General features: G+C 43.0%; 45 protein-coding genes (1 of these 45 running past the window's edge). 26 read left to right on the top strand and 19 right to left on the bottom strand.

Annotated features, from left to right (window positions below):
- From rnhB to AAEZ00_RS07055, 4 genes are all read left to right on the top strand, one after another.
- Positions 1 to 57, top strand: the 3' end of a protein-coding gene (rnhB, locus tag AAEZ00_RS07070) for a ribonuclease HII (RefSeq protein ID WP_164839506.1). It extends 582 nt beyond the left edge of the window; 57 of the gene's 639 nt are visible here — the last part of the coding sequence; the start codon falls outside the window, past its left edge; its stop codon occupies positions 55 to 57.
- Positions 58 to 166: 109 nt separating this feature from the next.
- Positions 167 to 3,643, top strand: a complete 3,477-nt coding sequence (dnaE, locus tag AAEZ00_RS07065; protein ID WP_351088483.1) for a DNA polymerase III subunit alpha — start codon at positions 167 to 169, stop codon at positions 3,641 to 3,643.
- A gap of 9 nt (positions 3,644 to 3,652) precedes the next feature.
- Positions 3,653 to 5,125, top strand: coding sequence for a tRNA lysidine(34) synthetase TilS (gene tilS, locus AAEZ00_RS07060; protein WP_101032266.1), 1,473 nt, complete (start codon positions 3,653 to 3,655; stop codon positions 5,123 to 5,125).
- A 474-nt stretch (positions 5,126 to 5,599) separates the two neighbouring features.
- On the top strand, positions 5,600 to 7,216 hold the full coding sequence (locus tag AAEZ00_RS07055) for a M28 family metallopeptidase (RefSeq protein ID WP_502959320.1): 1,617 nt from the start codon (positions 5,600 to 5,602) through the stop codon (positions 7,214 to 7,216).
- A 361-nt stretch (positions 7,217 to 7,577) separates the two neighbouring features.
- Here the strand turns inward: AAEZ00_RS07055 and AAEZ00_RS07050 are convergent, their stop codons facing one another.
- Positions 7,578 to 7,865, bottom strand: a complete 288-nt coding sequence (locus AAEZ00_RS07050; protein WP_351088481.1) for a hypothetical protein — start codon at positions 7,863 to 7,865, stop codon at positions 7,578 to 7,580.
- Between the two features lie 791 nt (positions 7,866 to 8,656).
- Positions 8,657 to 9,748, bottom strand: coding sequence for a peptidase C39 family protein (locus AAEZ00_RS07045; RefSeq protein ID WP_351088480.1), 1,092 nt, complete (start codon positions 9,746 to 9,748; stop codon positions 8,657 to 8,659).
- Positions 9,749 to 9,822: 74 nt separating this feature from the next.
- On the opposite strand from AAEZ00_RS07045, the gene AAEZ00_RS07040 reads away from it, so the two are divergent.
- The gene (locus tag AAEZ00_RS07040) at positions 9,823 to 11,274 is read left to right on the top strand and encodes a RimK family ATP-grasp domain-containing protein (protein WP_124011876.1); all 1,452 of its coding nucleotides are present in this window, start codon (positions 9,823 to 9,825) and stop codon (positions 11,272 to 11,274) included.
- An 89-nt stretch (positions 11,275 to 11,363) separates the two neighbouring features.
- Here AAEZ00_RS07040 and dgcS read toward each other — a convergent pair whose 3' ends face one another.
- The gene (gene dgcS, locus AAEZ00_RS07035) at positions 11,364 to 12,245 is read right to left on the bottom strand and encodes a diguanylate cyclase DgcS (protein ID WP_124011875.1); all 882 of its coding nucleotides are present in this window, start codon (positions 12,243 to 12,245) and stop codon (positions 11,364 to 11,366) included.
- Positions 12,246 to 12,406: 161 nt separating this feature from the next.
- Here dgcS and AAEZ00_RS07030 point away from each other — a divergent pair, with 161 nt between their 5' ends.
- The 5 genes from AAEZ00_RS07030 (at position 12,407) to AAEZ00_RS07010 (ending at position 20,471) form a co-directional block, all read left to right on the top strand.
- Complete coding sequence (locus AAEZ00_RS07030) at positions 12,407 to 14,359, top strand: monovalent cation:proton antiporter family protein (protein ID WP_124011874.1); 1,953 nt, start codon at positions 12,407 to 12,409, stop codon at positions 14,357 to 14,359.
- A 645-nt stretch (positions 14,360 to 15,004) separates the two neighbouring features.
- Positions 15,005 to 16,129 carry a HupE/UreJ family protein gene (locus tag AAEZ00_RS07025; RefSeq protein ID WP_124011873.1) on the top strand — a complete coding sequence of 375 codons (1,125 nt, stop codon included), beginning with the start codon at positions 15,005 to 15,007 and terminating at the stop codon, positions 16,127 to 16,129.
- A 146-nt stretch (positions 16,130 to 16,275) separates the two neighbouring features.
- A complete protein-coding gene (locus AAEZ00_RS07020) occupies positions 16,276 to 16,566 on the top strand; it encodes a hypothetical protein (protein ID WP_124011872.1) in 291 nt (96 codons plus the stop codon).
- Positions 16,567 to 16,809: 243 nt separating this feature from the next.
- Positions 16,810 to 20,025 carry a DEAD/DEAH box helicase gene (locus AAEZ00_RS07015; RefSeq protein ID WP_124011871.1) on the top strand — a complete coding sequence of 1,072 codons (3,216 nt, stop codon included), beginning with the start codon at positions 16,810 to 16,812 and terminating at the stop codon, positions 20,023 to 20,025.
- A 59-nt stretch (positions 20,026 to 20,084) separates the two neighbouring features.
- Entirely contained in the window at positions 20,085 to 20,471 is a 387-nt protein-coding gene (locus AAEZ00_RS07010; RefSeq protein ID WP_351077107.1) for a hypothetical protein, read from the top strand.
- Positions 20,472 to 20,483: 12 nt separating this feature from the next.
- Here the strand turns inward: AAEZ00_RS07010 and AAEZ00_RS07005 are convergent, their stop codons facing one another.
- Together AAEZ00_RS07005 and AAEZ00_RS07000 are read right to left on the bottom strand one after the other, a co-directional pair.
- The gene (locus tag AAEZ00_RS07005) at positions 20,484 to 21,497 is read right to left on the bottom strand and encodes an oxidoreductase (protein WP_124011869.1); all 1,014 of its coding nucleotides are present in this window, start codon (positions 21,495 to 21,497) and stop codon (positions 20,484 to 20,486) included.
- 9 nt (positions 21,498 to 21,506) lie between these two features.
- Positions 21,507 to 22,121, bottom strand: a complete 615-nt coding sequence (locus AAEZ00_RS07000) for a LysE family translocator (RefSeq protein WP_351077104.1) — start codon at positions 22,119 to 22,121, stop codon at positions 21,507 to 21,509.
- Positions 22,122 to 22,501: 380 nt separating this feature from the next.
- Here AAEZ00_RS07000 and AAEZ00_RS06995 point away from each other — a divergent pair, with 380 nt between their 5' ends.
- Complete coding sequence (locus tag AAEZ00_RS06995; RefSeq protein WP_351088479.1) at positions 22,502 to 23,011, top strand: tRNA-uridine aminocarboxypropyltransferase; 510 nt, start codon at positions 22,502 to 22,504, stop codon at positions 23,009 to 23,011.
- Between the two features lie 519 nt (positions 23,012 to 23,530).
- On the opposite strand, the gene AAEZ00_RS06990 is transcribed toward AAEZ00_RS06995, so the two are convergent.
- The 6 genes from AAEZ00_RS06990 to AAEZ00_RS06965 form a co-directional block, all read right to left on the bottom strand.
- The gene (locus AAEZ00_RS06990; protein WP_124011866.1) at positions 23,531 to 24,256 is read right to left on the bottom strand and encodes a DUF6445 family protein; all 726 of its coding nucleotides are present in this window, start codon (positions 24,254 to 24,256) and stop codon (positions 23,531 to 23,533) included.
- 5 nt (positions 24,257 to 24,261) lie between these two features.
- A complete protein-coding gene (locus AAEZ00_RS06985; RefSeq protein WP_124011865.1) occupies positions 24,262 to 25,755 on the bottom strand; it encodes a tryptophan halogenase family protein in 1,494 nt (497 codons plus the stop codon).
- A gap of 42 nt (positions 25,756 to 25,797) precedes the next feature.
- Positions 25,798 to 26,871 (bottom strand): cupin-like domain-containing protein, encoded by a 1,074-nt coding sequence (locus AAEZ00_RS06980; protein ID WP_233768551.1) that lies wholly within the window; start codon positions 26,869 to 26,871, stop codon positions 25,798 to 25,800.
- 6 nt (positions 26,872 to 26,877) lie between these two features.
- Complete coding sequence (locus tag AAEZ00_RS06975; RefSeq protein WP_351077098.1) at positions 26,878 to 27,600, bottom strand: SapC family protein; 723 nt, start codon at positions 27,598 to 27,600, stop codon at positions 26,878 to 26,880.
- Between the two features lie 129 nt (positions 27,601 to 27,729).
- Complete coding sequence (locus AAEZ00_RS06970) at positions 27,730 to 29,325, bottom strand: tryptophan halogenase family protein (RefSeq protein ID WP_124011863.1); 1,596 nt, start codon at positions 29,323 to 29,325, stop codon at positions 27,730 to 27,732.
- Between the two features lie 405 nt (positions 29,326 to 29,730).
- Positions 29,731 to 32,667, bottom strand: coding sequence for a TonB-dependent receptor (locus AAEZ00_RS06965; protein WP_124011862.1), 2,937 nt, complete (start codon positions 32,665 to 32,667; stop codon positions 29,731 to 29,733).
- A 514-nt stretch (positions 32,668 to 33,181) separates the two neighbouring features.
- Here AAEZ00_RS06965 and AAEZ00_RS06960 point away from each other — a divergent pair.
- Positions 33,182 to 33,334 carry a hypothetical protein gene (locus AAEZ00_RS06960; RefSeq protein WP_164839503.1) on the top strand — a complete coding sequence of 51 codons (153 nt, stop codon included), beginning with the start codon at positions 33,182 to 33,184 and terminating at the stop codon, positions 33,332 to 33,334.
- Positions 33,335 to 33,343: 9 nt separating this feature from the next.
- On the opposite strand, the gene AAEZ00_RS06955 is transcribed toward AAEZ00_RS06960, so the two are convergent.
- The 3 genes from AAEZ00_RS06955 to AAEZ00_RS06945 all read right to left on the bottom strand — a co-directional run bounded on the left by AAEZ00_RS06955 (position 33,344) and on the right by AAEZ00_RS06945 (position 37,435).
- Positions 33,344 to 34,360, bottom strand: coding sequence for a LacI family DNA-binding transcriptional regulator (locus AAEZ00_RS06955; protein WP_124011861.1), 1,017 nt, complete (start codon positions 34,358 to 34,360; stop codon positions 33,344 to 33,346).
- A 317-nt stretch (positions 34,361 to 34,677) separates the two neighbouring features.
- Complete coding sequence (locus tag AAEZ00_RS06950) at positions 34,678 to 36,006, bottom strand: glycoside-pentoside-hexuronide (GPH):cation symporter (RefSeq protein WP_351077092.1); 1,329 nt, start codon at positions 36,004 to 36,006, stop codon at positions 34,678 to 34,680.
- A 97-nt stretch (positions 36,007 to 36,103) separates the two neighbouring features.
- Positions 36,104 to 37,435 carry a GH1 family beta-glucosidase gene (locus AAEZ00_RS06945; RefSeq protein WP_124011859.1) on the bottom strand — a complete coding sequence of 444 codons (1,332 nt, stop codon included), beginning with the start codon at positions 37,433 to 37,435 and terminating at the stop codon, positions 36,104 to 36,106.
- 352 nt (positions 37,436 to 37,787) lie between these two features.
- On the opposite strand from AAEZ00_RS06945, the gene AAEZ00_RS06940 reads away from it, so the two are divergent.
- The 6 genes from AAEZ00_RS06940 to AAEZ00_RS06915 all read left to right on the top strand — a co-directional run bounded on the left by AAEZ00_RS06940 (position 37,788) and on the right by AAEZ00_RS06915 (position 45,601).
- A complete protein-coding gene (locus AAEZ00_RS06940) occupies positions 37,788 to 39,095 on the top strand; it encodes a sugar MFS transporter (protein WP_124011858.1) in 1,308 nt (435 codons plus the stop codon).
- A gap of 10 nt (positions 39,096 to 39,105) precedes the next feature.
- Complete coding sequence (locus AAEZ00_RS06935) at positions 39,106 to 41,745, top strand: glycoside hydrolase family 3 protein (RefSeq protein WP_351077088.1); 2,640 nt, start codon at positions 39,106 to 39,108, stop codon at positions 41,743 to 41,745.
- 372 nt (positions 41,746 to 42,117) lie between these two features.
- Complete coding sequence (gene cysQ / locus AAEZ00_RS06930; protein ID WP_351077085.1) at positions 42,118 to 42,918, top strand: 3'(2'),5'-bisphosphate nucleotidase CysQ; 801 nt, start codon at positions 42,118 to 42,120, stop codon at positions 42,916 to 42,918.
- Positions 42,919 to 42,991: 73 nt separating this feature from the next.
- Positions 42,992 to 43,897 (top strand): fructokinase, encoded by a 906-nt coding sequence (gene mak / locus AAEZ00_RS06925; protein WP_101032241.1) that lies wholly within the window; start codon positions 42,992 to 42,994, stop codon positions 43,895 to 43,897.
- A gap of 172 nt (positions 43,898 to 44,069) precedes the next feature.
- Entirely contained in the window at positions 44,070 to 44,822 is a 753-nt protein-coding gene (locus AAEZ00_RS06920; RefSeq protein WP_351088478.1) for an ElyC/SanA/YdcF family protein, read from the top strand.
- 98 nt (positions 44,823 to 44,920) lie between these two features.
- Positions 44,921 to 45,601, top strand: a complete 681-nt coding sequence (locus AAEZ00_RS06915) for a DUF2982 domain-containing protein (RefSeq protein WP_124011853.1) — start codon at positions 44,921 to 44,923, stop codon at positions 45,599 to 45,601.
- Positions 45,602 to 45,893: 292 nt separating this feature from the next.
- On the opposite strand, the gene AAEZ00_RS06910 is transcribed toward AAEZ00_RS06915, so the two are convergent.
- The 3 genes from AAEZ00_RS06910 to galE all read right to left on the bottom strand — a co-directional run bounded on the left by AAEZ00_RS06910 (position 45,894) and on the right by galE (position 47,929).
- On the bottom strand, positions 45,894 to 46,241 hold the full coding sequence (locus AAEZ00_RS06910) for a bactofilin family protein (RefSeq protein ID WP_101032238.1): 348 nt from the start codon (positions 46,239 to 46,241) through the stop codon (positions 45,894 to 45,896).
- A 111-nt stretch (positions 46,242 to 46,352) separates the two neighbouring features.
- Positions 46,353 to 46,838: a ferredoxin-type protein NapF gene (gene napF / locus AAEZ00_RS06905; protein WP_351088477.1), complete on the bottom strand. Its 486-nt coding sequence runs from the start codon at positions 46,836 to 46,838 to the stop codon at positions 46,353 to 46,355.
- Between the two features lie 68 nt (positions 46,839 to 46,906).
- Positions 46,907 to 47,929, bottom strand: coding sequence for a UDP-glucose 4-epimerase GalE (galE, locus tag AAEZ00_RS06900; RefSeq protein WP_351088476.1), 1,023 nt, complete (start codon positions 47,927 to 47,929; stop codon positions 46,907 to 46,909).
- Between the two features lie 311 nt (positions 47,930 to 48,240).
- Here galE and phhA point away from each other — a divergent pair, with 311 nt between their 5' ends.
- The 7 genes from phhA (at position 48,241) to ompW (ending at position 54,734) form a co-directional block, all read left to right on the top strand.
- Positions 48,241 to 49,038 carry a phenylalanine 4-monooxygenase gene (phhA, locus tag AAEZ00_RS06895; protein WP_124011851.1) on the top strand — a complete coding sequence of 266 codons (798 nt, stop codon included), beginning with the start codon at positions 48,241 to 48,243 and terminating at the stop codon, positions 49,036 to 49,038.
- Between the two features lie 83 nt (positions 49,039 to 49,121).
- On the top strand, positions 49,122 to 49,457 hold the full coding sequence (locus AAEZ00_RS06890; RefSeq protein ID WP_124011850.1) for a 4a-hydroxytetrahydrobiopterin dehydratase: 336 nt from the start codon (positions 49,122 to 49,124) through the stop codon (positions 49,455 to 49,457).
- A gap of 169 nt (positions 49,458 to 49,626) precedes the next feature.
- Entirely contained in the window at positions 49,627 to 51,165 is a 1,539-nt protein-coding gene (gene tyrR / locus AAEZ00_RS06885) for a transcriptional regulator TyrR (protein WP_101032233.1), read from the top strand.
- A gap of 237 nt (positions 51,166 to 51,402) precedes the next feature.
- On the top strand, positions 51,403 to 52,389 hold the full coding sequence (locus AAEZ00_RS06880) for a fumarylacetoacetate hydrolase family protein (RefSeq protein WP_124011849.1): 987 nt from the start codon (positions 51,403 to 51,405) through the stop codon (positions 52,387 to 52,389).
- Positions 52,390 to 52,479: 90 nt separating this feature from the next.
- The gene (gene maiA / locus AAEZ00_RS06875; protein WP_351088475.1) at positions 52,480 to 53,130 is read left to right on the top strand and encodes a maleylacetoacetate isomerase; all 651 of its coding nucleotides are present in this window, start codon (positions 52,480 to 52,482) and stop codon (positions 53,128 to 53,130) included.
- Positions 53,117 to 53,776, top strand: a complete 660-nt coding sequence (locus AAEZ00_RS06870) for a nucleotidyltransferase family protein (RefSeq protein ID WP_124011847.1) — start codon at positions 53,117 to 53,119, stop codon at positions 53,774 to 53,776. Before maiA ends, AAEZ00_RS06870 begins: the two co-directional genes overlap by 14 nt.
- A gap of 310 nt (positions 53,777 to 54,086) precedes the next feature.
- A complete protein-coding gene (gene ompW / locus AAEZ00_RS06865) occupies positions 54,087 to 54,734 on the top strand; it encodes an outer membrane protein OmpW (RefSeq protein WP_101032229.1) in 648 nt (215 codons plus the stop codon).
- A gap of 131 nt (positions 54,735 to 54,865) precedes the next feature.
- Here ompW and AAEZ00_RS06860 read toward each other — a convergent pair whose 3' ends face one another.
- Positions 54,866 to 55,621, bottom strand: coding sequence for an SDR family NAD(P)-dependent oxidoreductase (locus AAEZ00_RS06860; protein WP_101034702.1), 756 nt, complete (start codon positions 55,619 to 55,621; stop codon positions 54,866 to 54,868).
- Between the two features lie 445 nt (positions 55,622 to 56,066).
- On the opposite strand from AAEZ00_RS06860, the gene metA reads away from it, so the two are divergent.
- The gene (gene metA / locus AAEZ00_RS06855; protein ID WP_351088474.1) at positions 56,067 to 57,011 is read left to right on the top strand and encodes a homoserine O-acetyltransferase MetA; all 945 of its coding nucleotides are present in this window, start codon (positions 56,067 to 56,069) and stop codon (positions 57,009 to 57,011) included.
- A gap of 233 nt (positions 57,012 to 57,244) precedes the next feature.
- Here the strand turns inward: metA and AAEZ00_RS06850 are convergent.
- Positions 57,245 to 57,671, bottom strand: a 427-nt coding sequence (locus AAEZ00_RS06850) for an IS630 family transposase (RefSeq protein ID WP_351088473.1), incomplete at its 5' end; no start/stop codon positions are given.

Below are 57,671 nucleotides of genomic sequence, written 5' to 3'. Positions count from 1 at the left end.
CATCGTAAGAGTTTTAAACCTGTCGCCCAGCGCATTTTGCTTCAGGATACATTTTGATAATACCCAGATTAACCGACTAAATCGTTGGAGAAAGTCGCTTAGTTTGGTAGTCTAAATCCCGCTTTTTCGTGTTATTACATTCATCTTTTTCGAAGAAAATTAATCTATGTCCGATCCTCGTTTTGTTCATTTGCGCGTCCACAGTGATTATTCAATGTCAGATGGCGTTGCCAAAGTGAAACCGATTATTGCTGCTGCTGAAAATCAGGGTATGGCAGCGATAGCGTTAACCGATCAAAACAACTTTTGTGGTTTGGTAAAGTTCTACAGTGCTTGTCATGGCGCTGGTGTTAAACCTATTATTGGTGCCGACTTTTGGGTGCAAACCCCAGGTTTTGAAAAAGAATTTTGTGCCTTAACCATTATCGCGATGAACAATGAAGGCTACCAAAATCTGACGCAATTGATCAGTGAGGCCTATCTTCGCGGTCATGTCCAAAATCGAGTGGTGATAGACCAAGACTGGCTGATTAAATTTAACACTGGCTTGATTATTATCTCGGGTGCCAGAGATGGCGACGTGGGTAAGGCATTATTAAAAGGCAATCAAAACCAAGTTGACTCATTAATTGAATTTTATCAGCAGCATTTTGAAGACCGTTATTATATCGAGCTTATCCGCACAGGCCGTGCAGATGAAGAACGCTATTTACACATGGCGGTTGGGTTAGCATCATCAAAAGGCTTACCTGTTGTCGCCACCAACCAAGTGGTTTTTTTAAAGCAAGACGATTTTGAGGCCCATGAAATTCGGGTGGCTATTCATGATGGTTTTACCTTAGTCGATCCACGCCGTCCCAAAACCTATAGCGATCAACAATACCTGCGAACCGAAGATGAGATGATCGCGCTGTTTGCCGATATTCCGTCGGCGATCCAAAATAGCGTTGAAATTGCCAAACGCTGCAATGTCACCATTCTATTAAACGAATATTTTCTGCCCAATTTCCCTACGGGTGACTTATCCATCGAAGATTTTTTGGTTAATGTGTCACAAAAAGGCCTAGAAGAGCGTCTCGAATTTTTATTTGCTGATCCACTCGTTCGCGCCGAAAACCGTGGCGGGTATGATGAACGTCTCGAAATTGAGCTGAAAGTGATTAACCAAATGGGTTTTCCTGGTTACTTCCTTATTGTGATGGAGTTTATTCAATGGGGCAAAGACAATGACATTCCGGTTGGACCTGGTCGTGGTTCTGGAGCCGGATCGTTAGTGGCTTATGCACTAAAGATTACTGACTTAGATCCACTGGAATACGACTTACTGTTCGAGCGTTTCTTGAACCCTGAACGAGTCTCGATGCCCGATTTTGACGTCGACTTTTGTATGGATCGTCGTGACGAAGTCATTGACCACGTTGCCGAGTTATACGGTCGAGAAGCGGTATCGCAGATTATTACGTTTGGTACTATGGCGGCCAAAGCGGTTGTTCGAGATGTTGGCCGCGTGTTAGGTCATCCATACGGTTTTGTTGAACGTCTAACCAAAATGATCCCTGCAGAACCTGGAATGACACTGGCTAAAGCCTTTGAAGTCGAGCCATCGCTTCCTGAAGCCTATGATGGTGATGAAGATGTAAAAGAGCTTATCGACATGTGTCGTCGCTTAGAAGGGGTGACTCGTAACGCCGGTAAGCATGCGGGCGGGGTGGTTATTGCCCCCACTCGAATTACTGATTTCGCACCATTATATTGCGATGCCGAAGGCTTAAACCCGGTGACTCAATTTGATAAAAACGATGTAGAAACGGCCGGTCTGGTTAAGTTCGATTTCTTGGGGCTGCGTACCCTAACGATTATCGACTGGGCACTCAAAATGGTTAACCGAGTGCAAAAGCAAAAAGGCCTCGATAATATCCGTATCGACGCGATCCCATTGGATGATCCTGCCTGTTTTAAACTGTTACAGCGTTACGAAACAACGGCCGTATTCCAGCTGGAATCTCGCGGCATGAAAGACTTGATTAAGCGTCTGAAACCCGACTGTTTTGAGGACATGATCGCACTGGTGGCTTTGTTCCGCCCAGGTCCTCTGCAGTCAGGCATGGTAGATAATTTTATCGAACGTAAGCATGGACGTGAGGAAGTCTCATACCCAGATGCCGATTATCAGCATGAGTCTTTAAAAGAGCTGCTAGCACCGACTTATGGCATTATTTTGTACCAAGAGCAGGTGATGCAGATTGCTCAGGTATTGTCGGGTTATACCTTAGGCGGCGCGGATATGCTGCGTCGTGCAATGGGTAAGAAAAAACCTGAAGAAATGGCCAAGCAACGTGGCACGTTTAAAGAAGGGGCCATTAATAACGGCATAGACGGCGACCTGTCGATGAAAATCTTCGACTTGGTCGAAAAATTTGCGGGCTACGGTTTTAACAAATCTCACTCTGCCGCTTATGCGTTAGTCTCCTACCAAACCTTGTGGCTTAAAACCCATTATCCAGCTCAATTTATGGCAGCGGTAATGTCTGCCGACATGGACAACACCGACAAAATTGTCACCTTAGTGGATGAATGTGAGCGCATGGGCTTGCCGTTAATTCCACCCGATGTGAACAAAGGCTTATTTAAGTTTACCGTCGATGATGATCTGAATATTGTTTACGGTATTGGCGCGATTAAAGGGGTCGGTGAAGGCCCGGTAGACTCTATTTTAGACGCCCGTAAAAATGGACCGTTCAGCGATCTTTTTGATTTCTGTGCTCGAATTGATTTAAAAAAACTCAATAAGCGAGTGATTGAAAAACTGATCTTTGCGGGGGCATTAGACCACCTTGGCCCACATCGCGCATCAATGATGGCGACCTTGCCACAAGCCATCAGCGCCGCGGCGCAACATGCCAAAGCCGAAGCCATTGGCCAGAATGACATGTTCGGTTTATTGAATAGCGAACCTGAAGACAGCAAACAAAACTTTGTTGAGTGCACGCCTTGGCCTGATAAAATTTGGCTTGATGGTGAGCGCGAAACATTAGGCTTGTACCTAACGGGTCACCCGATAAATCAATATTTAAAAGAGCTTAAGCAATACACCAGCGGCCGCTTAAAAGATATTCACCCAACAGAGCGCGGTAAAACCGTTAAAGTGGCAGGGTTAGTGGTCGCTACGCGGGTGTTGCTCACTAAGCGGGGGTCTAAAATGGGTCTGGTCACCTTAGATGATAAAAGTGCCCGCTTAGAAGTGATGTTATTTACCGAGCCGTTTGAAAAATTTGGCCAGCTGATTGAAAAAGATCGTATTTTAATTTGTGAAGGCGATGTCAGTTTCGATGACTTCTCTGGTGGCAATCGCATGAATGCCCGTAACATTATCGAAATCGGCGAAGCACGCAGTCATTTTGCTAAAGCTGTTGAAATCAAGGTTGACGCATCGCAAGTGACATCTGAATGGCTAGAAACCTTTGAGCAAACCTTAACCCCTTGGCGAAATGGCGTGGTGCCTGTGACTATTGATTATGCGCAACCCCAAGCCAGCGGTAAAATTACCTTAGGTGATGAATGGCGAGTCAATCCCAGTGACGAGTTGATATTAGCGCTTGAAAGTATGCTCGGCTCGACTAATGTTAAAATCGTATTTAACTAGGCGCATACCATGACCGTAAAATCCTCGGCCTCAGAACCAATGACGGTAGAACAATTGCTCCATTTACTTGAACAAGCGTTAATGCCGCTTGTTCACGTGACAGCATCGCAACATGAACATACGCCTAAGGTCGTGTTGGCTTACAGTGGTGGGGTTGATTCTGAAGTATTAGCGTATGGACTCAGTGCGTTTGCGCAAAAATACCCGCACATAGCCTGCTTACTTATTCATGTGCATCATGGACTCAGCGCCAATGCAGACACTTGGGTACAACACTGTATAACGCGAGCAGGGCATTACCAATTACCGCTGCAAATTGAGCGAGTCAAGGTTGATAAAGGCCCAAGACAAAGCTTAGAAGCACAAGCACGCGAGGCCCGTTACCACGCTTTTGACCGCTACCTCAATCCGGGTGATATTTTACTGACCGCCCATCACCAAGACGATCAACTCGAAACCCTATTATTGGCGTTAAAACGCGGCCAAGGGCCAAAAGGGTTGGCGGCAATGGGCGCGATACAAGCATACCAACAAGCTTGGTTAGTCAGACCGTTATTAGAGATCAGCCGTGATCAAATAGAGCAATTTGCACTTCAATACCGTTTAATCCATATCGAAGATGAAAGTAATCAAGACGACAGCTATGATCGTAACTTTTTACGACTCGATATTATTCCACGCTTAAAGCAGCGCTGGCCCAGTATTGCAGCTACTGCAGCCAGAAGTGCGGCATTATGTGCTGAGCAGCAAGGTGTTATAGATGATGAAGTGAGTCATCGCTTACCCGACTGGCTAATAGTGCCAAGCGATACAAATGCACTAATGACCGAATCAACTGGGTTTAAGCTCACTGGGTTTGGTCAATTAAGTGGCGCATGGCAAGCATTACTGTTTCGCGGTTATCTCATCCATTGTGGCGTCAGTTTACCTTCGCAAGCGCAATTACAGCAGATACTGTCACAACTGCTAGCGGCAAAAGATGATGCCAATATGTCGATCCAATGGGGCGACTATCAAGTTAAACGGTTTGCAGGCGTGGCATACGCGCTTAACAATAGTGAGCTTGAACCATTAGCGTCCACCCAACTCAGCGCTGATTTTAATAGCCTATTAAATGGCGATGTGGCCGATATGCTGATGGATGTCTGCCAGCATCAATATCATTTAACCCAACAAACAAGGGTTGATAAGCCTTTATTAGTTTTGCCGCCAACGAATAGCAAAGTGACCCTTCGCTACGGCGGCGTCGGCTCTATTAAGTGCCAGCCGCAATTTGCCTCGTCACAACGTCAAAAACCGCGTGAGTTAAAAAAGCTATGGCAAGAATGCAATATTCCACCTTGGCGACGCCAACAAATCCCACTGATTTTTTATGATGAAGTGTTAGTCGCCGCCATCGGCTTATGGATAGATAAACGTTATGTAGCGCAAACCGGTGAACAAGGTATTAGTTTTTTGATAAAAAGCGCTAAAAAACGATAACAAGAGGTAAGGCTATAACAACGGCTAGGCGCTAGAGCGCTTCGCTGCTAGAAACTATAAAAGCGATAGCAATAGATAACGGCGATGACAATAGATAACGGCGATGAAAAGCAATAACAAGAGGTAAAGGCGGTAACGGCTGTTTGTCATGGTCAAGTGAGCCTGTAAATAATTTTCTGTAGGACGCAGTCCACCCTAACTACTAGGTTCTTAGCCGCCGTTTCCATGAGAGCAGCGTTCGCCTACCATCGCTCAGCATCGCTTGCCACCGCCTACCATCCCTCGAGCCATCAGTTTGCCGTTAAGCTTTTATAGCAGCGCAGCGCTCTAGCAGGACGCAGTCCGCCCTAGCTTCTAGGCGCTTAGTCGCTCTTATCGCCAGCCATCGCTTGTTACCGCCTGTCATCTCTTGTTACCAACTGTTTGACGTTGTTTCATTTTTCCATCAGCGCAGCGTGCTTTTTTGCTGCTACAATGATTTTTCTCAATACTCAACAGGGGACGTTGTCCGTGAATACTTTTCGTTTATTGGCCGTGTTTGGTGTTTTTTTGTTGCCAAGCGTGAATGCTGCGCCATTTCAATTTGATCAAAAAACCTATCGTCAAGATGTGCAAACCCTCGCCAGCGATAAATTTGAAGGTCGTGGGCCCTTGTCACATGGTGAGAAGCTGACGGTGGAGTATGTAGAACATGCATACAAGGCCATGGGGCTTAAGCCGGGCTTTGGTGATAGTTACCGTCAAGCTGTGCCGATGGCAAAAATTACTGCTGACCAAACCATGCAGCTTAACATTGGTGAGTTGGTTTTTAATAATGGCACTGATTTCACCGCGCGCACTGAGCAAGTTTTGCCTCAAGTTGCGTTAGATAATAGCGACGTGGTGTTTGTTGGTTACGGCATTAATGCCCCTGAATATCAGTGGAATGATTACGCTAACATTGATGTAAAAGGCAAAACCGTCATTGTGCTAGTGAATGATCCTGGCTTTGCTACGCAAGATCCTGACATTTTTAAAGGTAATGCCATGACCTATTATGGTCGTTGGACTTACAAATACGAAGAAGCGGCAAGGCAGGGGGCTAAAGCGGTATTTATTGTCCACGAAACTGCACCCGCCGCTTACGGTTGGAATGTGGTCGAAAACAGCAATACCAATACCAAGTTCACATTAGTCGATAATAATAAAAATCAATCACATATTGGCGTGATGGGTTGGGTTCAACATAATGTAGCCCAAAAAGTGTTTAACGCCGCAGGGCTTGATTTTGATAAGCTAAAACTGACTGCAGCCAACGCTGGATTTAAGTCTATTCCGCTGAAGCTTAACGCTAATTTAGCGGTAAAGAATACTATCGAATTAGCCACATCCTATAACGTAGCAGGGCTATTACCTGGCACCAGCCAAGCCGATGAATGGTTGGTGATGCATGCGCATTGGGATCACTTGGGTAAAACAGTTCAAGATGGCCAGACTCGCATTTATAACGGTGCGGTCGACAATGCCTCTGGTGTCGCAGGCGTGTTACAACTTGCTCGTCATTTTAAAGAGCAAAGCAAAGCGCCAAAACGATCTATTTTATTTGCTGCGTTTACCGCCGAAGAAACCGGTCTTATTGGCGCGCAATACTTTGCTGCCAATCCGCCGGTGCCAACTAAGCAATTAGTGGCGTTTTTAAACATTGATGGCATGAATGTCGGTAAAGGCGTGGATTATATTTTGCGTTATGGCCAAGGCGTATCGCAGTTAGAAACCTATCTAGATAATGCTGCCAAAGCACAAGGTCGCACGGTTAAAGCCGATCCTCGGCCGCAAAATGGCTTGATGTTCCGTTCAGATCACTTCGCCTTGGCTCAGCAAGGTGTGCCTGGGTTGATGTTTATGAGTTTAGGCGATACCGATCCAGATTATATTGCCCATAAATACCATCAAGCTGCTGACGACTATGATGCCAATTGGGATCTGGGTGGGGTTGAGCAAGACTTAGCCTTAATAAGTGATATTATTGCACAGCTAGCCAATAACAATGACTGGCCAAAATGGCTCGAAGAGTCAGACTTTAAAAAACGTCGCGCTCAAGACGGTAAATAGTCGCAATATTATTTGATAAAAAGAGGAGGCGAAAGCCTCCTTTTTTGAGCCATTAAATCTATTATTTGAACAGTCCAAAGCGTCAGTTAAAGATACTATAGGACAATAAATTTAGCGCATTTTATCACTTGTCTTTGGGCTCCAAGGTGTTAGCTCTAAAGCGCTTTAAATGACGATTTGCATTAGCCAAAGCATGCCAATCTGGTCGTTACTAACGCGGTCAGTAACAGCAGGGGAAATGTCGTTATTTTCTGTCAATATGGCGAAAATGAAGTTTTTTTTGCTGTCAGATTAAGGGCGAAAAATACAGTTTACACTGCCCCCACTGATCAGCCCCCACTTATCCTGAATAATAACCCCCCTAAATGACATCCTCAGCTCTCGATTTGGTTTTTGCTTCTATAGCTGAACCACGTACGGTGATTTCTAATAAACGCTCTGTACCTTTACACCTTTTAGCTAATGGTAATAATTGAGATTTAAAATCATTATTATCAATTAAGTTTTCCATCGCACTTAACGAGATTTCATACTCACCACAGTTTTCATTTGAGCATAAATAATGCCGTTTGTTTTCATGGTCCGTTTTCATGTAATTTGAATCCGAATGACAAAGGTAACAACTGTCAGAAAATTGATTATTATTCACAAATTATCCTTAGGTATAACGTTGTAGTATTTGTGCTGTTTGCAAGGCACAAATCGCTTGTTGGACTTGACCGACGCCTAGTCTAAATTAATGGGTCTGCTTTATGGCTTATGCAATGGGAAACTGGCGTTTTTTGATGCTGGATCTGGGCTACAGAACAGATTTGGATCAATAGATATCGTGTAGTGGGTCGGTTTTTCATTGAAATTCCTTTTCATCATATATTGCTATCATACATCTTTGAGTCTAGCGGATCCAATGAGGGGTAAATTCTATTGAATTTTGGCTATACGCCACGGCTTAGTTTATCAGATTATTGAACTAAGCCCGATAAAGTCGACCACTTAAGTTATTGTTAACATTGTCATTAACCAATTATGTTATTGATTTAATTGTATTATTTTTTAATGTATTTGCATTTTATCTGTTGTGGCAAGTCAAAGCTATCTTAAATATTATCAATACATTCACGATTAGTTGGTTTGGATAATCTCGATAAATGGTATTTACCGCTCATTTTACAACATTTCATGCCCCCGTATGCTCTAAGACTTTCAGGCTTTATAATAAGATAAGCCAAAGCCGTCTAAATTTGCAGTCAAATGCTGGATTAATCCCCATGGCGACCTTTTCGCTATGATTGTGAATATGGCTTTGAAAAATGTAGCCGGGCGACTTATCGTGGCTAATTTTTTTATCAAGAGTAAAGAGGGAACAGGCGCTAGTTTCCTCTTGGTCTGGTGTGGGCGAAGTGCCATGCCGTTAGTGGCCGCAGGCTATAAATCACCGCGCTAGGATGCGGACTTAACCACTAAACACGACACTTGTTTCTGCTTGCCATACTGCATCACCTGCGCCAGCTCAGATTGACTAATCGGTACATAAGCCGCATTAATGGCGTCTTTTTGCGCTTCAACAAACGGGTCATGGATAAACATAAACTGCTCGTTATAGCCGCTCAATACCACCCAGTGGGGGCCTTTTTCACCATTGAATCGATAAGTACTTATCATTAATAACACCCCATAGCCGCTGTCTATCCAGTGGCGAAGTTGTGCCAGTGTCGGCGATGCGTCATGTATTTCAATGTCTTGCTCTGACAATTGCTGACAAAAGTCGTCATGCACAATGGTGATAACGGCTTTTTTATTACTGTCACGAACACTATCAATAAACGGCACCGACGTTGATTGGCTGTACATCTCAATCTGTAATCCGCGTTTAATGGCCGCTAAGGCTAAACCATGAACACTGCAACCGCCATGACCGCTGGTCATAAAAATAGTCGTGGCTTCGCGCCAGATGCTCAGCTCATCAACTCGACTAGGGAGATATTGTGGCTTTACGGCACTCATGGCCATCATTAAACAAGCCGCGCCACAAGTAAATGGCGTGGTTTGTACGTACAAAGGAATTTTGATAACTTTGCTTGGCCCTGGTGGGTCTAAGCGTTTGTGCATGCGCACACCATCAGCTAAGTCGTCATAATAATGCACTAAGGTTTTTAGCACCTTATAGCCCATTTTCAGATAAAGATTTTTGGCCGCTATATTGTCGTTTCGCACTTCTAGGCGTAATGTAATGAAGCCTCGCTCGATGACAGTGTGTTCACATTGTGTGACCAGCTCAAAGGCAATGTTGCGGCCTCTAAACTCGGCAGTAACGGCAATAGAATAAAGTCGAGCTAGTCGCGTGCCACGATGAAACAACACGAGTGCATAGCCTGCAAGTGTGCCGTCTATGTCGGCCACTAATAAGCTGTCTAGTGGCGAATTAACAAAGCGTTTCATCTGCCGAGAACTGATTTTATCGCCGCTAAAAGCATTGTGTTCGATATGGTTAAGTTGGGGTAAATCGCTGGGGATAGCTTGACGAAGCAGCATGAGTCGGCTCGAGTTGGCAAACATGATAGTGGGTTAATTTTCGCGCTAAACCGCACAAGAGGCAATAGATATTTATGGCTCAGTTTTTAATTGTCACCGACGATGTTAATGATTGGCGTCCCTATTTACCCAGTGACAATATGGTCACGGTTCATGATTATTTAGAAATGGGGGCATTTTCAGATAAGAGTGCCATGCAAGTGATTAACTTGTGCCGCAGTTATGATTATTTAAGCACGGGCTATTACTGCTCGCTAATGGCTGAAGCTCGCGGTCACAGAGTGATCCCTAGGGTAATGACCATTAATGATTTATCTCAGGACCGTTTTTTTAGTTTACCGCAAGTCGGTTTAGATAAACTGTCAGATACGCTGAACGAAATCACCATGAAGCTGTATTTTGGTTATTGCGATAATCCGTCACTTGATAAGCTTGCCCGTAAAATTTTTGAACGTTTTACCGTTCCCGTATTACAAGTACGTTTATTAAAAATGGCGGGTAAATGGCAAGTGGATGCGATTGAGCCTGCTGCATTTCAAGATTTAACCGAGCCAGAACAAGATTTATTTGCTAAGTACCTCGAAGTGTTTTCACAAAAAGTGTGGCGTTTACCGAAACCGTCAAAGCGCTATCGTTATGAAATTGCCATGTTGGTGGATGAACATGAGAAAATGCCGCCATCAGATAAAGCGGCACTGAAACTCTTTACTAAGTCGGCTAATCGTATTGGTATGGATTTAGTCCAAATTAGTTCTCATGATCTCGCTCGGCTAAGCGAGTTTGATGGCTTATTTATCCGTTCAACCACTAATATCAGTAATTTTACATACCGGTTTGCTAAGGCGGCAGAGCAGCTGGGGCTAGTGGTAATGGACGATCCTGAATCCATTATGAAGTGTACTAATAAGGTGTTTTTAACTGAGCTATTAAACAAACATAAAGTGCCTGTACCCAAAAGTTTAATCTTTAAAGCATCAGATAAAAACTGGGCAGAAAATGTCATTAGCACCATAGGATTGCCTATTGTGCTTAAAGTACCCGATGGCGCATTTTCGCTCGGGGTGGTTAAAGTTAACGACCGTGAAACCTTGCTTGAACAAGCAGCGATAATCTTTGAGCACAGTGCGCTAATTTTAGCGCAAGCGTTTATGCCAACCGATTATGATTGGCGGATTGGGGTGTTAAATCGTCAACCTATTTACGCCTGTCGTTATTTTATGAGCCGCGGTCATTGGCAGATATATCAACATCACCAGAGTGGCCGTGTCAGCAGTGGTGATTTTGACTGTATCGATTTAAAAATGGTGCCGCAAAATATTGTCGATGCCGCAGTCAAAGCGTCTAATTTAATTGGTGCGGGATTGTATGGCGTCGATTTAAAAGAAATTGACGGTAAAGCTTATGTGATTGAAGTGAACGACAATCCCAGTATTGATCATGGGGTAGAGGATTTGTTTTTAGGTGATTTAGTTTACGATCGGGTGATGACGGAATTTTTAAGGCGTATTCAGCTTCGAGGGATGTAATTAAGATAAAGTGATCAACCAAGAAGCCCCTAAAGAAGGGCTTTTTTTTCGGCAATTAGTTGTCAGTATGGCGTGGGGATAAGGTAGCGCTAATTAGCGCTAATTCGGAAGCAGTTTCTGCCAGCGGCTTTTGCGCAATACATTGCTTTATCGGCGCGCTCATATATATTTTCTGCATGTTGCTGCGGTAACGACTCCGCAATGCCTAAACTGCACTGAATGTTATATTCGGTGAGCTCAGAATGTCTCGGCATCATATCAATAATACGTTGGCATACTATTGCCGCCGCATTAACATCCCCTTGGGTAATAATTACAAATTCGTCACCGCCAATTCTAAAGGCTTGGTCAGTATTACGAATGGCTTGATTAATTAACGCAGCAAAACCCACTAATACGTAGTCACCCACTTTATGGCCATATGCATCGTTAAGTTGTTTAAATTTATCTAAATCTAATACAATTAATGACACTTTACCTTGTTGGCGATTAGCTCGTGCTAATGCGATGTCGATAGCTTGGCGATAATAATAACGATTACCTAGGTCTGTTAGTGCGTCAAACATGGCTTGATTAGACATGCTTTGATACTTCAACGCATTATTCAACGGTTGAATTAATATACTCTCTAGTTGTCCCAAGGTTTTCTTTTGCGACGAACTCAGTGGCGCAGACAATTGATACGCTATAGTAAAGGTATCTTGGTTATCGTTGATAGTCCGTTTCAATTCAATACCGTAGTGACGTCCCCAAACAAATTTTTGTTTATCTAGGATCAACTGCAGTCCTTTAACCGGCAAATATTGTCCTAGGATCTTGCCAAAACAGGCAAAAACTGTCCGAGGATCTAAACTTCCATGTAGTTGTTGAATCACTTGAACAAGGTCTAACTCAGGCTCTATATTCAAGTAAGCGTCTGAACGGTACCAGTAATCATCAGGATATAATTCTGTTGCTATTGAAAAATCCATTGTATTTCTTCCAGTACGTTACAACTAATTACCGTATTGTTAGCAATAATCGTGCCTATGAAAATTTTTCTATAGTTATTAGTTGGTTGTTGTTTTATTGTAGGGCTAACAAAATGTTCAACCCCCTTTCGACAGTTTTTTGACGAGGAGCCAAAGCCAGAATGGAACACAGCATTTTTATCCATATTTTGTCGATGCTTGTGATTGCGATTGTGGCGATTGCATTGTTACGTCGACTGGGTTTACCCGCCATTTTAGCTTATTTGCTAACGGGAGTGGTCAGTGGTCCCAGTGGTTTTCATTGGTTTACTCAGTTACAAATGCAGTCCGTAGCAGAGTTAGGCGTGGTGCTACTCATGTTCACTCTTGGACTGGAGTTTTCTGTCCCTAGGTTGTGGGCGATGCGCCGAACGGTTTTTGGTTTGGGTAGTACCCAAATGCTGGTAACGGCTTTTGTTGCGGGCGGTATTGCCATGTTAGTTGGGCAAAACTTAGTGGCAGCGGTAGTCATTGGCTCTGCCATTGCCTTGTCGTCAACGGCCATTGTGTTGAAGTTGCTTAATGAACAAAACTGGTTAAGGCGCAGGCACGGCGAGCTGTCGGTCAGCGTGTTGTTATTTCAAGACTTAGCTGTGGTGCCTCTATTGATTTTAATGCCGTTATTAGCCAATGGCGGTACCGAAATGAGCTTCAATAGTATCGCATGGGGATTGCTCACCGGTATTTTGGCCTTTTTAGGCTTGATGTCATTCGGTAAATGGATATTGCCACGAATTTTTGACGAAGTGGCACGCTCACGTTCAAATGAGTTATTTGTGTTATCAACCTTAGTTGTGGCCTTGGTGACAGGTGCTTTTACGCAATGGCTTGGATTATCGATGGCATTAGGGGCGTTTATTGCAGGTATGTTACTTGGCGAAAGCCAATATCGACGCCAGTTAGAAGCCGACATTAGGCCATTTCGTGATTTATTAATGGGTTTATTTTTTATCTCTATCGGCATGCTGCTGGATTTCAATCTGGTGATGCAATATTGGTGGCAAGTAATATTGATTTTGGTCGGTGTGGTGTTGAGCAAAATATTGATTATCTATGGACTACTAAGGCTAGTGGGTGAAAATGTTAAAATTGCCCTTAGTACCGCCATTAGTTTAGGTCAAGTGGGTGAGTTTAGTTTTGTGTTACTGGCATTGGCGGTAAATTATCAATTGCTCGACACTGAAGTGAGCACTGTGTTAGTGGCCGTGGCGGTGATTTCTATGTCGATGGCACCTTGGCTGATCCGCCATAGCGTTGATATTGCCAAAAAGGTCAGCGGTAATAAGCAGCCATCTAAACAAGATCCGATAGAGATTGTATTGCCTCATTCTGATGAAAGTGATGTGGTACTGATTTTAGGTTATGGCCGCGTAGGACAAACGATTGCCCGCTTTTTGAAAACTGAAGCTGTGCCTTACATGGTGCTTGATTTAGATCCCACCCGGGTCTCTGAAGCCAGAGCGGCAGGTGAAAATATTCATTTTGGTGATGCCTGCAAAATGGCACTATTGAAAAAAATAGGCATACGCCAAGCCAGTTTAGTGGTGGTGACATTTTGTGAGCCAAGGCAGTCTGAAGAGTGTTTAGCGGTGGCGCGTAAGCTTGCTCCCGATGTAAAAATATTGGTGCGCACTCGTGATGATGCAAACTTACATGAGCTTAAAGAAGCTGGTGCAACCCAAGTTATCCCAGAGTCACTTGAAGGAAGTTTGATGCTGGTTTCACAGGTGCTGTACAAATGTGGCGTACCATTACCGCGAATAATTAAACGCTTAGAATCTGAGCGTCGTAACCATTATCAATATTTACACGGTTTCTTTTCTGGCACAGAAACCGATTTCACCTTGGATTTACTCCATGCAGTGTCGCTGGCATCTGGAGCCAGTGCGGTCGGTAAAACCGTTGCCGATATTCCATGGCAAGCCTTGGATGTTGAACTTCGTGCCGTGCGGCGTAAAGGGGAGGAGATCGATCCTCCACCACCGGATTGGATAATAAGGCGTAACGATATTTTAATGCTGGTGGGTAAACCACGCAGTATCGAAAAAGCCGAAGAGTATTTGCTACAGGGATAGCTAACCTCATCTTGGGATAATCAGTGGTTATCAAACAATCCTTTGTCCTGCTAGCGGTCCTGCTAGCGGTCCTGCTAACTGTGTTGCATTGACTTGCTTGACTGACAGTAGACCCGCTATTGATGCAGCGACTCACTACCTGAATACGCCTTGTTAGCAAAACAAATAGCAAGTTTGATATTGCAGATTTGAATCAATTTATTGTTGTCGATTTACCCCATCACTTATAGCGAGTTGAGGTTAGTTATTCATTGGTTTTACCTGCAGTACGATAGAGATAAACACCATACTTCAATGTAATGGTGTTTTTTTATCATATTCATCGAGAACACCCGCTGTTCGACACTCAGTGGCGTATGAGTCGTTCACTTTGTTTAAGTGGCTCCAATGTGCTAGTTGCTGCGCCTAGTGATAGCACAAAACACCTGGCATTTGAGCAGACAACATAGTATCTAAAGGTTGATGTACAGCCCAAAAAATTACTTTACTTGGCCAAAATAAACTGGCAGGTAGCACGTCAAGTCAATAAGAGAATACGTTTAGAGCAGGCTAAGGCATTGTTGAGTCGCACTAAAAATGCTAAAAAGTGAGTTCCAGTCAGTCGCAATCTCTCTGTCAACAATGTAGCAAGTTAAGGATAAAGTAGTGAAGGTATTCACCCGATTTTTTTCTATGTTTAAAGGCTGTTTATTATTGTTATTGTTGCTGCTCAGTCATGGCTGTTTAGCCCATCAAATGAGCACCAGTTATTTGTCTGTCGACTTGGATAAGCAAGGGCAAATTAAGGGTGCTTGGCAAGTACGTTTGTTTGACATTAACCAAGTTGTCCCTATTGATGATAATCAAGATGGTGAACTTACTTTGGCAGAGTTACAAGCTCATCAGGTGGCGATAATTGATTATTTACAATCATCTTTAGCGATCAGTCGACAACAAGATTGCCCGCTTAGCTTTGACCCAATGGAACAAATTGTTCAGCACGCTAGCGAAGACTATCTGCTGGGATCATTTCAGGCTGAGTGCGATAGCCTTGGTGTGTTAACCATTAATTATCAAGCTTTTTTTAACATAGATACCGATCATAACGTTATCACCACCATTGGGGCGCCCGATCATCAATACGCTCGAGTGATCAGCAAGGATAACCCGATAATATTGATTAACTTAGGCGAAAGTCAGGCCAGTGATACCTTTGCTGAATATGTTTATCAAGGCGTTATTCATATCTGGAAAGGCACGGATCATGTTTTATTTTTACTGGCGTTATTGTTAACTTGCGTATTGGTCCGTGAACAGCGAGAATGGCATTCTATTGATAATCCAAAGCAAATATTTAAAGACACCGCATGGATTATCACTGCCTTTACCTTAGCCCATTCGGTCACATTGACGGCAACTGCACTGGGTATATTGAATTTTAGTAGCCATTGGGTTGAACTTGGCATTGCATTATCAGTGCTATTTGCGGCACTAAATAATGTTTGGCCAATAGTATTGCGCTTAGGGTGGATAACGTTTGTTTTTGGCTTATTGCACGGCATGGGGTTTGCTGGAGTATTAGGTGAACTTGGGCTGCCTGAAAATCAAAAACTATTGGCTATTTTAGCCTTTAATGTCGGCGTAGAAATAGGTCAGTTGGCCATTTTGGCTTTGGTGCTGCCCTTGTTAATATTTGTTCGCCATTCACTCTGGTATAGAAACTGGGGCATGCAGCTTGGATCGGTTGCGATCGGCATTATGGCCATACAATGGTCCGTTGAACGCTTTTAGGAGGCATGAATTTTTTATAGCCACCTTCAAACGGGAGCTACTATTTTAGCGTGATTGATCCAATGAGATTGTTGAACGTATTACGATGTACAAACAGAGGCGTCATAATGATTGTGATTACTTGGGTTATTTTATCATTGATAATAATGAGTTTTTTTGTATATAAATTGAATGTTATTACCCAAAATATTTGCCAATATATTCAACATCACTATCCTGAAGAGTATGCACATTGTGATCAAATGAGCAGCAAAATGGACCCAGTGCACAAGGACACTCAAATTCAGCTGATGGAGTCTTTTCATTCCGGTAACGTGTTGTTGCTGCAAGATCCCGCTTTGGAGCAGTTAAGACAACAATTATCTCGCTCAAAAATTTTGTTTGTACTCTCGCCTTTTCTATTAATGATAGTGATGACCATAGTCACCTATGGATGACACTCATCTGATAAGGGTAAACTTTTTTCTGTTTAATCTCGTATCAAAAGCACTTTTCAACCTTTGTTGTGCTTTGGCGAAGCCTTAGCTGCGCAATTGCAATAATATAATCAATTTGAGCAAGATTTATGTTCAATAGTTCAGCAAACCCTAGATATTGCGCGCTTTCTCCCATAGAATGACAAGTTAACTTTTTTATCAGCAGCCACGGTTTATTTTGCTGCGGTTTTATTAGGTATATTGATGTCGGCGAAACTGTTTAATCTCCCCATTAAGCTTTCATTAGAGATGATTGCGAAACTGTTTTCGGCCACGCAAATTCAAAAAGCTCAAAACTATTTGATCCAAGGCCGAGTGCTCGAAGTGACTGCTAGCAGTGATAACCATGACATTGAAGCTTATGTTGAAGGATCTGCTGCAGAACCGTATCGGCAAGAAATTACCCTTGTGAATGTTAATCACAAGATTGTGATGCGATCTCATTGTACTTGTCCTGTCAGAACCAACTGTAAACATGTTGCCGCGGCGATGCTGGCACTGGTTGATAAAAAACCGGTTGAAGAGCAACGTATTAACCAATGGCTGCGCCAACTTGACGAGCAAAAAACAGTTGCTGAGTTTGATGATGACGATCAAGAAGACAAAGACCGCATTATCTATGTGCTGTCCAGTGATCCTCACGGTATTTTTGTTGAATTTAAACGCAGTAAATTAAATAAAAAAGGTCAATATAATAAAGGCGGTAAGCTGGCTCTGACCGATATCCGTTATAGTATTCCGTGGTGGATTGATCCTGAAGATAAACAAATTATTAGCTTGTTGTTGTCGTCAAATAACCATGGTTCTAAAATTTACATCGAAGGCGAAATTTCATTTTTAGCGGTCACGAAAATGCTCGCTGCCGAAGTGTGTTTTTGGGAAGAAAATCGTACTCCATTGACGTGGGCTAAATCCATTACGCCAGAGTTTATTTGGTGCGAACTTGATAAAAAACACACCCAAATGCAAATGCGCATGCCTGGGTTGGATAACTGGGAATTTATTGCTACCGAGCCACCATTGTATGTTGAATTAGACTATCTGCGCTTAGGCAAAATAGACACTGATTTACCGATTAAAAAGTTGAGTTTGCTGCAACATATGCCGCCAGTTCCTCTTGCTCAAGTGGATGCCATTAGCCATAAAATGCTACAGCACTTTTCACCTAAAACGGTACCAGTGCCAAGTGAAATTGATTTTTGTGAGATTACTGAACCTCTGAATACTCGCTTAACCTTTACTCGTGAGTTTTTTAGCAGTAGTCAGATTATGCAACCGGTTATTCGGGTTGATCATTGTTACGGTGACATAATCTTTAATGCCTCAACTAAACCTGAACGTATTAGTCTAGTTAAAAAAAATCAGGTGCAATATCAAGTGCATCGGCATGTAGATCAAGAGTTAACCGCGCTGCAGTCATTAACTGATATCGGCTTGATTACCCTTGAACCTGATCCTGTGCTGGCCAGTTCACAGCAACCCTATTATGTCAGTGTTGGCTTACTACCTGAGTCAATCTTCGAATGGTCTGAGTTAACCAGTGATGGTTTTGATGCATTAAGTGCATTAGGCATGGAGATTCAGTTTGATGATGACTTTGACTTACAAATCACCGATGCGCAGTTAGATGTCGACTTAGTCGACGATGATGAGTCAGGGTGGTTTTCATTATCACTCAGCGCCGATATCGATGGTCAAAGTGTGCCGTTATTGGCCTTAGTGGCTCGTTGGTTGCAACAAAATGGTGAGCCAGCCGATGATGATGAATTAATTTTACCCGGCCCGAATGGCGGATTTATTAAAATTAAAGCCAAAACCATTAAGCCACTGATCAGCATTATCCAAGAACTATTTCATCGTAATTCTGGCGATGTTATCGCGATACCACGTAACCGTGCCCATATTTTGAATGATTTATCGGCCAGCGATGTACGGTTACTTAATGGCGAGCGAGTGCGCAATTTAGCCACTAAACTGGCAGAGTTTAAAGGGGTGATCCCGATTGCGTTACCCGATGGCTTAAATGCGACGTTACGTGATTATCAAAAGCAGGGTTATGATTGGTTGTGTTTTCTTAAAGAATATCAATTAGGTGGTATTTTGGCCGATGACATGGGCTTAGGCAAAACGGTTCAAGCTTTGGCTTTTTTACTTAAAGCTAAGCAAGAGGCCACCGAGCATCGCACCAGTTTAATTGTTTGTCCCACTAGCTTAGTCGGCAACTGGTTAAAAGAAGCCAATAAATTTGCTCCGTCGTTGAATGTGGTGGTGATCCACGGTAACAAACGCCAGCCATTATTAGATCACATTAGCGAGTTTGATGTGGTGGTAACTACGTATCCATTAATGCTGCGTGATGAATCCATTTACAGTGAATATGTGTTCGACCATATTATTTTGGACGAAGCACAACAGATTAAAAATGCTCAAGCCAAAGTCAGCCAAGTCATTAAAACCCTTAGAGGCCGCTTCCGTTTATGTTTGTCAGGCACGCCGCTTGAAAACCATTTAGGCGAATTGAAGTCATTGATGGATTTTTGTCTGCCAGGCTTATTAGGGCAGCACACCTACTTTAATAAACAGTTCCGTGGCCCGATTGAAAAGCAAGCCGATGTTGAGAAATCAGTGCTTCTGAGTAAACGTATTGCGCCGTTTATGCTGCGCCGTACAAAAAAAGAAGTGGTATCAGAATTACCCGAAAAAACCGTGATAATTCAAACCTTGGAACTGGAAAAAGACCAACGTAATTTGTACGAGTCTATCCGCTTAGTGATGGAGAAAAAGCTGCGTGAGTTGTTTGCCAAAAAAGGCGTATCAAGCAGTCATATTGAGTTTTTAGATGCTTTGCTGAAGTTACGTCAGGCCTGCTGCGATCCCCGTTTAGTTAAACTTGAACAAGCGCAACAAGTCAAAGATAACGCTAAAATGACGTGGTTAATACAAACCCTACCAGAAATGATTGAAGAGGGTCGTAAAATTCTTATCTTCAGTCAATTTACCGGCATGTTAGCGCTCATTGAAGATGAGTTAAAACGATTGTCCATTAGTTATAGCAAATTGACCGGCCAAACTCGTGATCGCCAAACCCAAATTGATGCGTTTCAAGAGGGTGATAACACGGTGTTTTTAATCAGTTTAAAAGCCGGCGGAACCGGGTTGAATTTAACCGCTGCCGATACCGTGATCCACTTCGATCCTTGGTGGAACCCCGCTGCTGAAAGACAAGCCACCGATCGCGCTCATCGTATTGGTCAGGTAAATCCGGTGTTTGTTTATAAACTGATTGCCCAAGGCACAGTGGAAGAAAAAATCCAGGAAATGCAGCAGCACAAACAAGGTTTAGCTGACAGTATTTTATCCGATGGCACTCAAGGTCCATGGCAAGGTAATGCCGACGATTTAATGGCTCTATTAAGCTAGTTTGCTGCTATTGAGTCTATGCTAATTGTATAAGTTTAAGGCTTGATGAGGTAACGCTATTGCCGCCAGTATACTTTAAGCGAGGCTCATCAGCGCCAAGACAACGGCGCTCAAATCACACAACACCTGCTCAGCATATGACGTATTTTGAGCAAGTGTTTGCCGAGCTTCGGCGTCACCCTGAAAAGATAGCCATTGTTAGGTACAATATTGCTCAGTTTCAAGCACAGCCATATCTGAAAAAAGGTCTGCACACGGCAATTGATCGTTTATTGTTGGTGTTTGAAGACGATAACGACATCGAACTCTTGTATCGCCAAGTGATGAGTGATGATAATATTGCGCTGCGAGTAAGACGCTACCCGCTGATTTTTAAGGGGATTATTAAAATTAATGCCGACAGTGTCGCCGGCAGTAATGTCGATGCTGATCTCATTAAAGATTAATCGTCTTTCGCGTTAACTCAAGGCTAATTCGGTCACCATCACCCGCGCGGCAAATTCACCGGGTCCGGCCAAAATAGCGCGACCAACGGCAACAAGATCAACTTGTTTTGTGGCGAGTATGGTCTCAATATAATCAACCGTTTCAATACCGCCTACGCCAATGACGGCAGCTGAGGTTTTGCCTTTAAGCGGCGCGGCATCGTCAACTAAAAAACCTTCGCCACGTTTATCTTTAGGCCGATTCCAACCACCAATTCCCGATGATACATTCAAAATTTCAACCCCAGCACCCACTAACCACTGAGCGACTTGACCCATATCCGTATGGGATAATCCACCTGGATAGCCATCTTGACCAGGGATCCGCGTCATCACAGCCAATCTTGGCGTGGCTTGTTTTATTGCGCGGACAATTTCTAGCAAAATTCGAGTTCGGTTTTCAAGGCTACCACCATATTGATCATCACGTTGATTGGTCAATGGCGATAACCACTGATTAATGCCGTAGCCATGGGCACAATGAATTTCGACTAAATCAAAACCCGCTTTATCGGCACGAATAGCGGCACTCACAAAGTCTTGCTGCCATTGTGCTATGTCATCGAGTGTCATTGCTCTTGGTGTCGGCAATACGCGGTCATAGGCTGGCACTGTAATGCCTGAAGGGCCCATCACATCTGAGCTAATTCCTGCACTGTCTTTACCGCCACAATGGGTAATTTGTAGACCTGTTGTCGCGCCTGCATGGTGTAACGCGCTAGCGATGATGCTAAGTCCCGCAATGCAGGCATCATCATGAGCGCCTAATTGATTCGATTCACTGCGACCAGCAAGATTGACGTGGCTGTATTCAACCATCACCAGCCCAGCACCCGATTGGGCTAGGTTTTGATAATGAGTTAGGGTTTGCTCGGTGGCCAAGCCATTATTGTCTGCGGTTTGCGATGCCATTGGTGGCACCACAACACGGTTTTTTAAGGTTAATCCATTGATTAACGTCAATGGGGCAAAGCGTAGCGCGGTCATTGCAACATCCTATATATTTATGGCTATCAATATGCCAGCAATCAACATAATACTGCCTGCAGTACGATTCATTATCGTTGCCGCCTTAGGGGAGGTAAATACCTGTTTTGCACTTGATGCCAAATAAGCATAAGTGAGATTAACTGAACCAAAAGAGAGGGCTGCAATGGTTAGTATGATAATGACATCGGTAAAGTCTACTTGGTTCATCGGCACAAAAGCAGGGAAAAAACTGACATAAAATATCAATGCTTTAGGGTTGCCTAAGGCGATTATAATACCGGTTAATAAATTTTTGGCCAGATTGACTTTCGGCGCGGCGGCTAATTGCACGCCGTTTGCTGTAGTGCGCAACATGCTGACCCCAAGCCAGCATAAATACAGCGCACTGGCGTATTTTATCAGCTCGAACGCTGGCCCCATAGCGTGAGCAATCGCCGATAAACCAAACAGTGCTAACAGGATATACAGAAAATCTCCGAGCAGCACCCCAAAGGTCATCGCAGCCCCATGTGTAAACCCATTTGAGAATGAGCGCGACACCACCGCAAAAACCGCCGGACCGGGGACCATCGCTAAAATGAGCATGGTGAAAAATAGCCCGATAACTTGCTGGAATATCATTAACTCACTTCAACTTGGGTTAAGGGATGGGATTATATCCTAAATTGTTGCTTTTAAGGTACTAAAGCTAAGGTCACAATGGAACCTTGTGCTGACGGTATACATCTAACGTTAAGATATAGGCTAAAAGCGAAGCAAAAGGCCTAGATGCTAGGACGCTGCGCGGCTAGAGGCTATAAAATCTTAGCAGCGAAGCTGTCACTAGAACCTAGCAAACCGAAGGTCGCTCTAGCCGCTATAGGCGCTCTATTCCTAGGGATCTATCCTGTCGACATGCTCAATACTGCCTTTCGAGGTCGTTTGGGTATCGTTATCGTTATCGTTTTTGCATGAGTGTGTTACATTTCTGGCTTAGATCATTGTGTGGATTAAGTATTGTTGTGAATATCATTTTGTTGACCCATCCTCGAGAAGTGTTGCGAGCCAATAATACTGGGCAGTTGGTAACAAAAGTGCTGGGCGAACGTGTTCGTGTGGTTGAGTGGCATCGTAAACAGCCAGATGCTGCATTATTGAGTGCGATTGAAGCAGGTAACGTGGGCTTGGTGTTTCCAAGTGATGACACATTGGCTAATGTAGAGGTGCCTTCGCGAGTAAATCAGCATTTGGATCAGCCGTTACATCAACCGTCATATGAGTATTTAGTCATCATTGATGCAACATGGCAAGAAGCGCGCAAGATGTTTAATCAAAGCCCTTATTTAAAAGCACTCGCTAAAGTGTCCTTGGTGGGCACGTCCAAGTCGATATATCCGTTAAGACGCAATCAAATTGAAGGCGGATTATGTACTGCTGAATGTGTCATACATATACTGACTGAGTCGAAAAACCTAACTGAAGCACATCAGCTTAGTCAGTTATTGATGACATTTATTGGCGCTAATCCCTAATGGCACGAGCAACCCCTAAATCAATGGCAAATAAAATTCAGTGGTAAATCTTCGCAATATTGAGTGCCGTTTAACTTCGACATAATAAAAACGCTCACTAACAATAAAAATGGCGCTGGGTATATTTAGTCCTGTTGGCGCTAACGGTTAACTCGCATTAATCGCCTTTGCCCAGAGTTAGCCATTATCGCCTTCGCAAATGCAACTCAGAGTCAAAAATCAACTTGAGTCGATCCCGCCGCTCAGCCAACAATGTAACCGCGCCGTTTGCCACTTTATGTTCCAGCGTCCAAAATCCGGCTTTCAATATTTAGCTTTCAACATCCAGCTTTCAACGTCCAAAATGGTGATGGCGATTTATATCACGCTCATTTAAATGAAATTATTTTGCGAGATGATGCGTTAACCGCTCCACAAAACACCATAAAATGAGTCACAGCAAGTCAATACTACGCCGCCAGCGGGATAAATAACTGTTTGATAACAGGACATTATTCCAAATATTATTCTGCGCTGAGGTTATGCAAACTGAATAAAAATATTGGCGGTGAGTCGCCCTGAACTGGGGTTAGCATCTATGTCGGTGAGTGGATTAACCAAGGTTGAATGAAGCAAATTGCCGGGGTAAATAACTAAGCGATTAGGGCGATATTCTATTTGATGATACAAGCGGTAATGCTCATCGCTGGCAACAAAGTAACTGGGTGTTGTTTGTGTTTTAGCATCTAGAAAAGGTTGCGCTTTGGTAAAATAATGGTCGATGTTTTCCGCGGTGATCCGCTCATAATCGGTCAAATTATGCTTAAAAAACCCCGTGTCGCCATGTGGGCCATCATTAAGATAATGTAAAATGGCGAAGTAATGCGGGCTTGGGGTGTCAAAATGGGGCAAGCATTGCAGCGGTGCTAGGGTTTGTGGCTGTGTATCGATGAGTGAATAGACGCACTGTTGCGGCTTTAAACGTAACTGAGTTGGAATGTGATAAACATCATAAATCAACTGAAACACCGCATTGATAACGTCGATGACATATTGCCTTGGCAACGATGTGCGTTGCCCTGGATAATACGAGCCTTGATCTTGATTAAATTGGCTATCGTTGATAGCAATATCAACCAGCTTGGAGATGTCTCCTGCAAAGTTATCAATCACTATCACCGGCGTTTGTTGTTGGCCAATAAAATGCACTTGTGGTGCAATATTATTGACCTCAACGATCGGCTTTGAGGCTTCAGATGCTGACATCCGCTCTAGCCTTGCATCGCCGTCGATTTACAGTAATGCTGCACAAAGTCATGATGGGCAGGTAAGGTATCGACTTTACGTTTCACCGTGGCTTTGATGCTGTTTAAAAAGCTAGCCAATTCCGCGTCTTCCATCATGTCGACAATCGGATGATATTCTTTAGGCTGTAAACCTTGGCCCATCATCACTTGGATCCACGAGCTCTCACCAAAGAGTTCGTTACCGTATTTGTAGACTTTACCAGACTGGCTAAACATGTCGATACGATGTTGTAATGAGGCTGGGATCGGCATGTTTTTGCAATAACGCCAAAAACGGCTGTCTTCACGGTCGGTCACTTTATAGTGCAGAATAATAAAGTCGCGAATGTTGTCGATTTCAATCTTGGTTTGTTGGTTAAATTCATCTACGTCAGCTTGAATAACCCCATGAGACGGAAACAGCTGCAATAAGCGCACTATGCTGCGTTGGATCATATGAATGCTGGTGGATTCTAACGGCTCTAAAAATCCGGCTGATAAGCCAACTGCAATACAGTTTTTATTCCAATGCTGACGACGAGTGCCGGTTTTGAATTTAATCACCCGAGGTTGATTGATAGGCTTACCTTCAATATTGTTGAGTAACAATTCGGTGGCATCGGCGTCAGAGATATATTTGCTGCAAAATACTAAGCCATTACCGGTACGAGTTTGCAACGGAATGCGCCACTGCCAGCCAGACTCTCGGGCAATGGAACGTGTGTAAGGGATCGGTTTTTGCACCGCCTCTGTTTGGACTGCAATCGCACTGTCGCACGGGAGCCAATGGCTCCAATCTTCAAAGCCAGTATTTAAGGTTTGCTCGATTAATAAGGCTTTAAAACCGGTGCAATCGATAAATAAATCACCTTCGATGAGCTCGCCATTTTCAAGTTGTAATGCGCGAATATTACCGCTGTCTTCATGCTGCAACACATCGGCAATTTTGCCTTCAATACGGGTCATGCCATGATGCTCTGCAAATTTTCGCAGAAACTTAGCGTAAAGGCTCGCATCCATATGGTAGGCATGGTTGTAATCTTGGTTTGGTAGCACCGCAAAACGGCCCTCACGAGCGGCTAAATGTTCAGTGCAATAGTCACCAATCTCGCTGACGATGTTTTTTTGTTGACCTTTAAGCCAAAAGTGTTGAAAACCACAGGCCCAGCAGTCTTTGCCTAAAAAACCAAATGAGTGCAAATAGTCTTTATTGACGTCATGCCAGTTTTCAAATTGAATCCCGAGTTTAAAGGTGGCGTTGGTGGCGGCCATCACATCTTGCTCTTTTAATCCCAGTAAGCGATGAAACACGTGCAGAGTGGGAATGGTGGCTTCGCCCACACCGACAGTGCCAATTTCATCGGATTCGACTAAGACAATATCAAGGTTTTTGCCCAATAGTTTGCTAAAGGCGGCCGCGGCCATCCAACCTGCTGTACCACCACCGGCTATGACCACTTTTTTAACTGATTTATTCATCTTGGGCATCCTGTTTAATGTCTTAGTCTCTTGCATTTAGCATTATCGTTTTAATTTGTTAATTAAGTCTGCGCGTAATTTACGGGCGTTTAGTTCATCTAATGGCTTGGTTAACATGCCTTTAGCATTGTCTGGAATGTGGCTGTCATCAACATCGTCATGATCGAAAATGTAATGCTCAAACAGTGCTTTCCATGCTTGGCGTTGTGCTTTCGGTAATGAGCGCAGGCTTAACATGCTGTGGAGCAGGGCATTGTTCGGTCGCCCTAAATGGCCCGGTGTGTCGCGCCACCAATGGGTAATGAGTACGTTAAAATCTTCAACGCCACGGACATGGTGCCACCACATACTGGGGATAAACAGCACATCACCAGGACTCAGTTCAGCGGTAAAGGATGCCGCAAGTGCCTGCTTAAATTTTGGGAAACGCGCAAAGTCAGGGGCGGCAAAATCGACCATGCTGATGTCTTGTCCGCCAGGGGCGAACTCCATTGGCCCAACATATAAATTACTGATTTGCTCGGGCGGAAATAAGGTAAAGGTGCGTTTTCCGACAGCGTTACAAGCCAGGTTGAGGGGGAAGTCAAAATGCGCGGCAACTTTGGTTTGGTTGCCAAGCCAAATACTGGTTAATGCTTGTGTGGGCGATAAATCTAAACTGTTTTGTTCACCAAGCCCAGGCAAACATTGGTGAATGTCAGTTGAGCCCATGTAAATTCCAGCAGGTGCTTTACTCGCATTCTCTTGTTGTATGCGACTTAATAATTGGTTGAAATCAAGGCGGCCCGCTTGGTAATTAAAGCCATTAACTTGCTGATTATAAAACACTCGCCCATGTTGATCTTGGGGTAAATAATACGCGGTAACGGCTGATCCCTGATAAAATTGACGCAGATAATCCATCGCTTTATCAGCAGACTCAAGACCTGCTTGCACTAAAGGCCAGTGACGGCATAAGCCTTTAAACACCATAGGTGTATCTGCATGTTCAATATGAGCCAGTACGTTATCTAAGGTCCAATCGCTAACGCTGTCGACAGTTTGTATCGAGTCAGTTTGTTTAAGATCCGGTAGCGCTGGCTCAGATCGAGTTGGATCAGCGTTGGGCATCACCATAATCAATTAACCTTGGGCGTTTTTAAGGTTAAGAAGCTCGCGAACTTTACTGTGTGAAGCTAATGTCATGTAAATGGCTTGCAAGTAACCTTGCTGGTGTAATGTGCCCAGTGTTTCAGCTGATAATCCGGCTAGGGTATTTTCATTAATGGTATAAAAGCCAATCATTTGATGTTTTTGGCCATTATCTAATTCGATGTCTAAGGTGAAAGATTCGAGCAACTCATGTTGAATTAAGATATCGATAAAGCGATTACTGTCGATGATCCCGTGGTGAATAGCTTCAAGCATTTCACCCATTTCATCTAATAGTGGTGTGTTACCGCCATAGGGTAAAAACAACGCTTCACCTTCGGTTCGGCCAACTCTTGGGTGCTCTACATCGAGGTGAATAACGCGTTGCTGACGTTCAATGCCATCTTCTTGTACGGTTTGTTGGCCAATCAAAAACGGCTGGCGGCGAACGCCAAGGGGGATATACGATGCATTCCAACCAGCGTCAGATAAAAACAGATTCTCATCCTGCTGAAAACCAAACAATGCCACAGAGTAAAACTGGCCAGTTGCCGCGTCCTTATGGAAAAAAATAGGATAATGAGCTTGAACGCTGCGAAATTCTTGTGGAAAGGTCACGCTGTACCAAAGGTTGTCGCCTAATGCGGCAGAGCGGTTGGTGATAACCTTTAGATCTTTATGATCGATACTGTTAAGTAATACATGTTGGCTCATATTGATGTCCTATCTTATTCGTTCAAATACATTGTGTTGTTATGATTATTGTAGGTGATCTATAGTTCTAGTGGTTTTCAATGCTAACCGCTTTAATACTAGCAGCCCAGCTTGCTCAGCTAAAGTGTATTACAGTTTAGGAAACCCGTATTGGGCCACTTTTTCCAGTAAAGCGCGATTGCTGGGTAAGCTTTTACTTAATGCTTGAGTGCGTTGCTGGTTGTCGTTAAAAAGTTGCTGTGCCAGTTGTTGCATTGACGGTTTAACATGAGTGGGTAACTGAGTTTGAAAACCCATGCCATACAAGACATATTGAAAACTGGCGGCCGGAAATAAAGCTTCTTTATAACTAATATCATACTGGCTTGGTACTTGGTAGCGCCATAATTCAAGTTTGGCTTGTAAACTGTCGGGTATCGATTGGTTATCGCGATGGTCGCGCCAATAGCCATCAACTTCACGTTGGCTTATTACATAATGCAGTTTCAAAAAGTCGATGATTTGTTGCCAGTGTAATTGGTAGCGATCGTTCACCCTTGCTGCGATGGTATCCATCACTTGACGGTTGGGGGGTAATTGCTGCGCTAAGGTTGAGGCTGTCCATTCAATTAACGCCAATGCTGAGGCTTCTAATGGTTCAATAAACCCTGCTGCCATGCCAATGGCAATACAATTGTTTTGCCAACACTTGGCTCGATAACCGGGATTGAAGGATAATTTACGCGGTTGAAGTTTATCGATAGTGGCTGCGTCCCCCAAATAGGTAAACAGTGTTCTCTCGGCGTCAGCGTCATTGGTATGGCTTGATGAATACACATACCCCACGCCTTTGCGTGTAGGTAGGCCTATGTCCCAAATCCAACCGTTTTGTTGCGCGGTTGAATGAGTACAAGACGCTATAGGACTGCCATCTCCTGAATAAGGTACTTGTACCGCAAGGGCGGTGTCATTAAATAATACCGCTTTTTGGCATAAAAACGGCACGTGTAAATGCTCACCCAACAACAGTGACTTAGTGCCACTGCAGTCGATAAATAATTGACCACTAATCTCGCCATTTTCTAGGGTGACCAGTTTGGCGATATCACCATTATCATGGTTAACAATATGACTGACATGATCGCGAATATGGCTTATCCCAAGTTTTTGGGTGCAATGTTCGGTCAACAGTTGGCTGAATTTTCCGGCATTAAGATGGTAGCCATAATTATTTTGAAAATGATACTGCGCCGATGAAATGGATTTTGGCGCTAACCCCAGTTGAGTTAGAACCTCTTGACTACTGACGGCTTCGGCAAAGCTGACTTGGTCTGCATGGGACAACCAAAATGGACATAAGTCGAGCTCTTGATGGCCGTGGGGTAAGCTAAAGGGATGCAAGTAACTGTCTGATTGAGCTGGATTACCTACTTGGGCGTTATGGCTAGCAGGATCACGGCGCCAATGAATAAATCGTGAACCTTGTTTAAAGCTGGCGTCGCAACGACGAATAAACTCGTTTTCATCGATGCCAATTTTACTCAAGGTTGAACGCATCGAAGGCCAAGTGCCTTCACCAACACCGATTGTGGCGACGTCGGGAGATTCTATTAAGGTAATGTTGAGCTTGGGCGAGTGGGCTAGGACACCATTATCAACATTATGCTCAGCAGCCAGTAATCCAGCGGTTATCCAACCGGCTGTACCGCCTCCAACAATGACTATTTCGGTGATTGCGTTTTGCATAATCTCTACCTACGCCTTTGGCACTATCGTTATTAATATTGTTGTTATTATTATCGTTATTTGTGTTGCAGATTTTATGATGTTCAAGTCATATCATAAGTAGAATTCAATAAAATGTAACCACTTTCAAGTATTGGTTTTTCAATCTCTGCTCAAAAGCTTGTTGAGAGCTTAGGCTGAAATAAAAATAGTAACGTCCTTGTTACTTAAGGTGTTGCAATAAAAAGAGGTGACAAAGTCTGTGCACCTCAATGACCTAAAAATAAAACGTTTTAACATTTTCCGCCTAACGCCAAGGGTATTAGGCGGAATGTCTTTTAGCGCGATGCTCTTTAGCTAAATGTCCCTTAGCTAAATACGACTTAGCGCAATATCACTAAGCTCAATGTTACTAACGTTATGGGCTTAGAAAGTATAACGAGCGCCTAAGCTATAACGTGCGCCGGTTTCGGTTAGGTTTAACACTTGCTCGCCAGCACGTCCGTGAACACGGGTGTACTCTTCAGTAATGTTAAGTCCCTCGAAGAACACGGTTAAGCCTTCTACAGATTCGATGTCGTAGCTAACAGACAAATCGATTTGTGAGTAGGCTTCAGTGTACTTAGGGTTAGCCCCCGTATCTTGACTACGCGAGTTTAAGAACTCGTCACGCCAGTTGTACGCCACACGTGCTTGGAAACCATAGTTTTCGTACACTAGTACGGCGTTAGCGGTATCACTGATGCCGATGATTGCAGATTGATCTGCTAATGAGTAATTGTTGTATGCCTCGTCACTATCAACCAAGGTATAGTTAGCAATTACACCAAAACCAGTTTCACCAAAGAAGTGCTGTACTGCTAATTCCCAACCATCAATCACTGACTTACGTGAGCTGTTGGATGGGGTGTCGACGTTAAAGCTTAATAATTCATCATTATTAGCCGCACTGCCACTGATGGTTTGATTGGCAACATCTACGGCGGCATTATCAGCAAAGTTATTGAAAATATAGTCACGAACTTCGCCTGCTTCGGTTGTACCCGTTGCTGCTACTGCTGCTTTATATAAATCACCTGATGCAGGGTTATAAATGCCGTTAGTGCTTTTAACGATGCCATTGCTGATGAAGTTTTCAGTATCTTTGCGGAAATAACCCACAGACACATAGCTTGATGGGGCGTAATACCACTCTGCTGAGAAGTCGATATTTTGCGACTCTAACGGCAGTAATGTTGGATTACCCGCTGAAGCACCACCATTAGTACGGTTAGCGAGCGTGGCTAATACAGTACCACCTTGAATGTCAGTGTAATTAGGGCGACCAATCGTTTCGCTGTAAGCCGCACGTAGCATCACATCTTCTACCACTTCAATATTGAAGTTGAAACTTGGCAGAATGTAGTCGTAATCACCTGATTTAGTTTCAAATACTTGCTCACCAGTAGGTGTTAATGCAATTTCAGTTTCGGCAATCCAATCTGCGCCATCATAGCCCGCTACTGCAGCTGTTGAGGTAACGTCAGTTTGCTCATAACGTAAGCCAAAATGCACGTCATACGGCATGCCGGCAATTTCGTTATCGTAGTTGTACTGTAGGTAAACGGCTTGTGATTCTTCTTCCGTAAAACGGTCAGTTTCAGCCGCATAATTAGTTGATGGACAGAAGCCATTTCCACAGTCACCACTTACCGAAGAGGCATAATTTGCTGCCGCGAAGTCACGAACAGAATGAAAGTCCCACATGAAAATGGTATTTAAAATATCGAAGTTACCATCAGTAAGCGAGAAATCACCGCCTGTGGCATCAAATTTGTCTTGAATCGTATCTGCTGGGAACCAAGCGTCTTCAAAGTCACCCGCCGATCCCACGCCCCCCCAATCGTTACGTTGCACGTTAACGGATTTAGAGTGATTATTGACATTGGTCAACTCAATACCAAAGTCAATGCTACCCACGTCGTCAAAGATATATTCACCGTCAAACTGATATTGATCAATTTCAGACTTATTACGCTCGTTAGTGAACACAGAACCGGTAAGAAGCATATCTGCAGGGGTGACGGCATTACCACCACCAACTGCCAGGATAGGTAAATCACCACTAAAGTCAGTAGCTGCACTCGTACGCACAAAAGCTGCGGTACTTAAGCTGTTACTTGAACCGTAAAGATTATTAGGTTTATTTTCAGCCGTTGAGTTGTGCGCATCGAATGTCAGTTTTAAGCTATCTGTCGCTTGCCACTCAATGTTAAAACCTAATGATCCACTTTCGTTACGTACGCCATAATCGCCTGCTGCCATTGATAAGTCAGCAGGTGCGTCATAAGTTTCAGAATAAATGAGTGGTGATGCAATCGGGCCATCACTCCACACGTTTTCAGATGGTACAAAGTTAAACCAAGCTGATACGTCGTTAGATTGGGTGTCGATATCGTTACGCATGTAGGTGTAATCTAAACTCGCGACGATGGTATCAATGGGGCTGTACTGTAAGACTAACTGGCCATTAGTTCGAGTACGTTGCTGTTCTTCAAAACGATAAATGGTGGTTTGTGGTACTGAGTAAATGTCGTCATCACCAGGGCGATTAACTTGGGTGTCGTCTTTTGCAACGCCGCCCCATTCACTGTTGTCTGTCGTACCGGGAAAGCTGCGCCAGCCTGTACCGACTTGCGCTTGCTGGTTACCACTTTCACGTTCTTGATAACTGGCCGATAGCGAAATACCAAATTTATCATCAGCAAACGTGTTTGAGTATAAACCTGATAACTCAGGAGTAACTGAGCCATTATCTGTTGATTGATCATCAACCGCTTTTACACCAAATGAGGCTTTTAACCCCGGCGAACTAAATGGCTTGTGGGTTAAAATATTGATAGTTGAACCAATACCACCGGTTGAGTTTGACGCTAAGCTGGTTTTATAAACTTCAACACCGCTGATACTTTCTGATGCAATGTTAGCAAAGTCAAATGAACGCGAGCCAGTGGTAACAGGCATTTGACGACCATTGAGGGTGATCAAATTATAGTCAGGGCCAAAACCACGCACCGTGACTTTACTGCCTTCACCGTTTTCACGATCAATCGACACCCCAGTGATACGCTGTAACGATTCAGCTAAGTTGGTGTCAGGAAACTTACCAATATCTTCTGCAGAAATAGAGTCTACGACTCCATTTGAAGAACGTTTGACATCCATTGATTTAATTAAACTGCCACGAATACCTGTGACCTGTAACACTTCTATGTTTTCTTCACTGGCTTCATCAGCAGCATAGGCCGGTAGCATACTGCTAACACCAAGCACTAGCGATAAACTGGTAGCAAGCTTGGTTTTGGTAAATGTTGTTGTTTTCATCTAGGAAATCCCCATTGACTAGAATCTACTTCTCTCAATATTGCGGGTTAGGCGCAAGTCGTTTTTTTAATTCTCTATCCACGCGGTAATCATTATTTATAAATAGTTGTGTTATAAAACTGCTAATGTAAGCGCTTACATAAAACTAGTGCAAAACGTGACCGCCGTCAACAAAAACAAGTTTTAATTATTACATTTCGTTAACTTCTGTGTAAGGTTTTTTATTAATATTATTTTTAATTGTTGTTTGTAAACAGTTTAATTTTTATTAAAATACGCACGCAAAAATGTAAGCGCTTTCTTTTGTTAAGCGATTTGTGAATGAAATTAGTAATAAGTTATCTGATAAATCACAAGATCAGCAGCACATTTTGTAAACTACATTCTATCGAAGGGATGCTGGCACAGGGGTGGTGGTTAATCATGCTTGAAACAGATTGAGCTTATGATATCAATCTGTTTCATTATCAGAATAGCTTAGAGTGGCTCAAGTTTTTCAATTTATGGCGCATTAATGCAACGCAAAAGAAGAACGCTTGAGTCGCTACATGAGCAGATAGTAAATACGATTGGTAAGATGGCGGATCAACTTGAAAAGGTATCAGCAACATTGACATTAAGGGCATTACAACCCTTGATAGCAGCGCATATTGTCGACAGCTCTTGAAAATGAAAGTTAATTATCGTGGTTTGTTGAAATCGCTTTAGCCGAATCACGGATAAATAACTCAGGTTGAAACGAGCTCTCAACCGTGACGTCTTTATCGTTATACACTTGCTGTAATACCCAACGAGCAGCCATTTTACCCATTTCATGGATTGGGTTATTAACGGTCGATAGCTTAGGTGAGATGTATTGTGGAAATGGAATATTATCGTAGCCGATAAATGAAATATCGTCCGGTACGCGCAAACCTCGCTCTAAACACACCGATATTGCCCCAGAGGCCATTTGATCGCTAGCACATACCACCGCAGTGATGGGTTTATTGCGTGACAGTAAATATTCCATTGCATCACTACCGCCAAATTCGCGGAAGTTACCTTCAAAGCACAATTCTGGGTCGAATGGTACTTGGTATTCTTGCAGGGCTCGTTTATGCCCTTTAAGACGATCTCTGGCATCGAGTTTGTATAATGGCCCAGAAATATAGGCGACATCTTTATGCCCAAGCGACAGGATATATTGAGTCGCCATATAACCACCAAGTTCATTTTCTAAATAAACACAACGCTCTTTAATTGATTCAATATAGCGGTTAATAAAGACCACTGGCGTTGATGCTTTGCTTAGCTTAATCAGGTACTCATCAGATACGGCTTCAATGTCTAAAATCAACGCATCACAGCCGCGACTTAATAAAAACTCAACCGCTTCTTTTTCTTGTTTTTCATCACTGTGACCGGCGGCAATAATGACATGTTTATTGGCAGTGCGAAGGGCTGTTTCGATTTCTGTCATCATTGGGCCATAATAAGGGCCATCAAGTTGTGACACTAACACTCCGACACTATTGGAACAGTTTGAGGCTAATGATTGGGCAATAGTGTTTGGGCGATAGCCCAGCGCCGCCATTGCATCGAGTACTTTTTGCTTCGTTTTATCACTGACTTTGGTGTTGTCGTTCATCACTCTGGACACTGTCGCCAGAGACACACCTGCCATCACGGATACATCGTAAATTGTTGCCATATTATTGTATTTATACCAATCAAATTAAATATTTAGTCAGATCAGAGCCGCTCAAGCATTTAAATTCAAGGCACATTGATATAAAAATGGTTATGCCGTTTTACATCAATGCAACACAGAAATGGAATACTTAAGTGCCTCCCGTAGGGCGGGTTTTAGCGTGCTTTATGCTGCGCTGAACGCTTTCGCCAGAGCGCGAGTATGACGTCAATCGTTCTCCTTGCTGACAGCGCTTTGAGTTTCCGCTAATGAGCAAATATTTAATACGATTGGTATCCAGCCACCTTGGATCACATGGTTCCAAGACTAACATGCTTTTATTTCGCTTCTCTATTTAATTCTAAGTGAATTTGGTCCACTTTTTGATTATCTAAGGTGTACCAACGCATGACAAAAGCCACCAGTAATGAACCAATAGCAGGGTAAATGGTGAATGATAATAATATCCCTTGTTGGGTATGCTCTGTTTGGATAACATCAGCCTGATAACCATAACCAGCCAGTAACCAACCCGCGGCAGCGCCACCAATAGCGACCCCAAGTTTGATAAAGAAAATCACCGATGAATAAATCATCCCAGTAATACGCACGCCGTTTTTATATTGACCGTAATCGACTACATCAGCCATTTTGGCCCAGAGTAACGGGGTAGCCATGTTGAAGGTAAACCCCCACACAATAAACATCGCAAAAGCTAACACCACTTGGTCACTTGCAACAAAGTAGCTGATGACACACATTGCTGCCGCGATCAGCTGCAAGGTGATGTAGGCTTTTACTTTACAAAAACGCTTCGCTAACGGCTCAGCCAAAATGCAGCCAAAAATGTTACCGACCATTCCAAGGGTAATAAACAGTGTGATGGAATCTGGCATATTTAAGAAATATTTAACGTAGTAAATCGCTAAACTGGTGCGCAATACCATTCCTGATAATAAGCATACTGCCGCTATGGCTAACACACGCCATTGGTCATTCTGGAGCATGTCAGTAAAGTCTTTTTTAAAGCTTGATTGCTGATCAACGGGCGGATGTAGGCGTTCTTTGGTGCCCCAAAAGCAGACCAAAAACATCGCTACCCCCAAAATACTCATGGCAGCTATGGTCAGTTGGTAGCCTTTTGCTTGATCGCCTTTACCTAAAAACTCCACCAATGGCAAGGTTAGGCCAGACACCAATAATCCGCCCAGCATCGCAAACACAAAACGATATGATTGCACTGATACCCGTTCTTTAGGGTCGGCAGTCAATACCCCGCCTAAGGCACAGTAAGGAATGTTAATGGCGGTATAAACCATCATTAATGCCGTGTAGGTCACGAAGGCATAAATCATTTTGCCATCTTCAGACAAATCTGGGGTGGTAAAGGCAAGTACGCTGATTATTCCAAAGGGCAGGGCAAACCATAATAGGTAGGGTCTAAATTTTCCCCAACGAGTATGGGTTCGGTCAGTTAATGCACCCATTAATGGATCGGTAATGGCATCAATTAAGCGAACGGCTAAAAACATGGTGCCAACAAATGCAGGTGAAATACCGAAAATATCGGTGTAGAAAAAGGTTAAAAATAGCATTACCGTTTGGAATACAATGTTACTGGCGGTGTCCCCAAGTCCGTAGGCTACTTTTTCTCTTATACTGATCATACATGCCTCAATTATTATTTTATATTTTAAAATGATGCAACTGTTTGAATAAGATTAAGTCATTTAGATAACGACTTAATCTCCATTTTATGTTTAGTTATTTTCTTGCGCTAATAAAGTCTCGATATGCGTGTGCACTGGTTTTTAAGGTGCGCTGTTGGTTAGCATAATCGACATAGACAATACCGAAGCGTTTTAAATAACCTTCTGCCCACTCAAAATTATCCATCAAACTCCAAGCAAAGTAGCCCACAACATTAACACCTTGTTCAATGGCCTTGTTTACTGCATTTAAGTGGGCGTCATAATATTTGACTCTGTCAACATCATCTACCTTGCCATCTAGCAGTTTATCGTTCATTGCCGCACCATTTTCAGTAATGTATATCGGTGGTAATGGATAAAGCGCATGTAATGAGGTTAGCAAATCAGTAAAGGCTTGCGGATAAATTTCCCAGCCCATATCGGTTTTAGGTTTGCCAACCATGTCTACTTGGCTAAAGCCATTTTCCGCATCGGCTTTATAAACCGCGCGGGTATAGAAGTTAATCCCTAAAAAATCGATGGGTTGGGCGATAATATCAAAATCACCGTCTTCAATAATGGGTACATCTTCTGCGGCAAAATCATTGATGATGTCTGGGTAGCACCGGTCAAATAACGGTTTTATGTACCATTGATTAAAGTATTGGTCGGCTTTGTCGGCGGCTTGTACGTCTGCAACGCTGTCGGTTGCGCTATAACAAGGGGTAAAGTTAAGCACAATACCATTTTGGCTAGTTGGGCTGTTTTTTTGCAGTACCTTCATGGCTAGGCCATGTGCCAGTAATAAATGATGCGCCGATTGGCGACCATAAGCCTTTTTCGCTAATCCAGGTGCATGAACGCCAATTTCATAGCCTAAGTAAGAGCTGCAAAAAGGTTCGTTAAAGGTGGCATAGGAATACACTCTGTCACCGAACGCTTGAGTGATTTTGTCGGCGTAGTCCGCAAACTGATAGGCCGTTTGACGATTTAACCAACCACCATTATCTTCAATATGTTGCGGTAAATCCCAGTGATATAAGGTGACAAAAGGTTTAATACCGCGACGGATTAATTCATCAAGTAAGTCGGTATAAAACTGAACACCTTGTGGGTTAAGGCTGCCATCTTGGTGCATAACCCGAGGCCAGGAAATTGATAAACGGTAGGCATCAACCCCTAATGATTCAATTAAATCAATGTCTTCACGCCATAATTTAACGTGCTCGCAAGCTTGCTCACCGTTAGAGTTATCACGAATTTTACCTTTAGTGGCACAAAATGTATCCCATATACAAGGGAGGCGTGATGCCACTGCGCCTTCAATTTGAAAAGAAGCAGTCGCCACACCAAAGGTGAACGCTTTTGAATGCATTTTGGAATCGGCTGGTAACATAATTTTCATATATTTATTCACTTAGTATTGATTAATTTTGTCTATTTTTATTAATAACGTATTAGATTGAAACACCCCGAGAAAAGCCATTGTGACGTGTTAACTACACAGTAAAAATTATGCTCTAGCGTTTAAAAATCGTTGACATCAGTTATCGATATGTTAAAAATGAAAGCGCTTACATTGAGATTAGTGATTAATTATCCAAAGGTCAATAATTGATTCGGCTAATTATTATCAATGAACCAAATGCAACATTGTCGGTGTTGACCTGACGATATGGAGATTATTTTTGGTGATATTGTCACTGACGTAAGGTACTGCAACCCAACATAACGATTAACAACAATAAGGGAATGTCATGGCGACTTCGCAGCTTCAATCAGAATTAACTCAGATTAATTCAACCCATCAGCAGGGGAACTTTCGCTTTGCGTTAGTGGCGTTAACATCGTTATTTTTTATGTGGGGCTTTCTAACCTGCCTCAATGACATTTTAATCCCTTACTTAAAAAATATGTTTGACCTTAATTACACCCAAGCGATGCTGGTGCAGTTTTGCTTTTTTGGGGCCTACTTTATTGTGTCGATCCCGGCGGGTGCGCTAGTGGGTAAGATTGGTTATCAGAAAGGTATTATTACCGGATTAATTATTGCCTGTATTGGCTGTTTACTGTTTTACCCATCGGCTAGTTATGGCTCTTACAATATGTTCTTGTTTGCTTTTTTTGTATTAGCATCAGGTATTACTATTTTGCAAGTGTCAGCCAATCCTTATGTCAGTGCGTTAGGCCCTGCTGAAACGGCATCATCTCGGTTAACGTTAACCCAAGCATTTAATTCATTAGGCACTACCGTTGCGCCATTTTTCGGTAGTTGGTTAATTTTGTCGACGGTGGAGCACGACGATAAAATCACAGAAGTTGGCGAAGTGATTGGCCAGCTATCTGTTCAGCAACAAGCCAGTGCAGTACAAACGCCTTATCTTATTTTAGCGGGTGCGTTGTTTGTATTGGCATTCATTTTTATTTTGCTAAAACTGCCTTTACTGGGTAAACGAGACACTCAGTCTAGTGCAGCAGTCAAAGGCAGCGCATGGCAATATCCACATCTGGTATTGGGTGCGGTAGGTATTTTTGTTTATGTTGGTGCTGAGGTCGGTATTGGCAGTTTTTTGATCAGTTTTTTAACTCAAGATCATATTGGCGGGGTGTCTGAATCGCAGGCAGCACATTATATTGCTTACTACTTTGGTGGTGCGATGGTAGGGCGCTTTATTGGCGCTGCTGTGATGCAAAAAATTAAAGCGGGTAAGGTGCTAGCGTTTAACGCGGTATGTGCTTGTATTTTGGTTGCTGCAGCCATGTTAAGTGCTGGCACCGTTGCCATGTGGGCGTTATTGCTAGTCGGATTATGCAACTCAATTATGTTCCCCACTATTTTCAGCTTAGCGTTACATGATTTAAAACAACACACTAGCCAAGGTTCGGGCATTTTATGCTTAGCCATTGTGGGTGGCGCGGTATTGCCGTTATTTCAAGGTATGTTAGCGGACAGTATTGGCATTCAATTAGCGTTTATTGTGCCTCTTTTATGTTACGGCTTTATTGGTTATTACGGGTTGATAGGGTGTGATGCAAAACGCCCCGTGTCAACAGAAATGGCGTAAGGGAAATACAATGAAACAGACTCAATTACAGCGTGTCTCGATAGCCATAACGTCGACAAAAACCAGCTTGATTGCCTTAGGTATTTTGTTTAGCCTCAGCGGGTGCAACGACAGTCAACCCACAAATAAGCTTGCTACAGAAGCCGCTGTTATTAATGTTACCGCTGAGAACACCGCATCAAAGTCATTAGCTATTTGGCCTCAATTAACCCCAGCCATAGCAAAAGATCCAGCATTAGAAGCCAATATTGATGCATTAGTGGCCAAGATGACGCTTGAACAAAAAGTGGCCCAGATGATCCAGCCAGAGATCCGTGATATTACCGTTGAAGATATGCGTAAATATGGTTTTGGATCATATCTTAATGGTGGCGGTGCTTATCCTAATAATGACAAGCACGCGACTCCAGCAGATTGGATTGCGTTAGCTGAATCATTTTATCAAGCATCAATTGATGACAGCGTCGACGGCATTAATATTCCAACCATGTGGGGCACCGATGCCGTACACGGTCATAACAATGTTATTGGCGCGACCTTATTTCCGCATAATATTGGTTTGGGCGCCGCCAATAACCCTAAATTAATTGAAAAAATTGCTGCGATTACAGCCAAAGAAGTCATGGTAACGGGGATTGATTGGGTATTTGCTCCCACCGTTGCGGTGGTGCGTGACGATCGCTGGGGCCGGACTTACGAAGGTTATTCTGAGGACCCACAGATTGTAAAAACCTATGCTTATGCCATTGTCGAAGGCCTACAAGGCTCAGTGAAAGGCGATTTTTTATCTGATCAACATGTTATTTCAACGGTAAAACACTTTTTAGGTGATGGCGGAACTGAAAAAGGCATAGACCAGGGCGAAAACCTGGCCAGTGAACAAGACTTATATGACATACATGCACAAGGCTATGTGGGTGGACTCAATGCTGGATCACAAAGTGTTATGGCATCATTTAATAGCTGGCATGGGGTTAAAAATCATGGCAATAAATATCTATTAACAGATGTACTTAAAGATAAATTAAATTTCGATGGTTTTGTGGTAGGTGATTGGAACGGTCACGGACAAGTTGCAGGCTGTACTAATGAGTCTTGTGCGCAAGCCGTCAATGCTGGGTTAGACATCTTTATGGTGCCAACTGCAGCTTGGAAACCATTATATGAAAATACTATCGCCCAAGTTAACCGCGGCGAGATTAGTCAAGCGCGGATAGACGATGCGGTAAGCCGTATTTTGCGAGTCAAGTTTCGTGCGGGTTTGTTTGAAAAACCTAGCCCTGTCAATCGTCCGTTATCGGGTAAAACAGAATTAATTGGTCAAGCAAGTCACCGTGAAGTAGCTCGCCAAGCGGTACGAGAATCATTAGTGCTGCTTAAAAATAATCAATCATTATTGCCGCTAAAGCCGAACGTTAAGGTGTTGGTTGCAGGTGATGCTGCGGATAATATCGGTAAACAATCCGGTGGCTGGACCATTACGTGGCAGGGCACTGATAACCAAAATAGTGACTTTCCTGGTGCTACGTCAATTTACGCTGGTATTGATAAATTGGTGACTCAAGCTGGTGGTAAAGCCACATTGAGTGTTGCCGGTGAATTTGACCCGCAGCAAAAACCTGATGTTGCAATAGTGGTGTTTGGAGAAGAGCCCTATGCAGAAGGTAACGGCGATATTGATAACGTAGAATATCAGCGTGGCGATAAGCGCGATTTGGCTTTATTGAAAAAGCTCAAAGCACAGGGGATCCCGGTGGTATCAGTATTTATCAGCGGTCGCCCAATGTGGGTTAACCCTGAATTTAACCAGTCAGATGCGTTTGTTGCCGCGTGGCTTCCAGGATCTGAAGGCCAAGGCATAGCAGACGTGTTGTTCACTAAGCCAGATGGAAGTGTTGCTTATGATTTTGTCGGTAAATTGTCATTCTCATGGCCATCTTCGCCACAGCAAACTCAAGTTAACGTGCCATTAGCGCAAGATAACAGCGCCCAAGCCCAAGCTGACTATCAACCGCTTATTCCTTACGGCTATGGGTTAACCTATCAGTCAGCGTCAACCGATGCGGTAACCTTAGATCAGTTATCAGAAGATAATTTTTCAGCCACTCAAACACTTGAAGACTTAGCTTTATTTGAACGCGCAGTGAAATCTCCTTGGTCAATGTACATAGCAACCAATAATGAGCGACAGGGCTTATCAAGCAGCGTGGCAAACAATAGTGCACTGAATATCCGTACTATGGATCGCGTAGTGCAAGAAGATGCACGCTTAGTCTCTTTTAATGGTAGTGAACAAGGGACTGTTGGTTTAATCAGTAATTTCCCGCGCGACTTTAGAGCCTACAGCAAAGGTCATTCAGCGTTATCACTGAGCATTAAAGTGCTGCAACCAGTACAAAAGCCGTTGTGGTTAGGGTTGGCGTGTGAAGGTGATTGCCGTCAACAAGTGGATATTGCCAAGCTGGTCAATACTAAATTAGGCGAATGGCAAGCCATCAGTGTATCGCTCAATTGTTTCGCTGGTGAGCCAATGGATTTTGCTAAACTTGTGTCGCCTTTTTATCTGGCCACGGAAGCGAAAGTTGAATTAAGCTTTAGCGATGTTGTCATCCAAGCCAAGCAAGGCGGCAATACCATTCAATGCCAGTAAAATATTTAATATTAAGGGGTTAGGGGTATTTTATTACTGATAAGCCTAGCTAATCATAATTAGAATGAAGGTGATAATAGCGCTTTAATATTGACTGGCGAATGCGAGACGATGACATAACGATATCTAGCGGTTGAATACAAATACAAAAATGGACTGTATTGCTTGAGTGTGACGTTGCTTGGCTTAGTATCTAACGGAGTTAATATACAGTTACTCAACAATCATACTTAGTTGTTGAAAACCGGTGCTTAGTTATTTTTGATTGAAGTGCAATCAAATGGTTATCAATCTATGATGTTAATAATGGCATAATGTCGTATCGATAGTGTGTTGATCTCTAACGTGATATGAATTTGATAAGGAATTGATTTGTCTAACATTGTATTTTCAAAAACAGACTTACAGCAAATAGTAACTCTCGCCAAACAAGCCGGCGAAGCCATTATGCAGGTTTATGCTCAAACTGATTTACAGATTGAAGTTAAACAAGATGATAGCCCGGTTACCGCGGCTGACATCGCTAGCCACAATGTGATTGTTGCCGGCCTTAAACAGCATTTTGCAGATATTGCTGTGATGAGTGAAGAAGATGCTGATATTAGTTGGGCAGAACGACAAACCTGGCAAACCTATTGGTTGATTGATCCACTGGATGGCACTAAAGAGTTTATTAAACGCAATGGTGAATTTACTGTCAATATTGCGCTGATCCACCAGGGACAAGCGATAGTCGGCGTAGTTTATGCGCCAGTATTAGGTAAATGTTATAGCGGCATTGTTGGCCAAGGTGCTTGGCTTGAGCATAACGGGCAGTTATCGATATTAGATATTCATGACCGAGCAGTGCAATCGCCACCTATTGTAGTTGGAAGTCGCTCTCACGTTAGCCCAGATGTTGCCGCTTATTTACAGACTATTGGCGAACACCAAATGTTAAGCGTCGGCAGTTCATTGAAATTTTGTATGGTGGCCGAAGGCCAAGCCGATGTTTATCCGAGACTAGGCCTAACCAGTGAATGGGATACTGCAGCAGCGCAAGCGGTATTGGAAAGTGCGGGTGGACGGGTTGTTGAATATCCGGCACTAACACCACTGCAATATAACCAGAAAGAAAATATTTTAAATCCGTATTTTATTGCCGCATCATCGGCATGGTTTGCCCGCAAGTAGTTGGAATCGTTTTCAGCCTTTGTTGGTCAAATATGGAATCCCAATTAATAATCAGCAAATGGAGTGACAAGTTATGATGCGCATGGGCGTCGATCTCGGTGGTACCAAAATTGAAATAGTGGCGTTAGCCGAAGATGGTGCTGAAATTTTCAGGAAGCGCATTTCTACTCCCAAAAACTACCCTGGAACCATTGAAGCCATTGTGAGTTTAGTTGCCGATGCTGAATCGGCCACAGGACAAATCGGTTCTGTAGGTGTTGGGATCCCAGGGGTCGTGTCACCGTTTACCGGCTTGGTAAAAAACTCAAATTCAACCTGGATTAACGGTCATCCTTTAGACAAAGACTTAAGTGAATTGCTGAACCGCGAAGTGCGTGTTGCCAATGATGCAAACTGTTTTGCGGTATCAGAAGCGGTTGACGGCGCTGCCGCCGGTAAAGGTGTTGTTTTTGGTGGCATTATCGGTACAGGTTGTGGTGCAGGTATTGCCATTAACGGCCGTGTACATGGCGGTGGTAATGGCATTGGCGGCGAATGGGGGCATAATCCACTACCTTGGATGACGGCCGATGAGTTTAATACCACCACTTGTTTTTGTGGTAATCGTGACTGTATTGAAACCTTTATTTCGGGTACTGGCTTTGTGCGTGATTTTCGCGCCGTAGGCGGTGAAGCAACCAGTGGCATTCAAATTGCTGAAATGATGCAACAGGGTGATCCATTGGCAACAGCTGCATTTGAGCGTTATATCGATCGTCTAGCGCGTTCACTTGCGCACGTGATTAATATGATGGACCCAGACATGATTGTACTCGGTGGCGGCGTCTCTAATATCGATGCCATTTATACCGAACTACCTAAAGTGTTACCCAAATATGTTGTTGGCCGTGAATGCGGAACCCAAGTCGTTAAGAATAAGTTTGGTGCTTCTTCAGGCGTTCGCGGCGCAGCATGGCTGTGGGGCAAAGACCAGACGTAGCTTCAGTTTCATTTCTGTGAGAACGAGTCTTAATTCATATCATTGAGCGTTAATCTGCTCCTTATACCAAACGGCACTTAACAAGTGCCGTTTTTGTTTACTCTATATGGTTTGTATTCGAAGCTGATAACGATAAACTAGCCACAGTGTTAATTGATCAAGTGATATACCGATGTTTTGGCTTAAAAAAATCTTATCGCAATTAGTGATGCCGATCCCCTTTAGCATAATGTTACTTGTTATTGCTGCCATCTTGTGGCGAACCCAACGGGCCATGCTACTGCGATTTGGCCGAGTCGCCTTGATCACCGCTATATTGGTGCTAGCATTAACAAGCCAATCGCAAGTGAGTTATTTTTTAGCGGATTCATTAGAATCACAGTATCAAGTTAATCATCAACCGATTACTGGCACTTGTGTTGTGATGGTATTGGGATCGGGTAATCGTGAGCAATATGGCCATACCGCAGTACAGCAACTATCGTCGACGGCACTGGCTCGATTAACCGAAGGCATTCGTCAGTTTGGTCTCGGTCAACATTGTACCTTAGTTGTCAGTGGTTGGAGTGGTGGAAACCAGTCGACAGCTCATGCGACGATTATGGCACAAGCCGCAGAAGAATTAGGGATCCCAACAGCCAATATAGTCGTATTTAATCAACCTAAAGATACCATTGAAGAAGCTTATGCACTTAAGAATATTGTTGGCTATAGACCGTTTAGGTTAGTGACGTCGGCTACGCACATGCCTAGATCTATGCAAATATTTACCTCACTGGATATGCAACCACAGCCGGCGCCCAGTGACTTTATTGCTAGGCAAAGTTATTGGTGGGGCTTAGGTGCAGATCAGTTATTAGCATCTCAGAAAGCTATCCATGAATATGTCGGCATGTTGTGGTTGCAGATCAAAGAGATAAGCTAATTCACATAATTAAAAACTATTAGCCATAAAACCTATTAGTCATAAAACCTATTAGTCATAAAATAGACTTCTATCACAATTAGTTTAAAGGAGAAATCGTGGTCACTGACGAGTTATTAATCAGCCCTTTTATTAAACGTAATGGCATTACACTCACCGTTGTTGGGGCGGTGAGTTTAGTAACTAGCTTAATTATTTTTATCGGGTTTAAAGGCTTTTTTGTGCCCGGTATGCTGTGTTTTGCCTTAGGTTCAGTTGCGCTGGTTTTAGGTGTCTCCAAAGTGTACCAGCCAGCCGTCAGTTTTAAGCTAACCACAGCAGGCGTAGCATTTTTTCATCGCCGCGGACAAGTGTTTATTGAATGGCACAATATTCAACGACTTGATAATGTGCGAGTAAATCAAAACATGGAGTTAATTGAACTGCCTTATATTGGCGTCAAGCTTAAACACATTAATCCCGTTTTAGATTGTATTTCACTGCGCTTGGCCACCGGATTACTGACCGAGCAGCGGCCACTATTAATGACCGCGGCCACCCAGGATGAAGACTTACAAAGTTTAGAAGGCTATTTAGGTGCTGAGTTCACTCCGTTAGTGGTTAACGGTGAACGTTATCGTGGGGTACTGGCTATGTTTGGCCATCGTTGTCAAACGTTGAATGAACAGTTGGGTTACCATGTGTATTTATCGATTGATAGTTTAGACCGAGACCCCAAAGAATTTGTGGCGTTGTTGCGTCAATGGCAACAACAAGCTCAAACCAGTGATGATCAATAGGCATTAGTTTGGGCGTTAAATGATGAACTGGACGGATTTTTATCGAAAATATGTTATTGGTTTACAAGGGCAACTGACTAAGCTCACTTCATCAAACGAAGTTTATCGTGGATGTGGTTAATATTGTGCCAGCTCATTAACCGGCAGCCTCCTTAACTGTCGGTAATTCACCACATTATCGATGGCCTCTTTAGACAAACCATCGCAAGTTAGCTGACATAATATTGATAACCGTTGGCCCTATTATTGTGCAAGTTAAAGCTGCAGGTAAAATGCCTGCCGAAGCCACTCATTAGGCGGTTGTGAGAGGATCGCGGTGACGATAACCTAAAAACTGACCAACATCTAAAATTTCAATGTTTTCACAATATGCATCACCTTCAAAAATACCTTGATCATGAAGCGTTATTTTTTTACAGCGTGCCTTGCCAGTTAATTGCCCAGCAATCATCAACTCGCGACATAAGACATCACCATCGACGGTGCCGCTCGGTTCAATGGTCACATTGCCTTGTGCTTTAATATCGCCACTGACATGGCCCGCAATGAGCACATCACCGCTGAAAATGAGTTTACCGGTTAAATGGCATTCTTGCGCGATAAAGCTTAGTGAGTTAGCAGGTTTTTTTTGACCAAACATCTTAGTGCTCTTATGTCTACGTTGAGAGGGTAATATAGCGCTAAAGGCTAATGAACAACACCAAAATCGCTGATTGAATACTTAATATCTTTCTACGCTTTGGGATAAAAATTAGCTTGGGTGGCCGATAATTATCGCATCCGCAGGGCAAGGGGACACGCAAGCACCGCAACCGTTACAAGCGTCAGTATCTATAACGGGTTTAGGCACTTGTCCTACCGCCATGATAAAGCTAATTGCGCGCGGATCGCAGGCATCTTTACAGCTCTGGCACCAGACGCCTTCATAGGTTAAGCAATTCTCTTTTATGCTGGCGGTAATTGACCAAGGTAAGGATTGAGCGCGTTCAAACACTGGTTCTGGACATGCATCAACACATTTCTGGCAAAACGTGCATTCACCAAGGCTAAAATCTATTTCAGGAAAGCCACCATCGCCTTGTTTGATAATACTTGTTTCGCATGCGGTAATGCATTTATCACAGCGGGTACAATTATCGGTAAATTCTTGGTCAGCTTTGCTCCAAGGCGGACGGATAACATTGGTTTTTCTGCGACTAAAAAGATTCCGACGACTTTGATTGATGCTTTGACTCATTATTATCCCAATTAGACCGAAACGGGCTTGCTGCAGGCAATATTAGCATTAGCTGCAGCAAAAAATTGTTAAGTGCTTGGCAATTTATAACCATCAGGATTAGTTGATTGCCATTTCCAACTGCTATTGGCCATGTCCTCTACTGAGTGGGTTGCATGCCAGTTAAGCTCTGTAGCGGCAAAACTAGGGTCTGCATAGCAGGCTGCGATATCACCAAGGCGGCGGGGACTGATTTGATAGGCAATGGTTTTACCACAGGCTTTTTCAAACGCCTTGACCATGTCTAACACACTGTAGCCTATGCCTGTCCCGAGATTATAAGTCACTAACCCAGGTTTAGTTTGCAGCTTTTTCAATGCTTGTAAATGGCCTACGGCTAAATCAACAACGTGGATATAATCACGCACGCCGGTGCCATCTGGGGTGTTGTAGTCATCACCAAAGACGCTTAATTTTTCACGTTTACCAACAGCAACCTGAGCAATAAATGGCATTAAGTTGTTAGGGATATCGTTAGGATCTTCACCAATCAGGCCACTTTCGTGAGCGCCAACAGGATTGAAGTAACGTAAACGGGCGATATTCCAACTGTTATCCGAGTTGTGTAAGTCCGCTAAAATATACTCAACCATTAATTTAGATTGGCCGTAAGGGTTGGTTGCGCCTGTTGGGAAGTCTTCTTTAATGGGCAGGCTAGCAGGGTCGCCGTAAACAGTGGCCGATGAGCTAAAGACTAGGTTCTTAACGTTATTTTCTGCCATCACTTGGCATAAGATGATGGTGCCAGTAACGTTATTTTCGTAATACTTCAACGGTTTTGCTACTGACTCACCGACGGCTTTTAATCCCGCAAAATGAATGACAGATTCAATGCTGTGATCAGCAAAAACTTTTTGCAGTAAGGCTTTGTTTAAAATATCGCCTTGATAAAACGTCACATCTTTACCGGTAATGGTATGAACACGGGCTAAGGCTTCAACACTTGAATTTGATAAATTATCAACAATAATCACTTCCTGTCCGGCATTTAATAGCTCAACGACTGTGTGAGTGCCAATATAGCCGGCACCACCGGTTACCAAAATAGCCATAGATAAATCGTCCTGTGAATTAATGAGTCAAGTTCAACGGTTATTGTAAATTATCACAGTTCAATAGCCATTTAAATTATGGCATTCATGTTGAAATAATTACTGGTCGGCTTATAAACCGCATGACAGCTTGTTCCTATCAGTGTTGGATAATTAAGCAATCGTCATATAAAACACCCTTTAATCGTGCCTGTACCCATTTGTTTACATTTCAAGCAACATATCCCAGCGACAAAAAATGGTGAGGGAGTTAACAAAACGTTAACCATGGCACACTATGTAATAACTGAAGTTGACGTAAAGTGGAGCTTATGAGTACAGCAACAAAGTATATTGCACATCAACCTGATGCCCAGGGTTACATAGATTATTCAGAACATGAGAATCAATTATGGCAACAATTGTATCAACGCCAAGTGGCCAATATGCCGGGCAAAGCCTGTCATGCTTACCTACAAGGGTTAGATGCATTAGGCATGTCTATTGATCGTATTCCACAGTTACCTGAAATTGATAAAGTGTTAATAGACGCCACAGGCTGGAAAACGGCAGCCGTGCCCGCATTAATTCCATTTGGACGTTTCTTTGAATTATTGGCCAATAAAGAATTTCCGGTAGCAACGTTTATTCGTAGCAAAGAAGAGTTTGATTATTTACAAGAACCCGATATTTTTCATGAGATATTTGGTCATTGCCCATTATTAACCAACCCATCATTTGCTCATTTCTCGCATATGTATGGTCAATTAGGGCTTGCTGCGTCAAAAGAAGAAAGGGTCTTTTTAGCACGATTATATTGGTTCACTATTGAGTTTGGTTTGGTTCAAGCGAAAAATGAGCCTTTAGCCATCTATGGTGGCGGTATTTTAAGTTCACCAGGAGAAACCCTGTATGCGCTAAGTGATGCACCAGAACGTAAACCTTTTGATCTACTGGATGTATTACGCACACCCTATCGTATAGATATTATGCAGCCTATTTATTACGTGATTGAAAATATTGACTACCTTGATGAAGTTGCGCGTATGGATATTATGGCAATGGTAACCAAAGCGCGACAATTAGGCATGTTTGAGCCTAAGTTTGCCCCTAAAGTGAAAGCAAGCTAATGATTAACTGCAGCTGAGGTAAGCATCATTTGACTCGTCAGCCTGCAAGCAAGATAACCATTTAATTAAGTCAAGGAGTGTAAATGAACGCATTAACTGAGATGAAATGTGAAGCATGCCAAGCGGATGCACCTAAAGTGACCGATGCTGAATTAGCTGAGCTTATCGGTATGATCCCCGATTGGGGCGTGGAAGTTCGTGACGGTATTATGCAGCTGGAGCGGGTATATAAATTCAAAAACTTTAAATTGGCCATGGCTTTTACCAATAAATTGGCCGATTTAGCTGAGGCTGAATTTCACCACCCTGGGATCTTAACTGAATGGGGTAAAGTGACGGTGACCTGGTGGTCACATTCCATTAAAGGGCTCCATAAGAATGATTTTATTATGGCAGCCAAGAGCGACCAGTTGCTGTAGATTAATGACGATCACCATCGATTTCAGTATATTACGTTAACGTAATATGCTGAAATAATTGCTCTGTTACAATTCTGCTGTAAACTTCACTTGCCACCGAAGCCATATCCCTCTAACGTTATGCCAAATTTCCGAAACAAACCTTAAATAAATAGGGAATCGTTACATTATGCGTTTGGAAGTCAGCTGTATTGATCGCGTGGGTTTAGCGAAAGACATCCTCGTCGTGCTTGAAAATCACGGCATTAACTTAATGGCTATTGATGCCAGTAATCGGGGTTTCTTATTTCTGCAATTTGCTGAGATTAGTTTTGAAACACTGCGCGAGTTAATGCCGCAAATCCGCAAGGTTGAAAGTGTAAATGATGTTCGTACTGTGTCATTTATGCCATCAGAGCAAGAGCATTACGCTCTAAAAACCTTACTTAAAACCTTACCTGATTCAGTCTTTTCAACCGATGCTAAAGGTCGGATCCGCATTGCTAATGAGTCAGCGTTATTGACGCTCGGTATGGGTGAACATGAGGTAGTGGGTGAGTCACTTAATCATTGGGTACAAGGGTTTAACGTTGCCCGTTGGATGAGCGAAACGCCGGTATTGGCTCAGGCGACTCGGGTGCAAATTAATGGCAGTGAATATCTAGCCGAAATGCTGCCAATTTTCTTGCCTGATGATAATGACAAAACGATTTTAGCCGGTGCGGTTATCTCGCTGAAATCGCCAGCCCGAGTGGGTAAACAGTTTAATGCACTGCAAAATCAGACTACTGGGTTTGATAACGTATTAGCCGTTAGTGACAAAATGAAAGAGATACTCAAGCAAGCAAAACGGATGGCGCAACTAGATGCCCCCTTGCTGATCACCGGTGAAACCGGCACAGGTAAAGAGCTAATGGCTCGTGCTAGTCATGATGCTAGCATGCGCCGTGAACATCCTTTCATTGCCATTAATTGTGCCGCGCTGCCTGATAGCGTTGCAGAAGAAGAATTATTTGGCTTTGTCAGTAATGGCACTGTCGTTAAACGCGGTCTATTTGAAGAAGCCAAAGGCGGGACTGTGTTTCTTGATGAAATTGCTGAGATGTCCAAAGCGGCGCAAGTCAAATTACTGCGTTTATTGCAAGACGGAACCTTTAGGCGGATTGGCGGTGATGAAGAAGTGCGCGCTGATGTGCGGATTATCTGTTCAACCCAAAAACATTTAGCTGAACTTTGCCAAACCGGCGAATTTCGAGAAGATTTATATTATCGTATTCATGTACTCAGTTATCACATGCCATCACTGCGTGAGCGCCGTGTGGATGTGATCCCGTTAACTGAAATGTTTCTAGAACATTATAGTCAGCAGTTATCGAGTCCCTTAAGGCGTATTTCGGCAAGCTGTCGTGATTACCTGTTTACCTATGCGTGGCCGGGTAATGTACGTCAATTGAAAAATGCGATTTTTAGAGCGGTGTCGATGTGGGACGGTTCAACTGAATTGACGGTCGAGCAGCTTAAATTACCATCCTATGCTGAAGGCTTTGGTTACTTCGATGAGGAATTTGAAGGCACCCTAGACCAAGCCATGAAAGAATACGAAGCAGGTTTATTGCGTCGGTTATACCCTGCGTACCCAAGTACACGCCAATTAGCAAAAAAACTTGGGGTATCGCATACCGCCATTGCCAATAAATTACGCGATTACAGTATTAGTAAAAAAAAGTAATGTAACGATTTAATGCCAACTATTTTGATGGCATTTTAGTCACCTTAACGCTGTAAATCAGTGTTTTCGATTATTTTATATTAAAGTAACCAATAATTTACAAATATCCATTAATGCCAGCAAAATGTGATTTAGCATACGCTATAGGCTTTTTTGCTGTGATGGGTTATTTGTATGATCAAATTGAGCGTGTAGTGTGGATTATCCGCCACGTTCATCCAGTATTTAGGAGCCATAATGAAACTTGCAAGTTATCACAACGGACGTCGCGACGGCCAATTGATGTTAGTCAGTAGAGATTTAACCAAAGCGGTCGCTGTACCTGCTATTGCCCATACAATGCAGCAATTACTTGATGCTTGGGATTTATTGTATCCACAATTAAATGAACTTTATGAAGCGCTTAACGATGGCCAAATGGACAATGCAGCCGATTTTGATGAAGCACGTTGTTTATCTCCGTTACCTCGTGCATACCAGTGGGCCGATGGTAGTGCCTATGTGAATCACGTTGAACTGGTGCGTAAAGCACGTGGCGCTGAAATGCCAGCATCATTTTGGACGGATCCTTTAGTCTATCAGGGCGGTTCAGACTGTTTCATTGCCCCTAAAGCCAATATCGAAGTGACAAGTGAAGAGTATGGAATTGATTTTGAATCAGAAATCGCCATCATTACCGATGATGTTGCCATGGGTGTTAGCAGCGAAAATGCCACTAAACACATCAAATTATTGATGTTAGTCAACGACGTATCACTGCGCAACTTGATCCCCGGCGAGTTAGGTAAAGGGTTTGGTTTTTTCCAATCTAAGCCATCAAGTGCATTTTCGCCTATTGCTATTACCCCAGATGAATTAGCTGATAAATGGCAAGACAGTAAAGTACATTTACCATTGGTCACCCACTTAAATGGTGAATTGTTTGGCCGCCCCAATGCGGGTGTTGATATGACCTTTAACTTTAGTCAGTTAGTGGAACATGTGGCTAAAACGCGTCCATTAGGTAGCGGGGCTATTATTGGTTCTGGCACCATTTCAAATTATGATCGCAGTGCGGGTTCAAGCTGTTTGGCGGAAAAGCGTATGCTTGAAATTATTGCCGATGGTAAAGCATCAACATCCTTTATGCACTTTGGCGACAGCGTTCGTATTGAAATGTTTGATGACAACGGTGTGAGTATTTTTGGCTCTATTGATCAAAAAGTGGTTGAGTACAAAGCCTAAGATTATTGCAGTGATATAAATCGACATAAAAAGGCAATAGCGATAAATCGTTATTGCCTTTTTTAATCATAAAACAACAGGGATATTGACATGAAACTCTACGGCTATTGGCGTTCAAGTGCGGCTTATCGGGTGCGGATTGCGTTAAATTTAAAACAGTTAACGGCAGAGCATATTTCGGTGCATTTAGTGAATAATGGCGGTGAACAAAACTCTGCAATATATCATCAACTCAATCCGCAGCATTTAGTGCCGGTATTGGTTGATAACGGTGAGCAAGGTGAACTGACATTATCACAATCACTGGCCATTATCGAGTTTCTTGAAGACAAGTATCCGCAACATCACTTGCTTCCAACCAATATTGAAGATCGTGCCATTGTGCGCAGTATGGCCCAAGCGATTGCATGTGAAATTCACCCTTTAGATAACTTGCGAGTATTACAATATTTAGTCAATGAAATGGGTGTGTCAGAAGCCGATAAAATGCGCTGGTATCATCATTGGATCCACCTTGGTTTTACTGCGTTAGAAGTACAACTAAGTCACCACTGCGGACGTTTCTGTTTTGGTGATAAGCCTTCACTGGCCGATATTTGTCTGATCCCACAAGTATATAATGCCAAGCGCTTTAATCTTGACCTTGCAGCATATCCAAATATTGTCAGCATTTGGGATGAGTGCCAACAATTAGCGGCCTTTGCTGATGCAGCACCAGAGCAACAGCATGATGCCAGCTAGTCAGCGAACGTTACATCCATTGAAGCCAGATGACTTAGCTGGGCAGTTATCGACATGGTTGCAAGATGATGCTCAGCGTCTGCATGCCTTGCACATTTGCCGTGCGGTATTACAACCACTTTATATTACAGATTGGTATATCGCTGCAGGCTTTGTGCGTAATTTGGTATGGGATAAATTACACAAGTTTAAGCCGCAGCCGTTAAATGATATTGATGTTATATATTGGTGTGATATCAATGTGTCAGTGGAGCGAGACCGCGCCATTGAAGCCGAACTTAGGCAGCGAGCAGATTTACCCTGGTCAGTTAAAAATCAAGCCAGAATGCATGTTAAACATGGCGATCCTGCTTATTCCTCGTGCCTTGACGCCATGTCTTATTGGCCTGAAAAACAAACTGCTGTGGGTGTTAAGTTAGTCAATGTTAATGTCGATAACTCCACAGCGTTAACCCTAAGCTCGCCTTCTATTTCAATCAATGAGCATGAGATAAGCGTGGATGCTGTTTTTGGATTAGAAGGTCTTTTTGCTCTCACGTTATGTGCCAACCCCAAGCGTGATATTAGTGTTTTTGAATCCAGACTAGTTCAAAAAAACTGGCTAACCCAATACCCTAAGTTAACGAAGCTCAACGAGGGGAAATAGCTGTTAGAGACCATTTAATATCACGATCTGAGCTTAACGATTAAGTTATCTTCAGTCACGGCTATTTATCACTCAACACCCCCGTTCTTGCCTCGCACTTTTCCTTAATATGAGATTCAGATGCAGATCCACTTTGTGAAACTTGTGATCCAAATCAAGTATATTTGAACAAAGCACTACCACTTTAGAGGTATTCTGTTTTAACTGATCTAGATCAATGTTATTCATCAATGACTTAGGTAGGTTGACTGCGAATGTTGAGGATGCAATTGATTTGCATCCGGTTGTCATTACCAAGGAGTGTTAAAAAATGAATAAGAAAATTACCCTAAGTTTAGTTGCCGTTTCTTTATTAACTGCTGGTTTATCATTTGGCGCCGCAGCCCATCAAGCCGGTGACATTATTGTTCGGGCTGGTGTGGCGATGGTAGCCCCTAATGAGTCGAGCCCTGTAGTGGCCAATATTGCTGAATTTGGCGTTGATAGTGATGTGCAGTTAGGGCTAAATTTTGGTTATATGTTAACTGATAATGTTGGTATTGAATTATTGGCCGCATCGCCTTTTAGCCACGATGTGTCACTGGGCGAATTAGGTAAAATAGCTGACTCTAAGCAATTGCCTCCGACACTGGTAGCACAATATTACTTTGGTGATCCACAATCGGCTTTGCGTCCTTATATTGGTTTAGGGGTTAACTTTACTAATTTCTATGACAATGAATTTACTCAAGAAGCGAAAGATCTTGGTTTAAATAATTTAAGTTTATCTAACTCTTGGGGCTTGGCAGGTCAAGTTGGACTTGATTATCAAATTGACAAAAGATGGTTAGTTAATGCGTCCGTGTGGTATGCACAAATCTCAACCGACGTGAGCTTTGATTTAGGCGCGGATCATGTGGTAGTGGAGACCGATATTGATCCATGGGTTTATATGATAAGTGTGGGTTATACTTATTAAGCGACAGTAATAAATAAGCAAGAATAAGCAAAAATAAAGCAAAATAAGTGTAGCTAAAGTAAGTTAAGTGAAGCTAAAGTAAGAGTATAAAAAAACAGGAACTAATATGTTCCTGTTTTTATTGGTATGAATTACTTGGTTTTTTTACGCGGTTTCCAATGACGGGTATTATAAATATATTCAGGTAATAATCGATTCATCCACGCAACAACACGCCAACGTTTAGTGACATATACTCGCCGTTTACCTTTTTTAAGGGCGGTTAATATTTGTTTGGCAACCTTGTCTATCGGCGACAATAAAAATGCAGTGTTGAGTAACATAGCCTTGTCAAATAACCCTAATTGAATATCGCTGATGGTAATGGGCAATTTCAATCGTTGCGCATGCATGCACAAACCTTGTAGATAATTAACCGCAAACGCTTTAGATGCATGGTAAGCCACATTTGGTCCACCGCGCTGGCCGGCAATAGAGTTAATAGCGGCGAGTTGACCATAACCTTGTTGGCACATTAATTTAAAAATACAGTTACTGATGGCGGCAAATCCTCTGACATTCACATCAATAATATGTTGTTCAATCGGCCAAGGTAGCGTGGCATCGTAGTGATTCACACCCGTATTCACTATCACTAGATGAGCGCCATTGTGTTGCTCCCATGCCGTGGTGAGCTGCTCAATTAACCGTTCAGGTTGGCCAATACTTAAAGGGTATACAGTCACTTCCCCAGGTAAGGTTTGGCAAAATTCAGTTAGCTGATCAGCTTCTGGTACAAAAAGTACTAGGGATACGTTTTGTTCAGATAGCTGCCGTGCAAGCGCTTGGCTTAATTGCGAACTGGCACCAATAATCATTGCTGTCGCGGTAGACGTCGTTGTCAACATAGTAAACATCATCGTAATATGGTGCCTTATAATAGGAATATCAGTTATTGATAACAAGCAGGAAAATTTTTCGACTAAGACGTGTAGACTTCTAGACATCCTTGTGTATGATAAAAGCTGTTAACCGTGAGCGCTTGGTACTCACGGCCATGATAGGGTAGTCGAGCATGCTACAAGCCTTATAGACAGGTAGATCATTATTTTTTTAACATAATGTGACGATGATAATGCAGATGTTTGGGCGGTTTTTTAGGCAAAAATTTATATCGGTTTTGTGATCTCAATCGGTAATAAATGCAGGGTTAAATACGTTAATTATGTCTGCACATTCTATGTAAGTCGGTTAAGCGACGATATGATCGTTACGACAAGCTCATTGTTAAGTAAGATGCTTATGGTTACAAACGCAAGATAATTTGTTTAATCCACACAAAAGGTAACAAGTATGCCGGTTCGAATTCCAGATAACCTGCCAGCGGCAAGTATTTTAGAGTCAGAAAATATCTTTGTGATGTCAGAAACCCGTGCAGCCAATCAGGACATTCGTCCAATGCGGGTATTAATCTTGAATTTAATGCCTAATAAAATCGAAACAGAAACCCAACTATTACGTTTACTGGGTAACACACCATTGCAGGTTGGGGTTGATTTATTACGCATTCATGATAAAGAATCGAAGCACACTTCAGTGGACCACATGAATACTTTTTATCGTGATTTTGAAGACATCAGACATAACAATTACGATGGCTTGATTATTACGGGCGCGCCGCTAGGGCAAATTGATTTTAAAGATGTTGAATATTGGGACCATATTCGCGAGATTATGGATTGGTCTCAACAACATGTGACATCAGTATTATTTCTGTGTTGGGCTGCTCATGCTGGTTTTTATCATCTATATGATTTGCACCGTCGGTTATTAGCGAACAAACGTACAGGGGTATTTAATCATCGCCGAACCAGCGACCCGCATCCATTATTACGTGGTTTTGATGATGAATTTTTTGCGCCGCATTCACGATTTGCTGAAATGGACATCGAACAAGTTCGCCAACATCCTGATTTAGAAGTGTTGGCAGAATCTGATGAAGCTGGGGCCTATATTGTGCTCAGTCGCGATAACCATAATGTGTTTGTTATGGGCCATCCTGAGTATCAAAAAGACACGTTAAACGAAGAATATGTCCGCGATGTGGGCCAGGGACTTAACCCTGATATTCCCAAAAATTATTACCGTCAAGATGATCCCAATCAAGATCCTATTGTCCGTTGGCATAGCCATGGCAGTTTATTAGTCAGTAATTGGCTTAACTATTACGTTTATCAGTTAACGCCTTATGATTTATCAGACATGAATGCCAAAACGCCATGGGAAAATAAAAAATAACCTAGTGATATATTGATCAACTAACTAACCAATTTACTTAACCTTAACTCGGGTTTGAAGATGGGGTTACTTACATTGGGGCTATTACGCGATAACGTGTAGTAGCCTTTTGTTTCTCTGACATTCAGATAATTGTGACTCGAGTGAATGTCGATTTTGGCTGAAGTTCGATGACTAAAAGCCTACCGAGCTCCATTTCTTCCGGTAGACTTACCTTATATACTCAAGTGAATTCAAACTGCAGGTTTTAATTTCTGAAAGTTATCATTAATTGTATCACCGAGTGTATCGGCAATATCGGGGAGGGTGATGCTAAAAAAGTCAGTGATTTTTCGTCGGAATTCTTTTGTCGTTGCGAAGTATTGCCCATTCCTCGCATGCTTATTCATTACCTTCCACAATCGTTCTATTGGGTTTAAATTTGGACTATAAGGTGGCAGGTAATGCAATGTTATATTCAGATTTTTAGCCTCTTTAACCACTAAGGCATTTCGATGGTATCCAGCGCCATCAAGCACCAAATGGATAACACCACTTGTTGAGTAACGCGCTCTAATTTGGTTTAAAAAATCGATGATGGATGCACCGTTAACCGTTTTGCTATATTGCTCAATGACCGCTTCTGTTAAGTGACCAAGTCGGATTGCACCAACCACGTTA

It is taken from the genome of Shewanella sp. S1-49-MNA-CIBAN-0167, assembly GCF_040310145.1.
Lineage (GTDB): Bacteria > Pseudomonadota > Gammaproteobacteria > Enterobacterales > Shewanellaceae > Shewanella > Shewanella psychromarinicola.
The sequence above is the reverse complement of the archived record's forward strand: the minus strand, read 5'-3'. Positions and strand labels throughout refer to the sequence as shown.

Bases quoted from the DNA above. Each gene is read 5' to 3' on its own strand.
- dnaE (WP_351088483.1), top strand. From the start codon at position 167: ATGTCCGATCCTCGTTTTGTTCATTTGCGCGTCCACAGTGATTATTCA.
- tilS (WP_101032266.1), top strand. From the start codon at position 3,653: ATGACCGTAAAATCCTCGGCCTCAGAACCAATGACGGTAGAACAATTG.
- AAEZ00_RS07055 (WP_502959320.1), top strand. From the start codon at position 5,600: ATGATTTTTCTCAATACTCAACAGGGGACGTTGTCCGTGAATACTTTT.
- AAEZ00_RS07045 (WP_351088480.1), bottom strand. From the start codon at position 9,748: ATGCTGCTTCGTCAAGCTATCCCCAGCGATTTACCCCAACTTAACCAT.
- AAEZ00_RS07040 (WP_124011876.1), top strand. From the start codon at position 9,823: ATGGCTCAGTTTTTAATTGTCACCGACGATGTTAATGATTGGCGTCCC.
- dgcS (WP_124011875.1), bottom strand. From the start codon at position 12,245: ATGGATTTTTCAATAGCAACAGAATTATATCCTGATGATTACTGGTAC.
- AAEZ00_RS07030 (WP_124011874.1), top strand. From the start codon at position 12,407: ATGGAACACAGCATTTTTATCCATATTTTGTCGATGCTTGTGATTGCG.
- AAEZ00_RS07020 (WP_124011872.1), top strand. From the start codon at position 16,276: ATGAGTTTTTTTGTATATAAATTGAATGTTATTACCCAAAATATTTGC.
- AAEZ00_RS07015 (WP_124011871.1), top strand. From the start codon at position 16,810: ATGTCGGCGAAACTGTTTAATCTCCCCATTAAGCTTTCATTAGAGATG.
- AAEZ00_RS07005 (WP_124011869.1), bottom strand. From the start codon at position 21,497: ATGACCGCGCTACGCTTTGCCCCATTGACGTTAATCAATGGATTAACC.
- AAEZ00_RS07000 (WP_351077104.1), bottom strand. From the start codon at position 22,121: ATGATATTCCAGCAAGTTATCGGGCTATTTTTCACCATGCTCATTTTA.
- AAEZ00_RS06990 (WP_124011866.1), bottom strand. From the start codon at position 24,256: ATGTCAGCATCTGAAGCCTCAAAGCCGATCGTTGAGGTCAATAATATT.
- AAEZ00_RS06985 (WP_124011865.1), bottom strand. From the start codon at position 25,755: ATGAATAAATCAGTTAAAAAAGTGGTCATAGCCGGTGGTGGTACAGCA.
- AAEZ00_RS06980 (WP_233768551.1), bottom strand. From the start codon at position 26,871: ATGGTGATGCCCAACGCTGATCCAACTCGATCTGAGCCAGCGCTACCG.
- AAEZ00_RS06975 (WP_351077098.1), bottom strand. From the start codon at position 27,600: ATGAGCCAACATGTATTACTTAACAGTATCGATCATAAAGATCTAAAG.
- AAEZ00_RS06970 (WP_124011863.1), bottom strand. From the start codon at position 29,325: ATGCAAAACGCAATCACCGAAATAGTCATTGTTGGAGGCGGTACAGCC.
- AAEZ00_RS06965 (WP_124011862.1), bottom strand. From the start codon at position 32,667: ATGAAAACAACAACATTTACCAAAACCAAGCTTGCTACCAGTTTATCG.
- AAEZ00_RS06960 (WP_164839503.1), top strand. From the start codon at position 33,182: ATGCAACGCAAAAGAAGAACGCTTGAGTCGCTACATGAGCAGATAGTA.
- AAEZ00_RS06955 (WP_124011861.1), bottom strand. From the start codon at position 34,360: ATGGCAACAATTTACGATGTATCCGTGATGGCAGGTGTGTCTCTGGCG.
- AAEZ00_RS06950 (WP_351077092.1), bottom strand. From the start codon at position 36,006: ATGATCAGTATAAGAGAAAAAGTAGCCTACGGACTTGGGGACACCGCC.
- AAEZ00_RS06945 (WP_124011859.1), bottom strand. From the start codon at position 37,435: ATGAAAATTATGTTACCAGCCGATTCCAAAATGCATTCAAAAGCGTTC.
- AAEZ00_RS06940 (WP_124011858.1), top strand. From the start codon at position 37,788: ATGGCGACTTCGCAGCTTCAATCAGAATTAACTCAGATTAATTCAACC.
- AAEZ00_RS06935 (WP_351077088.1), top strand. From the start codon at position 39,106: ATGAAACAGACTCAATTACAGCGTGTCTCGATAGCCATAACGTCGACA.
- mak (WP_101032241.1), top strand. From the start codon at position 42,992: ATGATGCGCATGGGCGTCGATCTCGGTGGTACCAAAATTGAAATAGTG.
- AAEZ00_RS06920 (WP_351088478.1), top strand. From the start codon at position 44,070: ATGTTTTGGCTTAAAAAAATCTTATCGCAATTAGTGATGCCGATCCCC.
- AAEZ00_RS06910 (WP_101032238.1), bottom strand. From the start codon at position 46,241: ATGTTTGGTCAAAAAAAACCTGCTAACTCACTAAGCTTTATCGCGCAA.
- napF (WP_351088477.1), bottom strand. From the start codon at position 46,838: ATGAGTCAAAGCATCAATCAAAGTCGTCGGAATCTTTTTAGTCGCAGA.
- galE (WP_351088476.1), bottom strand. From the start codon at position 47,929: ATGGCTATTTTGGTAACCGGTGGTGCCGGCTATATTGGCACTCACACA.
- phhA (WP_124011851.1), top strand. From the start codon at position 48,241: ATGAGTACAGCAACAAAGTATATTGCACATCAACCTGATGCCCAGGGT.
- AAEZ00_RS06890 (WP_124011850.1), top strand. From the start codon at position 49,122: ATGAACGCATTAACTGAGATGAAATGTGAAGCATGCCAAGCGGATGCA.
- tyrR (WP_101032233.1), top strand. From the start codon at position 49,627: ATGCGTTTGGAAGTCAGCTGTATTGATCGCGTGGGTTTAGCGAAAGAC.
- AAEZ00_RS06880 (WP_124011849.1), top strand. From the start codon at position 51,403: ATGAAACTTGCAAGTTATCACAACGGACGTCGCGACGGCCAATTGATG.
- maiA (WP_351088475.1), top strand. From the start codon at position 52,480: ATGAAACTCTACGGCTATTGGCGTTCAAGTGCGGCTTATCGGGTGCGG.
- AAEZ00_RS06870 (WP_124011847.1), top strand. From the start codon at position 53,117: ATGATGCCAGCTAGTCAGCGAACGTTACATCCATTGAAGCCAGATGAC.
- ompW (WP_101032229.1), top strand. From the start codon at position 54,087: ATGAATAAGAAAATTACCCTAAGTTTAGTTGCCGTTTCTTTATTAACT.
- AAEZ00_RS06860 (WP_101034702.1), bottom strand. From the start codon at position 55,621: ATGTTGACAACGACGTCTACCGCGACAGCAATGATTATTGGTGCCAGT.
- metA (WP_351088474.1), top strand. From the start codon at position 56,067: ATGCCGGTTCGAATTCCAGATAACCTGCCAGCGGCAAGTATTTTAGAG.